57 protein-coding genes and 1 pseudogene (1 of these 58 running past the window's edge) are annotated in these 55,409 nt (G+C 72.8%); 44 read left to right on the forward strand and 14 right to left on the reverse strand.

Translation table 11 applies throughout. The features are described 5' to 3' along the window. Positions 1 to 295 precede the first annotated feature (295 nt). The gene (locus ABTW95_RS10635; protein WP_500226128.1) at positions 296 to 505 is read right to left on the reverse strand and encodes a S1 RNA-binding domain-containing protein; all 210 of its coding nucleotides are present in this window, start codon (positions 503 to 505) and stop codon (positions 296 to 298) included. 381 nt (positions 506 to 886) lie between these two features. Here ABTW95_RS10635 and ABTW95_RS10640 point away from each other — a divergent pair, with 381 nt between their 5' ends. Next, positions 887 to 1,576 (forward strand): hypothetical protein, encoded by a 690-nt coding sequence (locus ABTW95_RS10640; RefSeq protein ID WP_500226130.1) that lies wholly within the window; start codon positions 887 to 889, stop codon positions 1,574 to 1,576. Between the two features lie 13 nt (positions 1,577 to 1,589). Here ABTW95_RS10640 and add read toward each other — a convergent pair whose 3' ends face one another. Beyond that, entirely contained in the window at positions 1,590 to 2,603 is a 1,014-nt protein-coding gene (gene add / locus ABTW95_RS10645) for an adenosine deaminase (protein ID WP_500226132.1), read from the reverse strand. A 183-nt stretch (positions 2,604 to 2,786) separates the two neighbouring features. Then, the gene (locus ABTW95_RS10650; protein WP_500226134.1) at positions 2,787 to 3,665 is read right to left on the reverse strand and encodes an HhH-GPD family protein; all 879 of its coding nucleotides are present in this window, start codon (positions 3,663 to 3,665) and stop codon (positions 2,787 to 2,789) included. A 69-nt stretch (positions 3,666 to 3,734) separates the two neighbouring features. Here ABTW95_RS10650 and ABTW95_RS10655 point away from each other — a divergent pair, with 69 nt between their 5' ends. Then, on the forward strand, positions 3,735 to 4,352 hold the full coding sequence (locus ABTW95_RS10655; RefSeq protein ID WP_500226136.1) for a hypothetical protein: 618 nt from the start codon (positions 3,735 to 3,737) through the stop codon (positions 4,350 to 4,352). Between the two features lie 87 nt (positions 4,353 to 4,439). On the opposite strand, the gene disA is transcribed toward ABTW95_RS10655, so the two are convergent. From disA to ABTW95_RS10675, 4 genes are all read right to left on the reverse strand, one after another. Then, positions 4,440 to 5,522, reverse strand: a complete 1,083-nt coding sequence (disA, locus tag ABTW95_RS10660; protein ID WP_396452429.1) for a DNA integrity scanning diadenylate cyclase DisA — start codon at positions 5,520 to 5,522, stop codon at positions 4,440 to 4,442. A 113-nt stretch (positions 5,523 to 5,635) separates the two neighbouring features. Continuing rightward, positions 5,636 to 7,072, reverse strand: a complete 1,437-nt coding sequence (radA, locus tag ABTW95_RS10665) for a DNA repair protein RadA (protein ID WP_500226137.1) — start codon at positions 7,070 to 7,072, stop codon at positions 5,636 to 5,638. Positions 7,073 to 7,102: 30 nt separating this feature from the next. Further along, a complete protein-coding gene (locus ABTW95_RS10670) occupies positions 7,103 to 8,167 on the reverse strand; it encodes an alpha/beta fold hydrolase (protein WP_500226139.1) in 1,065 nt (354 codons plus the stop codon). 36 nt (positions 8,168 to 8,203) lie between these two features. Continuing rightward, the gene (locus ABTW95_RS10675) at positions 8,204 to 8,902 is read right to left on the reverse strand and encodes a class I SAM-dependent methyltransferase (protein ID WP_500226140.1); all 699 of its coding nucleotides are present in this window, start codon (positions 8,900 to 8,902) and stop codon (positions 8,204 to 8,206) included. 155 nt (positions 8,903 to 9,057) lie between these two features. On the opposite strand from ABTW95_RS10675, the gene ABTW95_RS10680 reads away from it, so the two are divergent. The 8 genes and pseudogenes from ABTW95_RS10680 (at position 9,058) to ABTW95_RS10715 (ending at position 16,391) form a co-directional block, all read left to right on the forward strand. Then, positions 9,058 to 9,942 carry a sugar phosphate isomerase/epimerase family protein gene (locus tag ABTW95_RS10680; RefSeq protein WP_396452437.1) on the forward strand — a complete coding sequence of 295 codons (885 nt, stop codon included), beginning with the start codon at positions 9,058 to 9,060 and terminating at the stop codon, positions 9,940 to 9,942. Beyond that, on the forward strand, positions 9,939 to 10,523 hold the full coding sequence (locus tag ABTW95_RS10685; protein ID WP_396452439.1) for a TetR/AcrR family transcriptional regulator: 585 nt from the start codon (positions 9,939 to 9,941) through the stop codon (positions 10,521 to 10,523). Before ABTW95_RS10680 ends, ABTW95_RS10685 begins: the two co-directional genes overlap by 4 nt. A gap of 81 nt (positions 10,524 to 10,604) precedes the next feature. Continuing rightward, complete coding sequence (locus ABTW95_RS10690; RefSeq protein ID WP_396452441.1) at positions 10,605 to 11,354, forward strand: ABC transporter ATP-binding protein; 750 nt, start codon at positions 10,605 to 10,607, stop codon at positions 11,352 to 11,354. Beyond that, positions 11,351 to 12,085, forward strand: coding sequence for an ABC transporter permease (locus tag ABTW95_RS10695; RefSeq protein WP_500226143.1), 735 nt, complete (start codon positions 11,351 to 11,353; stop codon positions 12,083 to 12,085). Before ABTW95_RS10690 ends, ABTW95_RS10695 begins: the two co-directional genes overlap by 4 nt. 801 nt (positions 12,086 to 12,886) lie before the next feature. Then, entirely contained in the window at positions 12,887 to 14,065 is a 1,179-nt protein-coding gene (locus ABTW95_RS10700; protein WP_396446258.1) for an LCP family protein, read from the forward strand. A gap of 52 nt (positions 14,066 to 14,117) precedes the next feature. Further along, positions 14,118 to 15,038 (forward strand): proline dehydrogenase family protein, encoded by a 921-nt coding sequence (locus ABTW95_RS10705; RefSeq protein ID WP_500226230.1) that lies wholly within the window; start codon positions 14,118 to 14,120, stop codon positions 15,036 to 15,038. 51 nt (positions 15,039 to 15,089) lie between these two features. Then, positions 15,090 to 15,887: pseudogene (gene proC / locus ABTW95_RS10710) on the forward strand (pyrroline-5-carboxylate reductase); the annotation flags it as partial. Between the two features lie 66 nt (positions 15,888 to 15,953). Then, on the forward strand, positions 15,954 to 16,391 hold the full coding sequence (locus ABTW95_RS10715; protein ID WP_396446259.1) for a hypothetical protein: 438 nt from the start codon (positions 15,954 to 15,956) through the stop codon (positions 16,389 to 16,391). Between the two features lie 42 nt (positions 16,392 to 16,433). Here ABTW95_RS10715 and ABTW95_RS10720 read toward each other — a convergent pair whose 3' ends face one another. Continuing rightward, a complete protein-coding gene (locus tag ABTW95_RS10720) occupies positions 16,434 to 17,414 on the reverse strand; it encodes an alpha/beta hydrolase (protein WP_396446260.1) in 981 nt (326 codons plus the stop codon). A 127-nt stretch (positions 17,415 to 17,541) separates the two neighbouring features. Between ABTW95_RS10720 and ABTW95_RS10725 the strand changes: the two genes are divergently transcribed. The 6 genes from ABTW95_RS10725 to ABTW95_RS10750 all read left to right on the forward strand — a co-directional run bounded on the left by ABTW95_RS10725 (position 17,542) and on the right by ABTW95_RS10750 (position 22,737). Then, entirely contained in the window at positions 17,542 to 18,756 is a 1,215-nt protein-coding gene (locus tag ABTW95_RS10725) for an acetoin utilization protein AcuC (RefSeq protein WP_396446261.1), read from the forward strand. A gap of 11 nt (positions 18,757 to 18,767) precedes the next feature. Further along, positions 18,768 to 19,628, forward strand: coding sequence for a phosphatase (locus ABTW95_RS10730; RefSeq protein WP_396446262.1), 861 nt, complete (start codon positions 18,768 to 18,770; stop codon positions 19,626 to 19,628). Between the two features lie 352 nt (positions 19,629 to 19,980). Then, positions 19,981 to 20,184: a helix-turn-helix domain-containing protein gene (locus ABTW95_RS10735; RefSeq protein WP_021591693.1), complete on the forward strand. Its 204-nt coding sequence runs from the start codon at positions 19,981 to 19,983 to the stop codon at positions 20,182 to 20,184. 461 nt (positions 20,185 to 20,645) lie between these two features. Beyond that, positions 20,646 to 20,744, forward strand: coding sequence for a 30S ribosomal protein bS22 (locus tag ABTW95_RS10740; protein ID WP_018654693.1), 99 nt, complete (start codon positions 20,646 to 20,648; stop codon positions 20,742 to 20,744). 48 nt (positions 20,745 to 20,792) lie between these two features. Next, complete coding sequence (locus ABTW95_RS10745; protein ID WP_500226148.1) at positions 20,793 to 21,788, forward strand: NAD-dependent epimerase/dehydratase family protein; 996 nt, start codon at positions 20,793 to 20,795, stop codon at positions 21,786 to 21,788. Between the two features lie 13 nt (positions 21,789 to 21,801). After that, the gene (locus ABTW95_RS10750) at positions 21,802 to 22,737 is read left to right on the forward strand and encodes a lysophospholipid acyltransferase family protein (protein ID WP_500226151.1); all 936 of its coding nucleotides are present in this window, start codon (positions 21,802 to 21,804) and stop codon (positions 22,735 to 22,737) included. Positions 22,738 to 22,780: 43 nt separating this feature from the next. Here ABTW95_RS10750 and ABTW95_RS10755 read toward each other — a convergent pair whose 3' ends face one another. Both ABTW95_RS10755 and ABTW95_RS10760 read right to left on the reverse strand, forming a co-directional pair. Next, positions 22,781 to 23,650 (reverse strand): HAD family hydrolase, encoded by an 870-nt coding sequence (locus tag ABTW95_RS10755; RefSeq protein WP_396446265.1) that lies wholly within the window; start codon positions 23,648 to 23,650, stop codon positions 22,781 to 22,783. 337 nt (positions 23,651 to 23,987) lie between these two features. Next, positions 23,988 to 24,644, reverse strand: a complete 657-nt coding sequence (locus ABTW95_RS10760; protein WP_396446266.1) for a sigma-70 family RNA polymerase sigma factor — start codon at positions 24,642 to 24,644, stop codon at positions 23,988 to 23,990. Positions 24,645 to 24,808: 164 nt separating this feature from the next. Between ABTW95_RS10760 and ABTW95_RS10765 the strand changes: the two genes are divergently transcribed. From ABTW95_RS10765 to ABTW95_RS10800, 8 genes are all read left to right on the forward strand, one after another. Then, complete coding sequence (locus ABTW95_RS10765; RefSeq protein WP_500226155.1) at positions 24,809 to 26,074, forward strand: putative quinol monooxygenase; 1,266 nt, start codon at positions 24,809 to 24,811, stop codon at positions 26,072 to 26,074. Position 26,075: 1 nt separating this feature from the next. Then, entirely contained in the window at positions 26,076 to 26,327 is a 252-nt protein-coding gene (locus ABTW95_RS10770; RefSeq protein ID WP_396446269.1) for a glutaredoxin family protein, read from the forward strand. A gap of 265 nt (positions 26,328 to 26,592) precedes the next feature. Further along, positions 26,593 to 27,333, forward strand: a complete 741-nt coding sequence (locus ABTW95_RS10775; RefSeq protein ID WP_396446270.1) for a redox-sensing transcriptional repressor Rex — start codon at positions 26,593 to 26,595, stop codon at positions 27,331 to 27,333. Between the two features lie 28 nt (positions 27,334 to 27,361). Next, on the forward strand, positions 27,362 to 28,753 hold the full coding sequence (locus tag ABTW95_RS10780) for a glutamyl-tRNA reductase (RefSeq protein ID WP_500226157.1): 1,392 nt from the start codon (positions 27,362 to 27,364) through the stop codon (positions 28,751 to 28,753). Continuing rightward, on the forward strand, positions 28,750 to 29,667 hold the full coding sequence (hemC, locus tag ABTW95_RS10785) for a hydroxymethylbilane synthase (protein ID WP_500226158.1): 918 nt from the start codon (positions 28,750 to 28,752) through the stop codon (positions 29,665 to 29,667). Before ABTW95_RS10780 ends, hemC begins: the two co-directional genes overlap by 4 nt. A gap of 152 nt (positions 29,668 to 29,819) precedes the next feature. Further along, entirely contained in the window at positions 29,820 to 31,349 is a 1,530-nt protein-coding gene (locus tag ABTW95_RS10790) for a bifunctional uroporphyrinogen-III C-methyltransferase/uroporphyrinogen-III synthase (RefSeq protein ID WP_500226231.1), read from the forward strand. A 19-nt stretch (positions 31,350 to 31,368) separates the two neighbouring features. Beyond that, positions 31,369 to 32,352 (forward strand): porphobilinogen synthase, encoded by a 984-nt coding sequence (hemB, locus tag ABTW95_RS10795; protein ID WP_396446273.1) that lies wholly within the window; start codon positions 31,369 to 31,371, stop codon positions 32,350 to 32,352. A gap of 128 nt (positions 32,353 to 32,480) precedes the next feature. Continuing rightward, positions 32,481 to 33,131, forward strand: coding sequence for a bifunctional DNA primase/polymerase (locus ABTW95_RS10800; protein ID WP_500226159.1), 651 nt, complete (start codon positions 32,481 to 32,483; stop codon positions 33,129 to 33,131). Between the two features lie 32 nt (positions 33,132 to 33,163). Here the strand turns inward: ABTW95_RS10800 and ABTW95_RS10805 are convergent, their stop codons facing one another. Then, positions 33,164 to 34,846, reverse strand: coding sequence for a serine/threonine-protein kinase (locus ABTW95_RS10805; protein WP_500226160.1), 1,683 nt, complete (start codon positions 34,844 to 34,846; stop codon positions 33,164 to 33,166). Positions 34,847 to 34,946: 100 nt separating this feature from the next. On the opposite strand from ABTW95_RS10805, the gene hemL reads away from it, so the two are divergent. Continuing rightward, positions 34,947 to 36,239: a glutamate-1-semialdehyde 2,1-aminomutase gene (hemL, locus tag ABTW95_RS10810; RefSeq protein ID WP_500226162.1), complete on the forward strand. Its 1,293-nt coding sequence runs from the start codon at positions 34,947 to 34,949 to the stop codon at positions 36,237 to 36,239. A gap of 24 nt (positions 36,240 to 36,263) precedes the next feature. On the opposite strand, the gene ABTW95_RS10815 is transcribed toward hemL, so the two are convergent. Together ABTW95_RS10815 and ABTW95_RS10820 are read right to left on the reverse strand one after the other, a co-directional pair. Beyond that, entirely contained in the window at positions 36,264 to 37,130 is an 867-nt protein-coding gene (locus tag ABTW95_RS10815; RefSeq protein ID WP_500226163.1) for a dihydrodipicolinate synthase family protein, read from the reverse strand. A 1-nt stretch (position 37,131) separates the two neighbouring features. After that, the gene (locus ABTW95_RS10820; protein WP_500226164.1) at positions 37,132 to 38,046 is read right to left on the reverse strand and encodes an EamA family transporter; all 915 of its coding nucleotides are present in this window, start codon (positions 38,044 to 38,046) and stop codon (positions 37,132 to 37,134) included. 72 nt (positions 38,047 to 38,118) lie between these two features. Between ABTW95_RS10820 and ABTW95_RS10825 the strand changes: the two genes are divergently transcribed. From ABTW95_RS10825 to ABTW95_RS10865, 9 genes are all read left to right on the forward strand, one after another. Beyond that, entirely contained in the window at positions 38,119 to 39,045 is a 927-nt protein-coding gene (locus tag ABTW95_RS10825) for a LysR family transcriptional regulator (RefSeq protein ID WP_396446279.1), read from the forward strand. A 147-nt stretch (positions 39,046 to 39,192) separates the two neighbouring features. Then, positions 39,193 to 40,980: a serine/threonine-protein kinase gene (locus ABTW95_RS10830; RefSeq protein ID WP_500226165.1), complete on the forward strand. Its 1,788-nt coding sequence runs from the start codon at positions 39,193 to 39,195 to the stop codon at positions 40,978 to 40,980. Positions 40,981 to 41,055: 75 nt separating this feature from the next. Beyond that, on the forward strand, positions 41,056 to 41,694 hold the full coding sequence (locus ABTW95_RS10835) for a histidine phosphatase family protein (protein WP_396446281.1): 639 nt from the start codon (positions 41,056 to 41,058) through the stop codon (positions 41,692 to 41,694). A gap of 48 nt (positions 41,695 to 41,742) precedes the next feature. After that, positions 41,743 to 42,333: a TlpA family protein disulfide reductase gene (locus ABTW95_RS10840; RefSeq protein WP_500226166.1), complete on the forward strand. Its 591-nt coding sequence runs from the start codon at positions 41,743 to 41,745 to the stop codon at positions 42,331 to 42,333. Continuing rightward, a complete protein-coding gene (locus tag ABTW95_RS10845) occupies positions 42,330 to 43,070 on the forward strand; it encodes a cytochrome c biogenesis CcdA family protein (protein ID WP_500226167.1) in 741 nt (246 codons plus the stop codon). The genes ABTW95_RS10840 and ABTW95_RS10845 overlap by 4 nt, the downstream gene beginning before the upstream one ends. 1 nt (position 43,071) lies before the next feature. Then, entirely contained in the window at positions 43,072 to 44,787 is a 1,716-nt protein-coding gene (resB, locus tag ABTW95_RS10850) for a cytochrome c biogenesis protein ResB (RefSeq protein ID WP_500226168.1), read from the forward strand. After that, positions 44,784 to 45,770, forward strand: coding sequence for a c-type cytochrome biogenesis protein CcsB (gene ccsB / locus ABTW95_RS10855; RefSeq protein ID WP_396446285.1), 987 nt, complete (start codon positions 44,784 to 44,786; stop codon positions 45,768 to 45,770). Before resB ends, ccsB begins: the two co-directional genes overlap by 4 nt. A 176-nt stretch (positions 45,771 to 45,946) precedes the next feature. Further along, positions 45,947 to 46,924: a hypothetical protein gene (locus ABTW95_RS10860; protein ID WP_500226169.1), complete on the forward strand. Its 978-nt coding sequence runs from the start codon at positions 45,947 to 45,949 to the stop codon at positions 46,922 to 46,924. 35 nt (positions 46,925 to 46,959) lie between these two features. Further along, positions 46,960 to 47,226 (forward strand): hypothetical protein, encoded by a 267-nt coding sequence (locus ABTW95_RS10865; protein ID WP_396446287.1) that lies wholly within the window; start codon positions 46,960 to 46,962, stop codon positions 47,224 to 47,226. A gap of 132 nt (positions 47,227 to 47,358) precedes the next feature. Here ABTW95_RS10865 and ABTW95_RS10870 read toward each other — a convergent pair whose 3' ends face one another. Beyond that, a complete protein-coding gene (locus ABTW95_RS10870; protein ID WP_021593176.1) occupies positions 47,359 to 47,562 on the reverse strand; it encodes a BldC family transcriptional regulator in 204 nt (67 codons plus the stop codon). 247 nt (positions 47,563 to 47,809) lie between these two features. On the opposite strand from ABTW95_RS10870, the gene ABTW95_RS10875 reads away from it, so the two are divergent. The 10 genes from ABTW95_RS10875 to nuoF all read left to right on the forward strand — a co-directional run. Then, positions 47,810 to 48,796: a threonine ammonia-lyase gene (locus ABTW95_RS10875; protein WP_396446288.1), complete on the forward strand. Its 987-nt coding sequence runs from the start codon at positions 47,810 to 47,812 to the stop codon at positions 48,794 to 48,796. 47 nt (positions 48,797 to 48,843) lie between these two features. Then, entirely contained in the window at positions 48,844 to 49,101 is a 258-nt protein-coding gene (locus ABTW95_RS10880; RefSeq protein WP_396446289.1) for a DUF4229 domain-containing protein, read from the forward strand. 56 nt (positions 49,102 to 49,157) lie between these two features. After that, positions 49,158 to 49,859, forward strand: a complete 702-nt coding sequence (locus tag ABTW95_RS10885) for a demethylmenaquinone methyltransferase (protein ID WP_396446290.1) — start codon at positions 49,158 to 49,160, stop codon at positions 49,857 to 49,859. Positions 49,860 to 49,995: 136 nt separating this feature from the next. Then, entirely contained in the window at positions 49,996 to 51,252 is a 1,257-nt protein-coding gene (locus ABTW95_RS10890) for a geranylgeranyl reductase family protein (protein ID WP_500226170.1), read from the forward strand. Positions 51,253 to 51,421: 169 nt separating this feature from the next. Further along, positions 51,422 to 51,781 carry an NADH-quinone oxidoreductase subunit A gene (locus tag ABTW95_RS10895; RefSeq protein ID WP_500226171.1) on the forward strand — a complete coding sequence of 120 codons (360 nt, stop codon included), beginning with the start codon at positions 51,422 to 51,424 and terminating at the stop codon, positions 51,779 to 51,781. Between the two features lies 1 nt (position 51,782). Then, entirely contained in the window at positions 51,783 to 52,328 is a 546-nt protein-coding gene (locus tag ABTW95_RS10900; protein ID WP_396446293.1) for a NuoB/complex I 20 kDa subunit family protein, read from the forward strand. Between the two features lies 1 nt (position 52,329). After that, positions 52,330 to 53,076: an NADH-quinone oxidoreductase subunit C gene (locus ABTW95_RS10905; RefSeq protein WP_396446294.1), complete on the forward strand. Its 747-nt coding sequence runs from the start codon at positions 52,330 to 52,332 to the stop codon at positions 53,074 to 53,076. Beyond that, the gene (locus tag ABTW95_RS10910) at positions 53,073 to 54,419 is read left to right on the forward strand and encodes an NADH-quinone oxidoreductase subunit D (RefSeq protein ID WP_500226172.1); all 1,347 of its coding nucleotides are present in this window, start codon (positions 53,073 to 53,075) and stop codon (positions 54,417 to 54,419) included. Before ABTW95_RS10905 ends, ABTW95_RS10910 begins: the two co-directional genes overlap by 4 nt. Beyond that, positions 54,416 to 55,198 carry an NADH-quinone oxidoreductase subunit NuoE gene (nuoE, locus tag ABTW95_RS10915; protein WP_500226173.1) on the forward strand — a complete coding sequence of 261 codons (783 nt, stop codon included), beginning with the start codon at positions 54,416 to 54,418 and terminating at the stop codon, positions 55,196 to 55,198. Before ABTW95_RS10910 ends, nuoE begins: the two co-directional genes overlap by 4 nt. After that, on the forward strand, positions 55,195 to 55,409 hold the beginning of the coding sequence (gene nuoF / locus ABTW95_RS10920; protein WP_500226174.1) for an NADH-quinone oxidoreductase subunit NuoF. 1,084 nt of this gene lie beyond the right edge of the window; the window shows 215 of its 1,299 coding nt (coding positions 1-215); its start codon is at positions 55,195 to 55,197; the stop codon falls past the right edge of the window. Before nuoE ends, nuoF begins: the two co-directional genes overlap by 4 nt.

Raw genomic sequence — 55,409 nt, forward strand, 5'->3', positions numbered from 1 at the left:
GACGCGCCGGTGACGCCGGTGGCCACGCCGCCGGCGAACCACAGGACCGCCGCGCCGGACACCAGGCACAGGGTGGTGGGGAGCCGGGCGCCGATGTGAGCCGACCGCCCCGCGCGAACCTCTCCGTCCCGTACAGGACGCCCCCGACCCGTTCACGCTCGCCGGCTTCTACCGGAGCTTTCCGGGCTGGACGGTCGTCTGGCAGCACTCCGACTTTGTGAAGCTGCGCCCACCGGGCCAGCACCCAGGACGGCGCTGATCCGGGGGAGGCCGTTTCCCCCGGATCAGCGCTCACTCAGGCCGCGGCCAGGCTGAACCGCTGCTTGTCGGGATCGATCGCGAGGATCTTGACCGACACGCGGGTGCCGACAGGCCAGGACTGCTGATGGGCGAGCCCGGTGAAGCCTTCGGATTCGACGAACGAACCGAACGGCGCCTGGGCGGTCACCACGCCCTCGATGACGTCGCCGACCCGGTGACGTGCGAGGAATTCCTGCCAGTTCATGAGTGTCACCTCCTTCCGTTGCGAGTGGCCGTGCACGTACTCGCAACGGGGGCGGGCCTCGGGCCCGCGCGGTGATCACGCAGTCGCCGGGTGACCCTTCTGTGCGCGGCTTGGCGCCGACCCGGCAGTCATGCGTCGAGGATAACCGCCGAGGCTTGGCGATCTCCACCCCGAAGCCCGCCAAGCGCCGATGTCGGTGCCGCAGCACCCCGGCCGGCAGCACCGGGACGACGATCAGCGCCGCAACCGGCATCCCCGAGTCGAAGTGGGCAGGGCACCGGGGTTTTCCACAGAACGCCGTTCCACTTCTCTCGGCCTCCCCCGTCCCCGAGGATTCAGCTGAACGCCGGGGATGTCGGAGGCGAGGAATAGTGTTCGAACATGCGATCGAGTGTGGTCGGTGCGGCGGCAGAGTTCCATCGGCGTCCGGCGCGTGGGCCGGCGAGCGAGGCGCGCATCGCGCAGGCGTTCCGGCGGGACGTACGGGCCCGTGCGCCGGAGCAGCTCCCCATCTTCCGGTCGCGGCTGCAAGGCGAACTGCTGGCCCGCCTCCTGCTGGGGCCGGGCCGGGAAGCGTCGATGCTCGACCTCGCGGTGATGCTCCGCACCGATCTGGCCTCGGTGATGCGGGAGGTCGAGCGGCTGTCGCGGGCCGGCGTCCTCGCGCCGCGCCGCACGCTCGCCGGCCGCCTGGTCTCCCGCGACGAGCGGAGCCCCTTGTACGAGCCGCTGGCCCGCCTGGTCATGCTGACGTTCGGGCCGGCCGCCGTCGTCGCCGAGGAGTTCGGTCGCCTCCCGTCCGTCCGCGAGGTGCACCTGTTCGGCCCCTGGGCGGCGCGCTACGCCGGCGTCCCCGGCGACTGGCCGCGCGATGTCGAGGTACTGGTGATCGGCGGCCTCGGCGCAGATGCGGCGTTCGACGCGTCCCAGGAGGCCGCGGCGCGGCTCGGCCTTCCCGTGCACCCGCTCGTGCGCACGTGGGCTCAGTGGCAGGACGATACCGATCCGTTCCTCCGCGAGATCCGTGCCGACCATCTGCACACGGTCATCGCCTCTACCCGCCCCGGCTGACGTCGAGGCGCCGTCACTCGGGTGGTGTTGGACGGTCTCGGGGGGTGGGGTGCGCGGGCAGGGTCAGCCAGGTGGCGATCTCGCGGTGTAGGCGGGTCTTGGTTTCGGGAGGGGCGAAGGACGCGGTCACGGTGTCGCGGGCCAGTTCGGCGACGGTGCGGTCGTCGTAGCCGAAGGCGTCGCGCACGTTGGCGTACTCCGTGGTCAGCGACGTGTTGATCAGTGCCGGGATGTCGGTGTTGAGGGTGACCAGCAGGCCTGCGTCGCGGAGGCGGGGGAGGGGGTGTGCTCCGAGGGAGGAGACGAAGCCGAGGGCGACGTTGGACGACGGGCACACCTCCAGGGGAATCCCGCGTTCCCGGACCTCCGCCACGAGGCCGGGATCGTCCAGGACGCGGATGCCGTGGCCGAGGCGCTCGGCGCGGCCGGGGCCGATGGCCTGCCGGATGCTGGCGGGCCCCTCGCCTTCGCCCGCGTGGTGGACGACGTGCAGCCCGGCGTCGCGGGCGGCGGCGAAGACGTCGGTGAACGGGTCGCCCGGGTGCGCCTCGTCGCCTGCGAGGCCGACGGCCACGACGCGGTCGTGGCGGCGGGCGAGTTCGAGGGTCTTCCAGGCGCGCTCCACCGAGCGGCGCCGGGAATGGTCGAGGATGAGGCGGCACTCGATCCCGAACGCCTCCTGCCCGGCCTCCAGGCCCTCCAGGACGCCCTGGAGGGGCATAGCGAGGTCGCCGAGCCGTTCGCCGTGTCCGGCCGCCGTGAACGACACCTCGGCGTAGCGGACGCCTTGGGCGGCTTCGTCCTCGCAGAACTCGTAGGCGATGCGGCGGAAGTCGCCGGGGCGGCGCAGGCACGCACGGACGAGGTCGTTCTGGGCGAAGAACGAGGCGAAGTCGCCGAACGAGCCCACGTCGCCGGGCACCCGCACGCCGTTCGCCGCGCCGATCTCCCGGAGCGTGGACCACCGGATGGTGCTCTCCAGATGGACGTGCAGATGGGCTTTCGGCAGGCTCAGCAGATCACGCACGCCGGTACGCTACGGCCGCCTCGGCCTCGCCGCCGAACCATTTTCCGCGGCGACGCGGAGGACGCGCATGTGGCCGCGAGCGACGCCCTCAGACGGGGGGTCGGCACCCGCGCAGGCCGACGATGACCAGATATGAGCGACGCGCTCGGACGGGGGTGGGTGTCCCATGAGGTGAGGGCTCCGTCAGGCGGGGAGGGCGTAGCGGCCGTCGTCCAAGGGGTCGACCAGGCCGTCGGCGATGAGGGCGTCCAGGGCGCGTTCACGCTGGACGGCGTCCGACCAGACGACGTCGAGGGCCGGCTTCGCGACCGGGCCGTCCGCGTCCCGCAGTACGGCCAGGATGCGGCCCCGGCACTGGCGGTCGGTGCCCGCGTACGTCTGGCCCCGGCGCGGCGGGCCGTCGTAGGCGGGACGTCCGGCCAGCTGCCACGCGCACTGGCCGAGCACCGGGCAGTCGACGCAGCGCGGCGTGCGGGCGGTGCAGACCAGCGCGCCCAGTTCCATGACGGCGACGGCCCAGCGGGCGGCGGTCGCGGGATCGACCGGCAGGAGGCTCTCCGCGAGCGCCGCCTCCGCCTTCGTCTGCGACTTCGGCGGGTACTCGACGCCCGACACCAGCCGGGCCAGGACGCGCCGGACGTTGGTGTCGAGGACGGCGTGCCGCTGCTTGAACGCGAAGCTCGCGACGGCGGCGGCCGTGTACGCGCCGATGCCGGGCAGCGCGAGCAGCTCCTCGCGGGAGGACGGCACCTCGCCGCCGTGCCGTTCGGTGATCGCGCGGGCGCTCTCGTGCAGGCGCAGGGCCCGGCGCGGGTAGCCGAGCCGCCCCCACGCCCGGACGGCCTCGCCGGACGGTTCGGCGGCGAGGGCGGCAGGGGTCGGCCAGCGCGTCATCCAGGCGTCCCACACGGGCAGGACGCGGGCGACCGGCGTCTGCTGGAGCATGATCTCGCTGACGAGGACGCCCCACGGGGTCGCGTCCGGCGCCCGCCACGGCAGATCCCGGGCGTTCGCCTCGTACCAGTCGAGGATCGGGGCGGTGTAGGCGGAGTTCAGGTTCATGGTGCGCGGCCATTGTGGCACGCGGCGGGTCGTCCCCTCTTTCCGGTTCACTGAATGCATACTGACCGCATGTGTCCGAGTACTCGACGTGACTCTGGGGGTTCGGGGCTGGACCAGTACTGGCGGCGCCGCGCGGTGGCCCTGGCGGGCGTGCTCGGCGCGGTCGGCCTGCTGGCCTGGGCGTGCGCCGGGACGGGGGAGGGCGAGCCCGTCGGGGACGCGAAGGCGGCCGCGAGCGCGAGCGCGTCGGCGCCGCCCCCCACCGCGATGCCGACGGTCACGGTCACCACGACGACCACGCCCAAGCCGGAAGCGGGGAGCGACGGCGGCCCCTGCGGCGACGCGGACCTCGTCGTGAACATGTCGGCCGCCGGCACCACCTACAGGGGCTCCGAGCGGCCGGAGTTCCGGATCACGGTCGTCAACATCGGCGCCGGCACCTGCACGTTCGACACGGGTTCGCTGGACGTCCGCATCACGTCCGGGCCGGACCGCATCTGGTCGTCCGCCGAGTGCCGCCGCGGTGACGCGCCCAAGGAGAAGCTCCGCCGCGGGATCCCCTACGTCGACACCGTCACCTGGGACCGTGAGCGCGGCTGCAAGGGCGGCACCCGCGCTCGCCCCGGCACCTATGTCGCCTCCCTCAAGGGCATGAAGGTCAAGGACCGCGTCTTCCACCTCCGCTGACCCGCGGAACGTTCCGGAGGCGCCGCGCCCGGTCGCGGGTCCCGCCCCCGCCGATCGCGGCGGGTGCCCGGCGGCCGCGTGCGCCGGTCAGACGTAGCGTTCCAGGATCGAGGATTCGGCGAGGCGGGAGAGGCCCTCGCGGACGCTGCGGGCGCGGGATTCGCCCACGCCGCCGACCGCCTGGAGGTCGTCGATGCTGGCGGCGAGCAGTTTCTGCAGGCCGCCGAAGTGCTCGACGAGGCGTTCGACGACCATGCTCGGCAGCCGCGGGACCTTCGCGAGGAGCCGGAAGCCCTTGGGGCTGACCGGCAGGTCGAGGGCGTCCGGGCCGGCGAAGCCCATCACCTCGGCGACCGTGGACAGGTCGAGCAGCTCGTTCGCGGTGAGGGTGTCGAGGGACGACAGTATGGCGGCGACGCCGCGGGCGCGGGTGTCGTCGGACGGGTAGTCGCGGACGATCAGCTCCCGGTCGGCGTCGACGCCGGAGACCAGCTCGTCCAGCTGGAGGGAGAGCAGGCGGCCGTCGGTGCCGAGCTCGACGACGTAGCCCTCGATCTCGTCGGCGATGCGCCGCACCATTTCGAGGCGCTGGACGACGGCGCTGACGTCGCGGACGGTGACGAGGTCTTCGATTTCGAGGGCGGAGAGGGTGCCGGAGACCTCGTCCAGGCGGAGTTTGTAGCGTTCGAGCGTGGCCAGGGCCTGGTTGGCCTTGGAGAGGATGGCCGCCGAGTCTTCGAGGACGTAGCGGATCCCGTCCAGGTACAGCGCGATGATGTGCATCGACTGGCTGACCGAGATGACCGGGAGGCCGGTCTGGCGGGCGACGCGCTCGGCGGTGCGGTGCCGCGTCCCCGACTCCTCGGTGGGGATGGTCGAGTCGGGCACGAGGTGGACCGCGGCGCGGACGATGCGGGTGTGGGTGTGGTCGAGGACGATCGCGCCGTCCATCTTGGCGAGCTCGCGCAGCCGGGTCGCGGAGAACTCGACGTCGAGTTCGAAACCGCCCGTGCAGAGTTCCTCGACCGGTTTGTCGTAGCCGAGGACGATCAGGCCGCCGGTATGGCCCCGCAGGATCCGCTCGAGTCCGTCGCGGATCTGGGTGCCCGGGGCCACCGCTGCCAAGGTGGCGCGGCGTCGTTCGTCATGACCCTTGTCGTGTGCTGGCACCTGACCCCCGGAGGTCGCTGGACGGCGTCAGTTTACCGAGGCGGACCGGACCCTGGTTCCTCCCCAGGTCGCAAGCCTGAGTTGTGTGCAGTAATACTCTGGCGTGACCCCCGTCAGGGCGCCGTAAACGCGACCTGCAGGGCCTGCTGCAGGCTGTCCACCTCCATCACCTTCATGCCCTCGTAGCTGCTGAGCTGCGGGTCCGCGCGCCGCAGCGGCGATCCGTCGGCGAGTTCGAGGGAGCCGCGCGGGACGACGGCGTGCTTGAAACCGAGCCGCACCGCCTCCGCGAGCCGCCGCTGGACGCCGGGCACGACGCGGACCTCCCCGGCGAGCCCGACCTCGCCGAGCGCGATCAGGCTGTTGGACAGCGCCTGCTCGACCGTCGAGCCCGCCACGGCCAGGGCGAGGGCCAGGTCGACGGACGTCTCGCTGAGCCGCACCCCGCCGACCGTCGAGACGTACACGTCCTGCTCGTGCATGGAGATCTTGCAGCGCTGCGCGAGGACGGCGAGGACCATCGCCACGCGGGAGGTGTCCAGCCCGGACGCGGCCCGGCGCGGCGCGGGCAGGTGCGACTTCGCGACGAGCGACTGCACCTCCGCGACGAGCGGGCGGCGGCCCTCCAGGGTGACGGTCACGCAGGTGCCGGGGACGGGTTCCTCGCGGCGGGTGAGGAACAGGCCGCTCGGGTCGGGCAGCCCGACGATGCCGACTTCGGAGAGGTCGAAGCAGCCCAGCTCGTCGGTGGGGCCGTACCGGTTCTTCACCGCGCGGATCATGCGGAGCCGCGAGTGCCGGTCGCCCTCGAAGTAGAGGACGACGTCGACCAGGTGCTCCAGCAGGCGCGGCCCGGCGATCGCGCCCTCCTTGGTGACGTGGCCGACGAGGACGACGGTGATGCCGCGCTCCTTCGCGACCCTGATCAGGTTCGCGGCGACCTCGCGGATCTGCGTGACGCCGCCGGGCGCGCCGTCGACCTCGGACGTCCCGATCGTCTGGATGGAGTCGACGACGAGCAGCGAGGGCTCCACCGAGTCGATGTGCCCGAGGATCGCCGACAGCTCGGTCTCCGCCGCGAGGTACAGGCGGTCGGTGATCGCGCCGACCCGGTCGGCGCGCAGCCGCACCTGCTCGGCCGACTCCTCGCCGGTCACGTAGAGGACGTTCTCGGCGCCGCCCTCCTCGGCGCCGCCCTCGGCCGCGGTCGAGGCGAGCGCGGCGACCTCCAGCAGCAGCGTCGACTTCCCGATGCCCGGCTCCCCGGCCAGCAGCAGGACGGCCCCCGGCACGATGCCGCCGCCGAGGACGCGGTCGAGCTCGTCCAGGCCCGTGGGCCGCGTCCGCGCCGACCGGACGTCCACCTGCCCGATCGGCCGCGCCGGGGCGCTGACCGGGCCCGCGGACACGACCCGCGCCGGCGTGGCGGACGCCGCCTCGGTGACCGTCCCCCACGTCTGGCACTCGCCGCAGCGCCCGACCCACTTGGACGTCTGCCACCCGCACTCCGAGCACCGGTAGGCCGCCTTGGCCGTCTTCGCCTTCGCCATGCGCGGCAGCCTAGAGCCCGCCGCCGACAGTTACGCGGCGTGCGCCTTGCGGGCGCGTTCGATCAGGTCGCCGAGGTGGTCGGAGACGGTGCCCGGCCGTTCCAGCATGGCCATGTGGCCGGCGCCGGGGACGACCTCCAGCCGCGCGGACGGGACGCAGGAGGCGATCTTGAGGCTGTGCTCGACCGGGGTGAGCATGTCGTTCTCGCCGCCGATGACGAGGGCGTCGGCGCCGGCGAGGGACGCGCAGTCGCTGATGACGTCCGTCGTGATCATGGAGCGGAAGTAGTCGGCGAACGCGTCCATGCGGGTCTCGGTCATCATCTGCTCGGAGAAGGCGACCGCGGCGGGGCTGGCGTCCGGGCCGAAGGCGACGAGGTCCTCGACGAGGGTGGCGGCGTCGCGGCCGAGGTGGCGGACCCTCTCGATGGCGCCGGACCCGGCGCCGAGCGCGGCGAGGGCGCGCGGCAGGACGCGGTGGGTGGCGCGCGCGACGAGCGCGGGCATGCCGAGGGTGACCTCGCCGAGGGCGCCGGACGAGGTGCACAGCAGCCCGGTCGCGATGATCTTGCGTCCGACGAGGCCGGGGTTCTCGTCGCAGTAGCGCATGACCGTCATGCCGCCCATGGAGTGGCCGACGAGGACGACGGGCGTTTCGGCGGGGACGGTGGCCTCGATGACGGCGGCGAGGTCGGCGGCGAGGCGGGGGATCGCGTACCCGTCGCGGGCGCCGCCGTCGGAGCGGCCGTGGCCGCGATGGTCCCAGAAGACGAGCCGGCCGAGGCCGCGCAGGGCCTTGCGCTGGAAGTGCCAGGAGTCCTGGGTGAGGGTCCAGCCGTGCGAGAACACGACGGCGAGGTCGGTGCGGTCGGCGCCGTCGATCTCGGCGTAGAGGCGGGTGCCGTCCTCGGCCCGGACGGGGACGGGGCGGCCGCGCAGCGACCCGAACGGCTCGCCGGCGAAGGGGTCGGGGCGCAGCTGGAGCCGGCGCATGGCGCGGCGCTGGGCGACCAGCCCGGCCCCGGCGCCGGCCGCGCCGACGGCGGTGGCGGCGGCGAGGCCGCCGAGCGCTCTTCCAGCAGTGACACGGCCCATGGTCCGCACCTCCTGTATGACCGACCAGTCAGTAACTCAGGGGCAACGCCACCACAAATTAACGGCATAGTCCACCTCGGTGCCCGGATGTTCGCGCAGGCAGTCGTCCGCCAGCTCGGGCGGGAACTCGATGCGCAGGACGGCGGCGAAGTCGTCCCTGCTCTGGAACGACCACCGGATCGTCAGCGCCTCGCGGGAGAAGCCGCGCCGCGACCAGAACCGCTCGACGGCGGCCGGGTCGTATTCCGGCAGGCTGCGCCGGAACCAGCGGCCGAACGTGGAGCGGGTGGCGTCGTTGTCGATGATGAAGATCGCCCCGCCGCGCCGGACGACGCGCTCCAGCTCGCGGAGGCCCGGTTCGCAGCCCGGCCCGAAGAAGTACGCCCAGCGGGCGTGGACGACGTCGATCGAGGCGTCCGGAAGCGGCAACGCCTGCGCCGCGCCGACACGGACCGTGACGTTGGGGAGGCCGCGGGTGCGGCGCGCCGCCGCCGAGGCGAGCGCGGCGTGCGGCTCCACGCCGATCACGCGGCGCGCGGCCGCGGCGAAGAACGGCAGGTGGAAGCCGGTGCCGCAGCCGACGTCCAGGACGTCGGCGCCGTCCCACGGGCGGATGGCGCGCATCGCGCCGGCGAGCACGCCGTCGGGGTCGACGGCGCGGTTCTCCACCTCGTAGACCTGGGGAGAATTCCAGATGTTGGGGCTCGGCACGGCGCCCGGCGCGATCTCGGCCACGGCGACCGAGGGTAGTCGGCGCCGGGGGCAGAGCAATGAGGATCACTCCGGGCGGTTGTTTCATCACGGCCGCCGCCGCATAGGCTTTACCGTGCGAACCCGATGACCATCAGGCCCGATCACACCGTCGAGCGATCATTCCTGGCGAGGAAGCCTTGACCCCGCAGCACAACGGCGTCAGTACACCGGCTCTCCGGGTACCGGACGCGCCGATCACGCTCTCCACCGCGTCGGTCTACCCCGAGAAGGTACCGAGCGCGTTCGAGATCGCCGCGCTGCTGGGCTACGACGGCGTCGAGGTCATGGTCTCCACGGACGCCTCCTCGCAGGACCTGAACGTCCTGCGCCGGCTGTCCGACTACCACCAGGTGCCGATCAAGTCGATCCACGCGCCCTGCCTGCTGCTCACCCAGCGGGTGTGGGGGCGCGAGCCCTGGGGCAAACTCATCCGCTCCAAGGACGTCGCCGAGGCGCTGGGCGCCGAGGTCGTCGTCGTCCACCCGCCGTTCCGCTGGCAGCGCGACTACGCCAAGGAGTTCGTCGAGGGCCTCGCCCGCATGCAGGACGAGACGGACGTCCTGTTCGCGGTGGAGAACATGTTCCCGCTCAAGGCGCGCGGCGCCGAAGCGGGCATGTACCTGCCCGACTGGAACCCCGTCGACCAGGACTACCCGCACGTCACCCTCGACCTGTCCCACACCGCCGTGTCGGGGTCGGACGCCATCGACATGGCGGGCAGCCTGGGCGACCGGCTGCGGCACATCCACCTCGCCGACGGCGTGGGCATCACGAACAAGGACGAGCACCTCGTCCCCGGCCGGGGCAACCAGCCGTGCGGGGCGATGCTGGAGAACCTCGCCGAGGGCGGCTTCCGCGGGCACATCGTCCTGGAGGTCAACACCCGGCGGGCGTCCAGCCGCGTCGAGCGGATGGAGGACCTCGCCGAGGCCCTGGCGTTCGCCCGTCTGCACCTCGCGGCCGCCGACCGCACCTGGGAGGTCACGCCGGCCGGGGAGGTCACCCGCCGGGGCGCCCGGTGACCAGCACCGCCGCGCCGCGGGGCCGCCGGCCCGGCCCGACCGAGACCCGCGAGCAGATCCTGGCCGCCGCCCGCGAGCTGTTCGCCGAGAAGGGCTACGACGGCGCGTCGCTGCGCGCCATCGCCCGCGCCGCCGGCGTCGACCCCGCCCTCGTCCACCACTTCTTCGGCAACAAGGAGGGCGTGTTCATCGAGGCGATGCGCTTCCCGGTGGACCCGTCCGTCATCCTGCCGCGCGTCATGGCGGCCCCCCGCGACCGGGTCGGCGAGACGATGGTCCGCACGTTCCTGGACGTATGGGGGGACGACGACCGCCGCGCCCCCATGCTGGCGATGCTCCGCTCGGCGATGACGAACGAGCGGGCGGCGGCGCTGCTGCGCGAGTTCGTCTCGGTCGCCCTGTTCGGCCGCGCCCGGCAGGCCACCGAGGCGCCGCCGCTCGGCATCCAGGCGGCCGCCGGCCAGATGATCGGCCTGATGATCCTGCGCTACGTGCTGCGCATAGAGCCGCTGGCGTCCGCCTCCGAGGACGAGCTGATCGATCTGGTGGCGCCGACCATCCAGCGCTACCTGACCTCCTGACCCCCGCCCCGCACGCCCGCCGCGCGCGGGCCCATGCCCGGACCCCTTGACCGGGTTCGGGCGACGGCATAAATTCAACACATGATGAGTTCTAGCCCGGCGAGCGGCGCCGAGCCGGCCGTGAGCGTCCGCGACCTGCGGGTGGTGCGCGGCGGCCGCGAGGTGCTGCACGGGCTCACCTTCGACGTCCCGCGCGGCTCGGTCCTCGGGCTGGTCGGCCCGAGCGGCTGCGGGAAGACCACGCTGATCAGGGCGCTCGTCGGCGTCCAGATCGTGAAGAGCGGCACGGTGACCGTGCTCGGCGAACCCGCCGGGTCGGCCGGGCTGCGCCGCCGCGTCGGCTACGCGACGCAGTCCCCGGCCGTGTACGCCGACCTGACCGTCGCCGAGAACCTGCGCTACTTCGCGTCCGTGCTGCGCGCGCCCCGCTCGGACGTCGACCGCGTCATCGACGAGGTCGGGCTCGGCCGGAACCGCGACCAGACCGCCGCGACGCTGTCCGGCGGGCAGCTCAGCCGCGCCAACCTCGCCGTCGCGCTGCTCGGCGCGCCCGAACTGATCGTCCTGGACGAGCCGACCGTCGGCCTCGACCCCCTCCTGCGCCAGGAGCTGTGGGAGCTGTTCCGCGAACTCGCCGACCGCGGCGCCACCCTCGTCGTGACCAGCCACGTCATGGACGAGGCGGGCCGCACCGACCGCCTCCTCCTCATGCGCGAGGGCGTGATCCTCGCCGACGGCACCCCGGACGGGCTGCGCTCCCGCACCGGCACGGCCGACCTCGAAGCGGCGTTCCTGCACCTGATCACCGAGAAGACCGGGAGCCCGGCATGAGCGCGGCCGTCACGTTCGCCACGATGCGGCGCATCCTCGTGCAGCTCAGGCACGACCACCGCACGCTCGCGCTGCTGATCGCCGTCCCGACGCTGCTGATGGTCCTGCTGCGCTACGTGTTCGACCAGCCGATGCTGTTCGACCGGCTCGGGCCGATGCTGCTCGGCCTGTTCCCGTTCATCGTCATGTTCGTCGTGACCAGCGTCGCCACCCTCCGGGAGCGGACGAGCGGCACCCTCGAACGCCTGATGACCATGCCGTTCGGCAAGCTCGACCTGCTCCTCGGCTACGCGCTCGCCTTCGGCCTGCTCGCGCTCGTGCAGGTCGGGTTCGTGCTGGCGATCTCGCTGACCTGGCTCGGCCTCGACCTGAACGGCTCCTTGGGATCGCTGATCCTCGTCTCCGTGCTGGACGCGCTGCTCGGCATGTCGCTCGGCCTGTTCGCCAGCGCGTTCGCCCGGACCGAATTCCAGGCCGTCCAGTTCATGCCCGCGTTCGTCCTCCCGCAGATGCTGCTCTGCGGGCTGATCATGCCGCGCGACGACATGGCGACCTGGCTGAACGTGACCTCCGACGTCCTGCCCCTGTCGTACGCGGTAGAGGGCATGCAGGAGATCAGCGCCAGCCCCGACTTCACCGCCACCCTCACCCTCGACGTAACCGTCATAGCGGCGTTCACAGTCGTAGCCCTAATCCTGGGCGCAGTCACACTCCGTCGGCGTACGCCGTAACTCCGGGGGGGGGGGCGACCCCCCGGACCCCCCGTCAGCGACGCAGGCGATCCTCGCGACTTTGTTGCGGTTTCTGTGCCTGTTGCGGTTTGTGCGGGGTCGCTGCGGTCGCCTGCGTCGTCGGGCATGCCCGCTCCGGGCGCTAGAGCGCCCTCCGCGTGCCTGCCCGTGACCGCCGCTTCGGTCCGTGGCCACGGCTCGGGTCTGGTCCAAGAGGGTGTGAATTGTGCTCGTCCAAGAGGCGGCTGTGTTTGCCCAGGGGGGCGACCCCCTGGAACCCCCGTCAGCGACGCAGGCGATCCTCGCGACTTTGTTGCGGTCTGTCGTGCCTGTGACGGGCGTGTGCGGGGTCGCTGCGGTCGCCTGCGTCGCCGGGCATGCCCGCTCCGGGCGCTGGAGCGCCCTCCGCGTGCCTGCCCGTGGCCGCCGCTTCGGTCGGTGGCCACGGCTCGGGCCTGGTCCAAGAGGGTGTGAATTGTGCTCGTCCAAGAGGCGGCTGTGTTGGTCCAGGTGGCGACCTCTGGAAGCCCCGTTGGCGGCGCAGGGCATGCCCGTGGTGGGCGCTTCGGTTGGTGCTCCTGGTCTGGTCCAAGAGGGTTTCGATCGTGCTCGTGCAAGAGGTGCCGGGGGGTGTGGCACTGGTGTTGGGTGCGGTGGCGCTCCGCCGGCGTATTGCGTGTATCTAGGGGGCGACCCGTGAAGGGGGGTTCTGGTTTACCTGGGTGGGGGTGTTGCGCCTTAATCGGACAGGTGGGTTGAAGTGGGCCATCCCTGGTCGATCGTGCTGGTAGCTTCTGCGCCATGACCGCGCCAGATCATCCCGGACCGCGGCCGCCGCAGCGGGCCGACCAGGGCCCGCAGGCACCGGCGGCCGCTCAGGCCACCGAGGCCCCCGCGGGGCCCGACAACTCCGGCGGCGACGCCGGCGACGCGTTCTGGGCGGCTGCCGACGGTGCGGAGCGCAAGCGCAAGCGGCGGTGGCCGCGCGTCCTGATCGCGATCGGGGTGTTCGTCGCGCTGCTCGTGGCCGGCGTCGGCGGGCTGCTGTGGCAGCGCCAGTCGTCCTACAACGGCAACATCGACCGGATCAAGGGCGTGATGCCGACCGACCAGGCGAACCGCCCGGGGCCGAACGTGGAGGGCACCGAGAACTGGCTGCTCGTCGGGTCGGACTCGCGGGCCGACGCGCCGACGACCGGGGAGGGCAACCAGGTCTGGAAGCCGGGGCAGCAGCGCACCGACACGATCATGCTGCTGCACCTGCCGGCGGACCGGAAGAAGGCGTACATCATCTCGTTCCCGCGCGACTCGTGGGTCGAGATCCCCGGCTACGGCAACCAGAAGATCAACGCGGCGTTCTCGTTCGGCGGGCCGAAGCTGCTGATCGAGACGATGGAGAACCTCACCGGCATCCGGATCGACCACTACGGCGCGATCGACTTCGAGGGGTTCAAGGCGATGACGGACGCGCTCGGCGGCGTCACCGTCAACATCAAGCAGAGCGTGTACGACCCGGCGCGCAAGAAGCAGTGGACGGCCGGCAAGCAGAAGCTGAACGGCGAGGAGGCGCTCCTGTTCGTCCGGCAGCGCTACAACCTGCCCAACGGCGACTTCGACCGGATCAAGCGGCAGCAGGCGTTCCTCAGCGCGCTCGCCAAGCAGGCCGCCGCCCGCGGCACGCTCACCAACCCGCTGAAGCTCGACCGGTTCCTGTCCGCGCTGTCCAAGTCGATCAGCGTGGACGAGGGCGTGTCGGCGGGCGACCTCCGCTCGCTGGCGCTGAGCATGCGCAGCGTCCGGGTGTCGGACGTGACGTTCATGACGCTCCCGCACAAGGGCACCGGCATGCGCGGCAAGCAGAGCGTGGTGTTCGTGGACGGCGCGAAGGCGAAGCAGCTGTTCGACGCCGTCAAGACCGCGCAGATGCAGGACTACGTCAAGCAGCACGGAGGCGGCGACAACCTCGGCACCGTTTCGTGATCGCCGGGCTTAACCTGGGACGAGGAGGTCCAGGGAGCAAGGGGTGCGCACAGTGCTTCGACAGGCGTTGCTCGTCGCGTCGCGCAGTGACGGCGCGCGCAAGGTCGTGGAGACCGCGCCGTTCACCGGCGACGTCGTCCGCCGCTTCATCGCGGGCGAGACGATCGAGGACGCGGCGCGCGTCACCGACCGGCTGACCGGCGAAGGGCTGCTCGTCACCCTGGACGTCCTCGGCGAGGACACGCACGACAAGGGACGCGCCGAGGCGAACGTCGCCCAGTACATCGAGCTGCTGGAGCGGCTCGGCGCCGCCGGGCTCGGCACGCGCGCCGAGGTGTCGCTGAAGCTCTCGGCCGTCGGGCAGACCTTCGACGAAGACCTCGCCATGGAGAACGCGAGGCGGGTGTGCGAGGCCGCCAGGTCCGCCGGTACGACGGTCACGCTCGACATGGAAGAGCACACGACCGTCGACTCGACCCTGCGGATCGTCCACGAGCTGCGGCGCGACTTCCCCGATGTGGGCGCTGTCGTCCAGGCGTACCTGCGGAGGGCGGAGGAGCACTGCGCGGAACTGGCCTATGAGGGGTCGCGGGTGAGGCTGTGCAAGGGCGCGTACTCGGCGCCCGCGGCGGTGGCCTTCACCGACCGGGAAGAGGTCGACAAGTCGTTCGTCCGCTGTATGAAGGTCCTGATGGCGGGCAAGGGCTACCCGATGCTCGCCACGCACGACCCCCGGCTCATCGACATCGCCGGAGCGCTGTCGGTCCTGCACGAGCGCGACGCCGACACGTTCGAGTACCAGATGCTCTACGGCGTCCGCCCGCAGGAGCAGCGCCGGCTGGCCGCGCAGGGCGCGCAGGTCCGCGTCTACGTCGCCTTCGGGCGCGAGTGGTACCCGTACCTCATGCGGCGCCTGGCCGAACGCCCCGCCAACCTCCGCTTCTTCGTGCGCTCCCTCGCCGGACGGTCGTGACCCGCCCGGCACTAAGCTGGACCGGTCGTTGAAGCCGCACGTCAAGGTAAGCCGATGATCGCGATTCTGGGTGCCGGGAAGATGGGCGAGGCGCTGCTGTCCGGGGTGCTCCGGGCCGGCCGCCGCCCGTCCGAGCTGATGGCGACCGCGCGCCGGGAGGAGCGGGCCGCGCTGCTGCGCGAGCGGTACGGCATCGAGATCGTGCCGAACGCGGAGGCCGCCGCGAAGGCCGAGACGCTGGTCCTCGCGGTCAAGCCGCAGGACATGGGCGCCCTGCTGGACGAGATCGGCGCGCACGTCCCGCCCGGGCGGCTGGTGATCTCGATGGCGGCGGGCATCACGACCGGGTTCATCGAGGCGCGGCTGCCGGAGGGCGTGCCCGTCGTCCGCGTCATGTCGAACACGCCCGTGCACGTGGACGAGGCGATGAGCGTGATCTCGCCCGGCTCGCACGCGGCGGAGGAGCACCTGAAGCTGGCCGAGGAGCTGCTCTCCCCGGTCGGGAAGGTGCTGCGCATCCCCGAGTCGCTGCAGGACGGCGCGACGGCCCTGTCCGGCAGCGGCCCGGCGTACTTCTACTACCTGGTCGAGGCGATGGTGGACGCGGGCATCCTGCTCGGCATGCCGCGCGCCGCCGCGCTGGAGATGGTGATCCAGTCGGCCGTCGGCGCGGCGATCATGCTCCGCGACTCCGGCGAGCACCCGGTGCTGCTGCGCGAGGCGGTCACCTCCCCGGGCGGGACGACGATCTCGGCGATCCGCGAGCTGGAGCGGCACGGCGTCCGCGCGGCCGTCCTGGAGGCCATCGAGGCCGCCCGCAACCGGGGGCGCGAACTCGCGAGCGGCTGAACCGGTTCCCACGAAAAGTTCATCTTTGAACTGAGCCGGTGCGGGGGGTCCGTTCGTGTTAGGGGTATGGGACTCATACTCCGCCTGATCGTCGCCGCCGGGCTGGCGGCGGACGCCATCGTGCACTGGATGTTCGCGCCCGACATGGCCTATGTCGAGGGCGGGTCCATCGGCGGCGACGATCTCTTCCGGATCCAGGCGGCGGTCGCCGGGGTGGTCGCCGTCGTCGTCCTCACCTACGGCACCCGGTGGGCGTACGCGCTGGCGCTCCTGGTGGCGGGGAGCGCGGCCGGCGCCGTCGTCCTCTACTACTACGCCGACCCCGGGGTGCTCGGGCCGCTGCCCGACATGCACGAGCCCGTCTGGTACCTCGACAAGACGATCAGCCTCGTCGGCGAGGGCGGCGCCGCGCTGGCCGCCCTCGCCGGATTCTTCGTCGCGGGCGGCCGGCGCCGCGAGGAGGAGGACGAGATGTTCGAGCGCGAGCCCGCCGGCCGGTTCTGACCGCACCCGCCTTCGACAGGGGCAGGGCGGGTGCGGGCGGGATCAGGCCGCCTCGGTCCGGCCGGGGGAGGTGTGGTGCGTGACCGAGCAGATGAACTCGGCCGCCTCGCGCATCGCCTCGCCGGCCTCGGGCAGCACGCGGTTCAGGATCTGGAAGACGTGCATCTGGCCGTCCCAGACCTGGAGGTCGCAGTCGGCGCCGGCGCTGCGCAGCGCGTCCGCGAACGCCTCGGCCTCGGTGCGCAGCACCTCGGCGCCGCCGACCTGGATGAGGACGGGCGGCACGTCCGTCCAGGCGCAGGTGAGCAGGGCCAGCCGCGGGTCGTCGAATCCGGCCGGCCCCACCACGAGGCGGGCGACCCGGCGCGCCGACGCGGCGCTGATGTACGGGTCGCGGGCGCCGTCCTGCGCCTGAGCGGAGAGCTCGCAGGTCAGGTCGACCCACGGGGAGAACAGGGCGAGCCCGGCCGGGGCCGGCAGGTCCAGCCGGCAGATCTCCCCGGCGAGCACGGCGGCGAGGTGCCCGCCGGCCGAGTCGCCCGCGATCACGATGCCGGACGCGGGGACGCCGCGCGCGAGCAGCCAGCGGTAGGCGGTGACGGCGTCCTCCAGCGGCGCCGGGAACGGGTGCTCGGGCGCCAGCCGGTACCGGGGGGCGAGGACCGGCAGGCCCGTGTCGTGCGCGAGCCGCGACGTGATCGGCCGGTGGGTGCGCGGCGAGCAGGCCACGTATCCGCCGCCGTGCAGGTAGAGGACGGCGCCGCCGGGCGGTCCCTCGGGGGCGTCCCGGGGGAAGAGCCACTCGCCTTTGACCGGGCGTTCGCCGAGGTCCCCGCCGGGCCGCTCGTTCAGCCCCTCGATCCGCACCCCTCCGCAGGGCCGCATCAGTAAGGAGGCCGCGTCCACCGTGGAGCGGGCCGTCCGGATCCCGGTGGCATGGCCCGGGAGGTAGTGCAGGAGAGGCCGGACGCCCAGCCGCAGAGCGCTGCTGATCGCACGGCTGCGCACGCTCGGGCTGTCCATGTACCCCCCTTTGGTATTTTGACGTCGTGCGATCGGTATGCCCGTTTTTGGGCAGTAATTCACGTCACAGTCCGGATCGGCGGCCCGCGTGAGCCGGGTCACGTGACGCTCGCGATACCGTGAGGCCATGAGCAGTACCGATTCGTCCCGGTCCTCCCCGCCCGAGAACTGCGGACTCGAGATCTTCTGGGACGAGCGGCTCATCTCCTACGACTTCGGCCCCGGCCACCCCATGAACCCCGTCCGGGTCGAGCTGACGATGGCGCTGGCCCGCGAGCTCGGCGTGCTGGACCGTCCCAACGTGCGCGTGTCGCCGTTCGAGGCGGCCGGCGACAAGCTGCTCGGGCTCGTCCACGAGGAGTCCTACATCGCGGCGGTCAAGCACGCCGGCGCGACCGGGCTGCCCGACGCCCGGCACGGCCTCGGCACCACCGACAACCCGATCTTCCTCGGCATGCACGAGGCGTCGGCGCTGGTCGCGGGCGCGTCGGTGGCCGCGGCCGAGGCGGTGTGGAACGGCGGGGCCGAGCACGCCGCCAACATCTCCGGCGGCCTGCACCACGCGCTCAGCGGCGCAGCCAGCGGGTTCTGCGTCTACAACGACCCGGCCATCGCGATCGCGTGGCTGCTGGAGAACGGCGCCGAGCGCGTCGCGTACGTCGACATCGACGTCCACCACGGCGACGGCGTCCAGGCCGCGTTCTACGACGACCCGCGCGTGCTGACGATCAGCCTCCACGAGACGCCGCGCACCCTGTTCCCCGGCACCGGCTTCCCCGACGAGACGGGCGCGGAGGGCACGTCCGTCAACATCTCGCTGCCGCCCGGCACCGGAGACCGGCCGTGGCTGCGCGCGTTCGACGCGATCATCCCGCCGCTGCTGCGCCGGTTCCGCCCCGACGTCCTCGTGACGCAGCAGGGCGCCGACGGGCACGCGCTCGACCCGCTCGCGCACCTCATCCTCAGCGTGGACGGGCAGCGCACGGCGTACTCGCTGCTGCACCGGCTGGCGCACGAGACCGCGGGCGGCCGGTGGGTGCTCACCGGAGGCGGCGGCTACGAGCTGGTCCAAGTGGTGCCGCGCGCCTGGACGCACCTGCTCGCCGAGGCGGCGGGCGGGCCGATCCCGCCGGGCACGGCGACCCCGGAGGAGTGGCGCGACTTCGTCCGGGAGCGGACCGAGGAGATCGCCCCGCGCCGGATGACGGACGGCACGGACGTGGTGGAGGTCAACCGCTGGGGGGACGGCTACGATCCGGCGAGCCCGATCGACCAGGCGATCCTGGCGACGCGCCGGGCGGTGTTCCCCGAGCACGGCCTCGACCCGATGACCGACGAGTGAGGCACGCACCCGTGGAACCCGCCCCCGTGAAGCCCGCGCCGACCCGTGACGAGCTGCGCGCCCACCTCGTCCGGACGATGATCGCCGGCGACGTGGCGACGCCGCGCCAGAACAACCTGCTGCACTACCGGCGGATGGCCGCCGGGCACCCGTACTACCAGTTCGGCCTGGAGCTGAAGCCGACGTGGACGGAGCGGACCGTCCTGGAGATGATGGTCGAGCGCTGCGGCGTCAACCCCGACCCCAGGCACCTGTACGGGGACGACACCATCGACCCGGACATCACGCTCGACACCCTTGAGGCGATGGGCGACCGCATCGGCCTCGCGGCCCGCCGCAAAGAGAACGTGGTCCTCGCGACCGGCCATCCGGCGACGCTGACGCCCCTGTACCGGGCGATAGCGCGGGCGCTGGACGAGGCCGGCTGCCGGGTGCTGGCGCCCGCGGCGGGCTGGACGTACGAGATCGAGACCGGCTACGGCGGCGCGGACCTGCGCCGCATCGTCTACGCCGAGCCGGGCGTCGCGATGCTGGAGGGCGACGACTACCGGACCCACCACACGCACGACCCGCACCCGATGGAGGCCATGCTCCGGGAGCTGGCTTCTAGCGCCTCTGACGGATCTCCGGAGGCTAAACCTGATATTTGGCCGGATCTGGCCATCGCTGATCACGGCTGGGCCGGAGCCGCCGGTCAGGCGGGCATCGACACCGTGGGGTTCGCGGACTGTAACGACCCGGCGCTGTTCGCCGGGGCCGCCGAGGGCAAGATCGACGTGGTCGTGCCGCTCGACGACGGCATCTCCGCGCAGCACTACGCGCCGCTGACCGCCTACATCCTTGATCGTGCCGGTCTGTCCACTTTCGATTGACTTCCCTTACCTGCGCGCCGGGCCGCTCTGGCGCCCGGCCGTCCTGTCACTGCGTGTGACAGGGCTGCCGTAACGGGGCGCATGGGCTTGCGCAGCGCCATCGGGAACGGCGGAACCGCAGGTCAGCGCGGGGTTGTGGTTGACAACCGTTCGCCCTGGCACGCGTAGTGCCGTCACGTTCGCGCTGCGTACGGGCTCAGCACTGTCACCCGCGAGTCAGGTCAGGATACGGAAATGTGCGGAACTCCCCTCTTGCGACTGCCGATACGCGATTTACGCTGGAGGAAGTACACGTGCGTGATCAAAGTCACCCGAAGGGCCGGTGCGCGGCACGTGTGGAAGAGGGCGTCCGATGACCTCAGGCGAGCGACCTCTGAGTGAGGTCAGGTTCCTGACCGTGGCCGAAGTGGCGGCGGTCATGCGGGTGTCCAAGATGACCGTCTACCGCCTCGTCCACTCGGGCGAGCTCCCCGCGATCCGCGTGGGGCGCTCGTTCCGGGTTCCCGAGCAGGCCGTTCACGACTACCTGCGCGACGCGTACATCGAAGCCGGATAGCGGGTAAGGGCGGGGCATGAGCAACGACCCCGCCGCATACTCACCACCCGGCCGTGCAGGGGGCGTCGGAGCGATCCCCCCGGACCGCTCCGAAGCTGGGGATGCAGGACGAGGACCGGCCGGCGGCCGCCGAGCCGCCGGAGCCGGCGTCGGGGGAACGGGGGCTGCGCCTCCGCCCGCCCCGATCCGGCGAGTCGGTCCGGACACCGAGCGGGACGGGCAGCCGACGCGGGTGCCCGCCCCGGTGCGACGGTGCCCGGCGCCGTGCGACGCGCGGTGCCGGACGCCGCGTCGCGAACGCGCCGTGCGCCGGTACGGGACGGGCCGCGGCGTGATCTCCGTTCGTTCGGCGGTAGTCTTGGGCGGCGGACCGTGCGCGCTCACCGAGCCCTGCTCTTCTGCGGGCTTCTCCGCGGCACGTTCGTCTCCTGCACATCACCCGATTCGCCGAGCGAGGTCCCGTGGGCTCTGTCATCAAGAAGCGCCGCAAGAGGATGGCCAAGAAGAAGCACCGCAAGCTGCTGAAGAAGACGCGTATCCAGCGCCGCAACAAGAAGTGATCACGCCGGCAACTCAGCCGTGAAGGGGTGGGGCGCACAGTGTCCTCCATGCCCGCCGCCGCGGCCCGTGTCGTCCTCGTCACGGGCGTCTCCCGTTTCCTGGGGGCGCGGGTCGCGAACGCCCTGCAGGCGGACCCGGGCATCGAGCGGGTCATCGGCGTGGACACGGTGCCGCCCGTGGAGTCCCTGGGGCGCACCGAGTTCGTCCGCGTGGACATCCGCACGCCCGGCATCGCGAAGATCATCGCATCGGCCGGGGTGGACACGGTGGTCCACCTCAACCTGGTGACCTCTTCGAGCGCCCCCCGGGCGAAGGTGAAAGAGCTCAACATCATCGGCACGATGCAGCTGCTCGCGGCCTGCCAGCGCTCGCCCGACATGCGCAAGCTCGTCGTGCGGTCCTCGGCCGCCGTGTACGGGTCGTCGCCGATGGACCCGGCCGTCTTCACCGAGCGGGACGAGCCCGTCGAGCCGCCGAGGACGGGCTACGCCAAGGACGCCGTCGAGGTGGAGGGCTACGTCCGCGGGCTGATGCGGCGCCGCTCCGACCTCACCGTGTCGGTGCTGCGGTTCGCGAACTTCCTCGGCCCGGGCGTCGACTCCCCGTTCACCCGGTACCTGCACCTGCCGGTCGTCCCGACCGTGCTGGGCTTCGACCCGCGGCTGCAGTTCGTCCACGAGGACGACGGAGTCGAGGTGCTGCACCGCATGACCACCGAGGACCACCCCGGCTGCTACAACGTCGCCGGGGACGGCGTGCTGCTGCTCTCCCAGGCGCTGCGGCGCGCCGGACGGCCCTACGTGCCCGTCCCGGCGCCGTCGCTCTCGGTGCTCGGCGACATGGGCCGCCGGTTCGCGGGCCTGTCCGGGTTCTCGCCCGAGCTGCTGCGGTGGCTGACGTACGGCCGGGTCATCGACACCACCGCACTGGAGAACGAGCTGTCGTGGCGTCCCAAGTACAGCTCCGAGGCGGCCTTCGCCGACTTCGCCGCGGCCCAGGGCCTCGGCCGCGGCCGGCTGACGGGCCTGCTCGGACGCACCTGAAGGGGGACCGCGGATGATGAACGCCCACCACGCCGACGACGGGGACGAGGGCGCGCAGGTCATCCGGCTGGCCACCGGCCACCACCGGGAGGAGTCCGCCGACTCCGAGCCGGAGCAGAGCCCGCTGGAGCGGACCCTCGCGTCCGGGCTCGCGTTCCTGCGCCGCCGGCTGGCCGGCGAGTACGAGGTGGACGAGTTCGGCTTCGACCCCGAGTTCAACTCCACGATCCTGCTGCCGCTCGCCCGCGCCCTGTACGAGCACTGGTTCCGCGTCGAGCTCGCCGGGCTGGAGAACGTCCCGGAGGGCGGCGCGCTGCTCGTCGCGAACCACTCGGGCACCATCCCGCTCGACGCGCTGATGCTGACGGTCGCGCTGCACGACAACGCCGACCGGTGCGTCCGGCTGCTCGGCGCCGACCTCGTCTACCAGATCCCGGTGCTCGGCCACCTCGCCCGCAAGGCCGGCCACACCCTCGCCTGCCAGGCCGACGCCGCCCGCCTCCTCGGCAAGGGCGAGCTGGTCGGCGTCTTCCCGGAGGGCTTCAAGGGCATCGGCAAGCCGTTCGCCGAGCGGTACAAGCTGCAGCGCTTCGGCCGCGGCGGCTTCGTCGGCACCGCGCTGCGCGCCGGCGTCCCCATCGTCCCCTGCGCCATCGTCGGCGCCGAGGAGATCTACCCCAAGATCGCCGACCTGCGCCCGCTGGCCCGGCTGCTCGGCCTCCCGTACTTCCCGATCACGCCGACGTTCCCGCTGCTGGGCCTCGGCGGCCTCGTCCCGCTGCCGTCCCGCTGGGTGATCCAGTTCGGCGAGCCCATGACGCTGGACGAGTACGACCCCGGCGACGCCGACGACCCGATGACGGTGTTCGAGATCACCGACCACGTCCGCGAGAACATCCAGCACATGCTGTACGAGGCGCTGCTGCGCCGCGGCCCCGCGTTCCTGTGAACCGGCCCGAGGGCCGGCGCAGCGGGAGGACGCGACCGATCGGTCAGCTGGCGCGGTAGTGGCGGCGGAGGGCGATTCCGGCCGCCACGCCGCCCGCCAGGGCGCCCGCTCCGGCGGCGGCCGGGAGCGCGACCATCGTGACCTTGCGGCCGGTGCGGAAGTCGTGGATCGGCCAGCCGTTCTCCTTGGCGTGGGCGCGCAGCTCGGCGTCGGGGTTGACGGCGTGCGGGTGCCCGACGGCCGTCAGCATCGGCAGGTCGTTGATCGAGTCGCTGTAGGCGGAGCAGCGGGCGAGGTCGAGGCCCTCGCGGTGGGCGAGCGCGCGGACCGCCTCCGCCTTCGCCGGCCCGTGCAGCAGGTTCCCGACGAGCCGCCCGGTGTAGACGCCCTCGCGGGTCTCGGCGACGGTGCCGAGCGCGCCGGTCAGGCCGAGGCGGTGCGCGATCGTCCGGGCGACCTCGACGGGCGTGGCGGTGACGAGCCACACCTGCTGGCCGGCGTCGAGGTGCTGGAGGGCGAGGGTGCGGGTGCCGTGCCAGATGCGGTCGGCCATGACCTCGTCATAGATCTCCTCGCTGAGCGTGACGATCTGGTCGACCCGCTGCCCGGCGACGAACGCGAGCGCGGCCTCCTTGGCGCTGCCGATGTGCTCGGAGTTCTCGGTGCCGCGCATCCGGAACAGGGCCTGCCCCCACGCGAACATCGCGAGGTCGCGCATGGTGAACAGCTTGCGGGCGGCGAGCCCGCGCGCGAAGTAGTAGATGGACGCGCCGCGCATCATCGTGTTGTCGACGTCGAAGAACGCGGCCGCCGCGGGGTCGGGCGCGGGGAGCGGGCCCGGAGGGGCCGCGGCCGCGGCGGCGGCCTCCCCGGCGCTCTTGTGGTCCACGTCGCGCTGCCAGAATCGCCGCATGAGGCGAACTCTAGTCAACCGCCTCCCCGCGGCCGCCGTCCCGGCGGTGATTGCGACACTCTTCACTTCTGTCGTTCGCGGCCGCCATCAGCCGTTCGCGCAGCACTTCACGGAACCGCGGATCCGGCCCCGTCCCGCCGACCCGCAGCCGGGCCAGCGCGTTCCCCCGCTCGACGCCTCTTCCTCGCCTCGTCTTCACAGCCCGGTTCTCATCGGCCGCTCCCTTGCGGAATCCGGGCGCAACGCGCCCCTGCCCGCACAAACGAGCGGGCGGCGCGGCGGGTTACGGCCCGGCAATCAATTGGTAGATAGTCTAATAAGGTTCCGCCGCCGCGCGTCAACGACGCAGGTCGTCGGGGAGCATGCGGCCGAGCGACCGGACCGCGCGGTACTGCAGCGCCTTGATCGCGCCCGGCTTCTTGCCCATGATCAGCGCGGTCTCGGCGACCGACAGGCCGTGCAGGAAGCGCAGCACGACGCACTCCTGCTGCTCGGACCCGAGCCGCCGGACGGCCAGCAGCAGCGTCCGGTTGGTCATGGCGTCCAGGACGGCCCGCTCCGGCCCCTCCTGGTGGCGGTCCCCGTTCCGGCGTTCCGGCTCGATCAGCTCGGCGGTGCAGACCTCCAGCCGGTAGCGGCCGGACTTGAAGTGGTCGGCGACCAGGTTCCGGGCGATCGTCACCAGCCAGGCGCCGAAGTCCTTGCCCTGCCAGTGGAAGTCGCAGATCCGGCGGAGCGCGCGCAGGAACGTCTCGCTCGTCAGGTCCTCGGTGAGGGAGTGCGTTCCGACCCGGTAGTAGATGTACCGGTAGACGAGTTCGACGTAGTGGTCGTACAGGGAGCCGAAGGCGTCGGCGTCGCCGTCCCGGGCGCGGAGCACCAGCGCCTTGAGGACCTCCGCCCGGTCGGCCCCGGGCTCGCCGGGGCGGGCGTCGCGGGGCCGGGTACGCCAAAGAAGCGGGACGACCCCGGCGTCGAGGGTCAAGCTGCTCATGCAGTTCTCCTCGGGGCGTACGCGACCTCCGGCGTGATCTGCCACTCTAGATACCGGAAGGTACGGGAGGCAATGGCCGTTCCACGGCCCGACCCCCCGCCCCGCGCGCCTCTTCGGCGGCGCGGTTACCCGTCGGCCCCCGCCATCGGGCACCATTAGGCGCGATGGTCGATGCTCTTCTCGCGCTTCTGGCGACCCTTGGTGCCCTGGCGGCCACCGGGTTGCTGATCCAGCGCGCCCAAAAGGACCGGCTGCTCTACCTCATCGCCTGGTCGTTCACCCAGGTCGGGCTGACGCTCGCGCTGCTGTGCATGGCGGTCGGCTTCATGGCGGGGTTCAATGGCGCGCTGTTCCGCGTCATGGAGCTCGGCGCCGCGCTGATCGGGCCGGTCTGGCTCGCGCTCGGCATGATCGAGCTGATCGCGCGGTACGTGCAGGTGCGGTTCGCCGCCTGGCTGTTCGCGATCTCCTACACGGTCGTCGCGATCGTCATCCTGATCCTGGACCCGCTCAAGGGCTCGCTGTCCAAGAGCCTGCCCAAGCCGAGCGCCACCTACGACGCGCTGCCGCTGCTGCTGATCGACGGCGCGCACGTCGTCGCGGTGATCTCGCTGGCCGCGTGCACCGGGGTCACCGCGTGGCTGGCGAGCAAGCAGGACCAGGAGGCCGCCGAGCTGCTCATCCCGGTCGCGCTGGTCGCGCTCGCGGGCGTCCTCGTGGTCAGCGGCACCCGCGGGTTCCTGCCCGCGCCGCTCGCGGTGATCGCCGTCGGCGCCGCCGCGGGCCTGGTCTGGTACGGCGCGATGCGCACGATCCCCGTCTACGACGAGGACGAGGGCTACGACGACTACGCCGGCCAGGGCGGCTACGCCGACGAGCCCGCGACCGGCTACGAGGAGCAGGCGTACGCGGGCAAGGCCGAGCCCGTCCCCGCGCCGACGCCGTCCCCGGAGCCGCGGCGCGGGGAGCTGCGGTTCCCCGAGCCGGCCGCCGAGGAGCTGCGCTTCCCGTCCGACAACCCGGCCGGGCCCACCGCCGTCGACGGCCTGGGCGCCGCCGGGGCACCCGCCGGCGCGCCGCCGGTGGGCGGGGAGCTGGCGAACGCGTGCGGCCAGATCACCGTCTACACGCTGCTGGACGGGCGCGAGGAGGCCTTCGACCGGCTCGCCGCCGACCTGGTGAAGGCGGCGCTCGCCACCGAGCCGGACACGGTGATCTTCGCCTGCCACGAGGTGGTCGGCGGCCCCACGCAGCGGATCTTCTACCAGCTGTTCCGGGACGAGGCGGCGTTCGCCGCGCACCGCGGGCAGGCGCACCTGCGCCGATTCCTCGCCGAGTCGCGCACCCACGTGCTGGCCACGAACGTGATCGAGCTGAGGCTCGGCGCCGCCAAGGTGCCGCTGCCGGCGCCCGACTTCCCGGGGCGGTGACATGGCGGACGAGATCGTGATCACACTGCTCGGCAAGCCGGGCTGCCACCTGTGCGACGAGGCCCGCGCGGTGATCGAGCGCGTCGCGGCCGACATGGGCGTGGCGTGGGAGGAGCGCGACATCACCCGGTCGGAGGCCGACTACGAGCGCTACTGGGAGCAGATCCCGGTCACGCTGGTCAACGGCGTCCAGCACGACTTCTGGCGCGTCGACGAGGCCCGCCTCCGCGGCGCCGTCGCCGCGCTCCGCTGAGCCGCGGGTGTCGCGTCGGTCACATCCGAACGACATTCGGATTGCCTGCGCCTACGCTGTAAGTCCCTAGTGGGCGGCCGTTCCGCGGTGCCGTCCGGGCCCTGCGACCGGGGGGTGACTTTGTGCGCGTGTTCACAAAGGCTTAACCTGGTGGGCAGCCCTGGGGCGGGCGGGCCGCGGTCGTCCGGCCGCGTCGAGCCGCGCGAGCCGGGGCGAGGGGTGCGCCGATCACCCCGTCCCCAGCGTCGAGCCCGAAGAGCAGGCCGTGACACCTCGACAGAACCGGCACCGCGACCGAGCGGGCCGCGGCATCCCCGAAGCCACCGTGGCGCGGCTCCCCGTGTACCTGCGCGCCCTCACCGGGCTGCAGGAGCGCGGCGTCGCGACCGTCTCCTCCGAGGAGCTGGCGGCGGCGGCCGGGGTCAACTCCGCCAAGCTGCGCAAGGACCTGTCCCACCTCGGCTCCTACGGGACGCGGGGCGTCGGCTACGAGGTCGAGTACCTCGTCTACCAGATCTCCCGGGAGCTGGGCCTCACGCAGGACTGGGTGGTCGCGATCATCGGGGTCGGTAACCTGGGCCGTGCGCTGGCCGGCTACGGCGGTTTCGCGTCCCGCGGCTTCCGCGTGGCGGGCCTGCTCGACGCGGACGACGCCATCGTCGGCCAGGAGATCGCCGGAATGACGGTGCAGCACACGGACCGGCTGGAGGACATCATCGCGACCCACGGCGTGTCCATCGCCGTGATCGCGACCCCCGCGAGCGCTGCCCAGGGGGTGTGCGATCGCGTGGTCGCCGCGGGCGTGACCAGCGTGCTGAACTTCGCCCCCGTCGTCCTGTCGGTGCCGGACGGCGTCGACGTGCGCAAGGTCGACCTGTCCATCGAGCTGCAGATCCTCGCGTTCCACGAGCAGCGCAAGGCGGGCGGGCCGGACGGGCTCGCCCCGCTGGCCGCGGGCGACGCGCCGCCGGGCACGTCCCAGTACGTAGAGACGGTCGAGGCATGAATCGGACGATCCTGAGCGAGGACGCGGCATGAGCATTCTGGTGGTGGGGCTCAGTCACCGCAGCGCGCCCGTGGCGGTGCTGGAGCAGGCCTCGGTGGCCGGAGACGACCTGGTCAAGTTGCTGCACGCGGTCCACGACTCCGCCAACATCGCGGAGGCCGCGATCGTCTCGACGTGCAACCGGGTCGAGATCTACGCGGTGGTCGACAAGTTCCACGGCGGCGTCTCGGCGATCTCCGAGCTGCTGGCGCTGCACTCCGGCGTCCCGCTGGACGACCTGGCGCGGCACCTGTACGTCCACTACGAGGAGCGGGCCGTCCAGCACGTGTTCGCGGTGGCGTGCGGGCTGGAGTCCATGGTCGTCGGCGAGGGGCAGATCCTCGGCCAGATCCGGCAGGCGTTCAAGCTCGCGAAGGACGAGGGCACGCTCGGCCGCGACCTGCACGACGTCCTGCAGCAGTCGCTGCGGGTGGGCAAGCGCGCCCACCACGAGACCGGCATAGACAAGGCCGGCGCGTCGCTGGTCAGCGTGGGGCTGGACGTCGCCGCCCGGCACCTCGGCCCGCTGGACGGCGTCCACGCGCTGGTCGTCGGCGCCGGTTCGATGAGCTCGCTGGCCGCGGCCACGCTGTCCCGCGCGGGAGCGCGGGAGGTGGTGGTGGCCAACCGCACCCACGGGCGGGCGGTCCGCCTCGCCGAGTCGCTGGACGTCCCGTCCCGCGCGATCGAGCTGTCCGCGCTGGACGTCGCCCTGGCGGACGCCGACCTCGTGGTGTCGTGCACCGGCGCCACCGGCCTGGTGGTGACGGCCGGGCAGCTGACCGCGCGCGGCGTCGGGGACGACGGGCGACGCCGCTTCTTCCTCGACCTGGCGCTGCCGCACGACGTCGAGCGCGCCGTCCGCGACCTGGACGGCGTGGAGCTGGCCGGGCTGGACGACCTGCGCACCGAGCAGGAGGCGGCGAAGGCGATCGGCCCGGCGGCCGTGGACGCGGTCCGGCGGATCGTGTGCGAGGAGGTCGAGGCGTTCCTCAGCGCGGCCCGCGCCGCGGCGGTCGCGCCGACCGTCGTCGCGCTGCGCAGCATGGCCGCCGAGGTGGTGGACGCGGAGCTGTCCCGGCTGGCGGGCCGGCTGCCCGACCTCGGCGACCGGGCCCGCGGGGAGATCGAGCAGACCGTACGGCGCGTGGTGGACAAGCTGCTGCACGCGCCGACCGTCCGGGTCAAGGAGCTGGCGTCGGCGCCGGGCGGCGACTCCTACGCCGACGCGCTGCGCGAGCTGTTCGACCTGGACCCGAAGGCGCCCGAGGCCGTGGCCCGCGCCGATGTGAACGTGGAGACGGTGAACGCCAGTGCTGCCGGCGTCCGGGCGGTCAGCGCCCGGGACACGGCCCCGGCGCGCGAAGGAGACGAGACGTGACTACAGGCAAGGGCCCGCTGCGGCTCGGCACCCGCAAGAGCCTGATGGCGACGACGCAGTCGCAGGGCGTCGCGGACGCGTTGACGCGGCTGACCGGGCATGCCGTGGAACTGGTCGGGGTAACCACGCAGGGTGACGTCTCCAAGGCCCTGCTCGCCCAGATCGGCGGGACGGGCGTGTTCGTCAACGCGCTGCGCGACAAGGTCCTCTCCGGTGAGGTGGACTTCGCCGTGCACTCGCTGAAGGACCTGCCGACCACGGAGACGCCGGGCATCGCGCTCGCCGCCACCCCCCTGCGCGACGACCCCCGCGACGCGCTGTGCGGCCCCTGCAAGCTCGCCGACCTGCCGCGCGGCGCCCGCGTCGGCACCGGCTCGCCGCGCCGGGTGGCGCAGCTGCGCGCGCTCCGCCCCGACCTGGAGATCGTCCCGATCCGCGGCAACGCCGACACCCGGCTGCGCAAGATCACCGACGGCGAGCTGGACGCGGTCGTGCTGGCCCACGCGGGCCTGAAGCGGATCGGCCGGCTGGCGGAGGTCGGCGAGGTCTTCGACCCCGGCCAGATGCTGCCCGCGCCCGGGCAGGGCGCGCTCGCCCTCGAATGCCGCGCCGACCGGGACGACCTCCGCGAGCTGCTTGGAACGGTCGACGACGCCGCGACCCGGCGCGCCGTCACCGCCGAGCGGACGATCCTCGCGGTGCTGGAGGCGGGTTGCTCCGCGCCCGTGGGAACGTACGCTGCCGAGATAGATGAAGAGCTGCATCTGACCGCCACCGTCGCGGCGATCGACGGGAGCAGGCAGATCAGGCTGTCCGCAAGCGGCCACCCGGACGCCGCCGAGCAGATCGGACGCGACCTCGCGGACCGGCTGTTCGCCCAGGGGGCCGACCAGTTGATGGGGGAGCGCGAGTGAGCCCCGCCGCGAAGACCACCGCCAAGAGCACCACCGCCGAGAAGACCACCGCCGAGAAGACCAGCGCCGCCGGCAGGGCCGCCGCGGCCAGGAGCAGGAGCACGGCGCCCGCCCCGGCGCCGAGCCGCACCACCGACCCGGGCACGGTCGCCATCGTCGGCATGGGGCCGGGCGACCCGGGGCTGCTGACGCTGCGCGCCGCCGCCGAGCTGGAGCGCGCCGACACCGTCATCGTCAGCCGGGCGCACTGCCCCGCCGACGTCCTCGCGCACTGCCGCGCGGACGCGGAGATCCTCGACACCGCCGAGGGCGACCCGGTCAGGCTCGCCGTCCGCGCCGCGAAGGCCGGGCGCCGCGTCGTCCGGATGTTCGCCGGCGACCCGGGCGTCGCCTGCGGCCTGGCCGCCGAGGGCGCCGCGCTGCACAAGGCGGGCGTGCCGTTCGAGGTCGTCCCGGGCGTGTCCGCCGTGACCGGCGTGCCGGGGTACGCGGGCATCCCGCTCACCGACCCCGAGCACCGCGAGGTCCGGTTCGTGGACGCGTCCGCGGGCGGCGTCGACTGGGAGGAGTTCGCCGGGTCCGGCGCCACGCTCGTCATCGCGGGCGCGGAGGGCGCGGTCGCCGAGGTCGCCAAGGGCCTCGTCGCGGCCGGGCGCGCCGACTCCACCCCCGCCGCCATGACGAGCCTCGGCACCACCACCGAGCAGGAGACCGTCGTCTCCACGCTGAGCAAGCTCGCGTCCGACACCAAGGGCATGGAGTCGCCCGCCCTGATCATCGTCGGGGACGTGGTCAAGTGGCGCGACAAGCTGTCCTGGTTCGAGACGAAGCCGCTGTTCGGGTGGCGGGTGCTGGTGCCGCGCACCAAGGAGCAGGCCGCGTCCCTGTCGGACCAGCTGCGCGGGTACGGGGCCGTCCCGGACGAGGTGCCGACGATCTCCGTCGAGCCGCCGCGCACCCCGCAGCAGATGGAGCGGGCCGTGAAGGGCCTCGTCACCGGACGCTACGAGTGGGTGGTGTTCACCTCCACCAACGCGGTGAAGGCCGTCCGGGAGAAGTTCACCGACTACGGCCTCGACGCCCGCGCGTTCGCCGGGCTGAAGGTCGCCGCCGTCGGCGAGCAGACCGCCGCCGCGCTCGTCGAGTTCGGCGTGCAGCCCGACCTCGTCCCGTCCGGGGAGCAGTCCGGCGAGGGCCTGGCCCGCGAGTGGCCGCCCTACGACGAGGACCTCGACCCGATCAACCGGGTGCTGCTGCCGCGCGCCGACATCGCCACCGACGTGCTCATCGCCCGGCTGACCGAGCTGGGCTGGGAGTGCGAGGACGTGACCGCCTACCGGACGGTCCGGGCCGCGCCGCCGCCCGCGCCGATCCGCGAGGCGATCAAGGGCGGCGGGTTCGACGCCGTGCTGTTCACCTCCTCGTCCACGGTGAAGAACCTGATCGGCATCGCCGGCAAGCCGCACAACGTGACGGTGATCGCCGTGATCGGGCCGCAGACCGCGAAGACCGCGCAGGAATACGGGCTGCGCGTCGACGTCATGGCGGAGAAGCCGTCGGTATCGGCCCTCGCCGAGGCGCTGGCGGAGTACGGTGCGAAGCGGAGGGCGGCCCAGATCGAGGCGGGAGACCCGCTCCGCAAGCCCAGCCAGATGCGCCGGGGGGCCCGGCGCCGGAAGTAGAGCCGTACAGAGGGATTCCATGTCCGCACAGTTCCCCGTCGCGCGCCCGCGGCGGCTGCGCCGCACGCCCGCGCTTCGCCGGATGGTCGCCGAGACGCGGCTCGCGCCCGCCGACCTCGTCCTGCCGCTGTTCGTCAAGGAGGGCATCACCGAGCCGCAGCCCGTCGCGTCGATGCCGGGGGTGTTCCAGCACACCCGCGACAGCCTGCGCAAGGCGGCGCACGAGGCGGCCGAGGCCGGCGTCGGCGGCCTCATCCTGTTCGGCGTCCCGGCGGTGAAGGACGGCACCGGGTCCGCCGCCGACGACCCCGACGGCATCGTCCAGGTCGCGCTGCGCGACCTGGTGTCCGACCTCGGCGACGCGACCGTCGTCATGACGGACCTGTGCCTCGACGAGTACACCGACCACGGCCACTGCGGCATCGTCACCGACTCCGGTGAGATCGACAACGACGCCACGCTGGAGCGGTACGCCTCCATCGCGGTCGCGCAGGCCGAGGCGGGCTCCGCCGTGGTCGGCCCGTCCGGCATGATGGACGGCCAGGTCGGCGTGATCCGCCGGGCCCTCGACGAGGCGGGCTTCACCGACACCGCGATCCTGGCGTACTCGGTGAAGTACGCGTCCGCCTACTACGGCCCGTTCCGCGACGCCGCCGAGTGCGCGCCGCAGTTCGGCGACCGCTCCACCCACCAGCAGGACCCGGCGAACGCCGAGGAGTCGCTGCGCGAGGTCCTCCTCGACCTGGAGGAGGGCGCCGACATGGTCATGGTGAAGCCCGCCGGCGCCTACCTCGACATCCTCCGCCGCGTCCGCGACACCGTGGACGTGCCCGTCGCCGCCTACCAGGTGAGCGGCGAGTACGCGATGATCGAGGCCGCCGCCGAGAAGGGCTGGATCGACCGCGAGCGCACCATCATGGAGTCGCTGACCGCCATCCGCCGCGCCGGCGCCGACATCACGCTCACCTACTGGGCCACGGAGGTGGCCCGCCGCCTGTCCTAGGGGCTCTTAGGACGCCCTCTAGTCACTTAGGGTCGTTTCCCGGGGGTTGCCGTGTCTGGGCGTGAGCTCGGCGGGCATCATCGATAACCAAGGAACCCACGCGCGACCTTGGGCTATTGGGGGGCGAGATGCTGGCGGTCACGGGGCACAGGCGGCAGAAGGCGGCACGGAACCGGATGGCCGCGGCGGCGCGCGAGTACGCCGATCTCGGGTGGCCGTGCTTTCCGGGCGCGCACGTCGGCGGTGACAGGGCGTGTTCGTGCGACCGGATCGGGTGTCCCGACCCGGGCGCGCACCCGGTGTCGGCGGCGTGGGCGCACCAGGCCACCGTCGACACCGAGGTGATCGAGCGCTGGTGGGCGAAACGCCCGGAGGCGAACATCATCCTGCCGACGGGGCGGGTGTTCGACGTGTTCGACGTGCCGGCCGCCGCCGGCGCCGCCGCCCTCGACCGGATCGAGCGGGAGGACCTCCCCGTCGGTCCGGTCGCGTCGTTCGGGGACGAGCGGCACCTGTTCTTCGTCGCGACCCGCGGCGCGCCCGCCGACGAGGACGAGTGGTGGTCGTGCCACCTCGACACGCTGCCGGAGGACGTCGCCGAGACGCCCGGCATGCGGTGGCACTGCCGGGACAGCTACGTGGTCGCGCCGCCGTCCGTCCTGCCGTACGGGCGCGAGGTGGTCTGGCTGCGGGCTCCGGGCCGGGGCCGGGGCCGGGACGCGCTGCCCGACCCGCTGCGGCTCCTGGAGGTCCTGGCGGACGCCTGCGAGGACGCCTAGCGGCTCGGCGCCTTCACGGCGGGCGAGGACGCCTAGCGGCTCGGTGCCTTCACGGCGGGCTTCGCGCCCCACTTGGAGTAGGAGCCGCGCTGGATCTGGTTGCGGCCCTTCTCCGGCCCGGCGCGGACCCAGAACTTCACGGGCCGGTGGCCCGCGTCGAGCTTGATGGCGAAGGCGATCTGCTGGGCGCCGGTCGCCTGCGCCATCCGCGCGTACATGGGGCCGACGCCGGGGGCCTGCGCCAGCGCCGCGGCGGGCGCCTCGCCCTCGTAGATCGCGCCCGACCGGGTCAGCCGCGTCGCCGCCCGCAGCAGCGCCGTGAGGTTCGCGACCGAGCTGCCCTGCCGGACCTGGTCGGCGGCCGCCGGGTAGCCGCGCCCGCCGAGCGCCGAGGACTTCCACTTCTTGCCCACGCGCACGTACAGCCGGTCCTGGACGACGAGGGCGCGCACCGGCTTGCGGGCCGCCCCGGAGCCGGCCAGCGTCATCGAGTAGGACGCCTGCCCGCCCTGCAGCCCGAACGTGCCGCGGCTGCTCACCGGGAAGCCGCAGCAGCCCGTCTGCCGGTAGGTGAACGCGGCGCCGGGCGCCCGTGCGACGGCCCCGTCGATCTGCGCGATGAGCGGCGCCGGGTCGACGCCGCCGACGGGCAGCGTCGGCTGCGGGGTGCTGCTCTGCGCCGGGCTCGGCTCCGGCGGCGGCTTCTTGTCGTCCTTCCGCAGCAGCGTGGCCGCGCCCGCGCCGGCCCCGGCGAGCACCAGGACGGCGACGGCCGCGACCACCCAGGGCGTCCGGGACCGGCCGCCGGGCTGCTTGCCGGCGACGATCGGGTTGCGGCCGCTGCTGCGGGCGGGCTTGGGCTTCGGGGGCTCCGGCTGCAGCGCGGCCTGCGCGGCGAGCTCGGTGAGGCGGCCGCGGCCCTGCGCCTCCCACGACGGCCCGTAGGCGGAGACGGCCGCGTCCTCCAGCGCGCCGAGGAAGTCGGCGGCGGACTTGGGGCGCTTCGCCGGCTCCTTCGCCAGGCCCTGGTGGACGAGCTCGCGCAGCGGCCCCGGGACCTCCTCGGCGGGGATCGCCGCCTCGCGGTGCAGCCGCGCCATGTTGCGGCCCGCGTACGGGGGGCGCCCGGTGAGGCACTCGAAGAAGATCGCCGTCGCGGCGTACAGATCGGTGGCGACGGTGGCGGGCTCGCCGTCCCACAGCTCCGGCGCCGCGTACTGCGCGCCGAACCGCACCTCGGTGCCGGCGGGCGCGGTCGCGAAGTCGGTGAGCTGCGCGTTGCCGTCGGCGTCCACGAGGATGTTCGCGGGCCGCAGCGCGCCGTGCACGACGCCGCGGTCGTGCGCGGCGGCGAGGCCGAGCAGGATGCCGCCCAGCATCGACAGCGCCGCGAGCGGGCCGGTGGGGCCCTGCGCGGCCAGCACCCGCCGCAGGCTGACGCCCTCCACCCACTGCATCACGATGGCGGCGCCGTCCGCCGACTCCACGAAGTCGTAGAAGTCGACCACGTTGGGGTCTTCGAGTTGGGACAGGGGGCGCGCCGCCGTGCGGAAGCGCGCGAGGAAGGCCTCGTCGGCCGCGAGCGCGCCGTCGAGGTACTTGATCGCGACCTTCGTGCCGGTCTGGTCGTCGACCGCCAGCATCACCCGGCCCGAGGCTCCCCCGCCCAGCTCCCGCTCGTGGGTGAAGCCCGGGACCGTCCAGCCGTCAACCACGTTGAAAGCCCATCCCTCCGATGTCGTACTTGGTGGAATATCGGCCCGTACGCCGCGAGGTCAAGGCAAGTCGCCGAACTGCAACTGAGAGACTGAAAACGTGACAGGTATCGATCACTCCCAGCAGTTGTTCGACCGTGCCTCCGGGGTCGTCCCCGGCGGGGTCAACTCACCGGTGCGGGCCTTCGGCGCCGTCGGCGGGACGCCCCGCTTCATGGCGTCCGGGCGCGGCCCGTACCTGACGGACGCCGACGGGAACGCCTACGTCGACCTGGTGTGCTCCTGGGGCCCGCTGATCCTCGGGCACGCGCACCCGGCCGTGGTCGAGGCCGTGCGGGACGCGGCAGGGCGCGGCACGTCCTACGGGGCGCCGACGCAGGGCGAGGTGGAGCTCGCCGAGGAGATCGTGTCGCGGACGCCCGTGGGCAAGGTCCGGCTGGTCAACTCCGGGACCGAGGCGACGATGTCGGCGATCCGGCTGGCGCGCGGCTTCACCGGCCGCACCAAGATCGTGAAGTTCGCGGGCTGCTACCACGGGCACGTCGACTCGCTGCTCGCCGCGGCCGGGTCCGGCGTCGCGACGTTCGGGCTGCCCGACACGCCGGGCGTGACCGGCGCGACCACCGCGGACACGCTGATCCTCCCGTACAACGACGTCACGGCCGTGGAGACCGCGTTCGACGAGCACGGCGCCGACATCGCGTGCGTCATCACCGAGGCCGTCCCGTGCAACATGGGCGTGGTGCCGCCGCTGGCCGGGTTCAACGCCCTGCTGAAGCGGCTGTGCGAGCGGTACGGGGCGCTGCTCGTCGTCGACGAGGTCCTCACCGGGTTCCGCGCGTCCCGGTCCGGCTGGTTCGGGATCGAGGGCGTCGCGGGCGACCTGATGACGTTCGGGAAGGTGATGGGCGGCGGGCTGCCCGCCGCCGCGTTCGGCGGGCGCGCCGACGTCATGGACCACCTCGCCCCGGCCGGCCCGGTCTACCAGGCGGGCACGCTGTCGGGGAACCCGCTCGCGACGGCCGCCGGGCTCGCCACGCTGCGCAACGCCACCGACGAGGTGTACGCGGCGATCGACCGGTCCGCGGAGACCGTGTCGAAGGCCGCGTCGGAGGCGCTGGAGCGCGAGGGCGTCCCGCACTCGGTGCAGCGCGCCGGCAACCTGTTCTCGGTCTTCTTCAGCGAGGCGCCGGTGGGCGACTTCGCCGCCGCGCAGCGCCAGGACTCCAAGGCGTACGCGGCGTTCTTCCACGCCGCGCTGGAGCGCGGCGTGTACCTGCCGCCGTCCGCGTACGAGGTGTGGTTCCTGTCGGCCGCGCACGACGAGGAGGCGCTCGGGCGGGTCTTGGACGCCCTCCCGCACGCCGCCCGCGCCGCGGCCAGGGCGTCTTAGCCCCGGGCGTCCCGGCCGGGCGTCCTAGACCGCCTGGAAGGCCGCCATCGCGGCGGCGACCGACTCGGGACGCGGTGCGCGCAGGGGGGCGCGCACCGCCGGGTCGTCGATCAGCCCGGCCTCGGCCAGGCACGCCTTGAGGACGGCCGGGGAGGGCTCGCCGAACAGCGCCTCCGTCATCGGCAGCAGCCGGTTGTGCACGGCCAGCGCGCCTTCCGCGTCGCCCCGGCGGGCCGCGTCGAACATCGACGCGTAGGCGGCGGGCGCGAGGCACGCGCACGCGGCGACGCCGCCGGCCGCGCCGAGCTGCAGCATCGGGTAGATGTACGCGTCGTCCCCGCACAGCACCGCCTTGCCGGGGTCGGACGCCAGCATCGCCAGAGTGTCGTGGTCGATGCCGCCCGCGCAGTGCTTCATGCCGGCGACGCAGTCGAGCGCGAGGATGTCGAGGAGCGCGCGGGCGGACAGCTCCCTCCCCGTCCGGTACGGGATGTTGTACGGGACGAGCGGGACGTCCACGGCCGCGCCGACCGCGGCGAAGTGCTCGACGACGGCCTCCTCCGACGGGCGCAGGTAGTACGGGACGACGACGAGCAGCGCGTCGGCGAACGCGGCGCGCTCGCGGGCCTGCCGGATCGAGTCGGCGGTGCCCATCGTCCCGGCGCCGACGGTCAGCGGCGTCCCGTGCTCGGCGGAGACGGCGCGGCACACCTCCAGCACCGCGCGCTGCTCGTCCGGGGCCAGCAGGGCGGCCTCGCCCGTCGTGCCGAGCGCGACCAGCCCGTCCGCGCCGTTCGCCAGGCAGTGGGCGGCGAGCCGCTCCAGCGACTTGGCGTCCACCTCGCCGGACGCGGTGAACGGGGTGACGAGCGAAGCGTGGATTCCGTGCATGTCAGCTCACCTCGTTGGTCGGGGCGGGGGCGATGCGCAGGCGGGCCGGCAGCCGGACGCTCCCGGCGGCGACGCCCGCGATGATCAGGGCGGCGCCGGTCAGCCGCGTCGCGTTCACGTGCTCGCCGAGCAGGACGGCCGCCGACAGCAGCCCGAACGGCGGGACGAGAAGCGAGTACATGGCGACCGTGCCCGCCTCGTAGCGGCGCAGGAGCCATCCCCACGCGCCGAAGCAGAGCAGCGTGGCGACGTAGGCGATGAACGCGAGCGAGGCGACCCCGGCGACCGTCAGGTGGCGCGCGGAGTCCGGCAGCGCCCCCGGCCCCTCGAAGACCAGCGACAGGGCGAACAGCGGGACGGGCGGCACCAGCGACATCCAGACCATGAACCCGAACGCGTCGACCGGCTCGCCGGCGACCTGGTTCATCCGCCGCATCCCGACGTTGGCGAGGCCCCAGCCGGCCGCGCCGCCGAGGCAGACCAGGAACGCCGCCACCGGGCTGCCGCCCTCGGCCTGCGCCACGCCGAGCAGCGCGACGCCGGCGAACGCGACGACCATCCCGGCGATCTGCCGGGCGCCGAGCCGCTCGCCGAGCAGCACGCCCGCGAACAGCGCCGTGAAGATCGCCTGGACCTGCAGCACCACGGACGCGAGGCCCGCCGGCATGCCCATGTTCATCCCGATGAACAGCAGGCCGAACTGCCCGACGCCGAGCGGGACGCCGACCAGCGCGAACCAGCGCGCGGCGACGGGCGGCCGGCGGACGAGGAACACCGCCGGCACCGCGGCGGCGGTGAACCGCAGCGCGGCCATCAGCAGCGGCGGGAAGTCCTCCAGCGCCACCTTGATGGGCACGAAGTTGAACCCCCACAGCGCCGCGATCAGGGTGGCCAGCAGGACATGGCGCGATCTCATCCCTCGATCGTCGCCGCGCATTTTCTTAAGGACAAGCGAGAAATACTTGACACCTCGTTTTAGTATTACTTCATGCTTGATCTGGAACGGCTGCGCGCCCTCCACTCGGTCGCGACCTACGGCTCGGTCAGCGCCGCCGCCGACGTCCTGCACGTCACCACCTCGGCGGTCTCCCAGCAGCTGGCGAAGCTGGAGCGGGAGACCGGGCAGAAGCTCCTCGAACGCAACGGCCGCGGCGTCCGGCTCACCGACGCCGCCGAACTCCTCGTCGCGCACGCCGAGCGGATCCTGTCCCTCGTCGAGCAGGCGCAGGCCGACCTGGAGGCGCACCGCGGCTCGGTCGTCGGCCAGCTCACCGTCGCCGCGTTCCCGACCGCCGTCCGCGGGCTGATGCCCGCGGCGCTGCGCTCCCTCCGCGCCGACCACCCCGACCTGCGCGTCCAGCTCCGCGAGGAGGACCCGCTGCGCAGCATGCCGCTCGTGTCCCGCGGCGACATCGACATGGCGATCGTCCAGGACTGGAACAACGAGCCGCTGCCCTTCCACGAGGGCCTGCACAAGGGCGTCATCTGCGACGACGTCGCCGACGTGGCGCTGCCCGCCGGCCACCCGCTCGCCGGGCGCGAGACGATCGACCTCAAGGAGCTGGCCGGCGACCCCTGGATCAGCTCCGTGCCGGACAGCATCTGCTGCGACTGGCTGCTGCGCACGCTCCGCGCCGTCGACAGCGAGCCCCGCATCGACCACATGGCCTACGAGTTCGCCACGCAGCTGGCCCTGGTCGCCGCCGGGCTCGGCAACGCGATCCTGCCGCGCCTCGGCCGCTGCGACGTCCCGCCCGGCGTGGTGATCGTGCCGCTGTCGGCGCCGCTGTCGCGCCGGGTGTACGCGGTGTGGCGGGAGGAGGCGGCCCGCCGTCCCGCGATCCGCGCCGCCGTCGACGCGCTGCGCGCGGCCGTGCCCGCCGACGTCCCGTCGGTCGCGCCCGTGCTGAGCTGACCCTGCTGAGCTGACCCTGCTGAGCTGACCCGTGCCGAGCCGACCCGTGCCGGGCTGCCGCGCGCCGGGGCTGACGCGTTTCGTCCGGCTCGCCGTTGATGAACGCCGTTCGGTAGGTTGTCGCGATCATGGAGTCGCGGAGGGCTCATGGACGGTGCGTGGCGGGTCGGCGGGTACACCGAGGTGCGCGAGCTCGGCGCGGGCGCCCAGGGGCGGGTCGTCCTCGCCCGGCACGACGCGTCCGGCACGCCGGTGGCGATCAAGTACCTCGCCGTCCGGGCGGACGAGGCCGACCGGGAGCGGCTCCGCCACGAGGCGCTGATGCTCGGCCGGGCCGGCAGCCCGCACGTGGCGCGGCTGTTCCGGCTCGTCGAGGGCCCGGAGACGGCCGCGATCATCATGGAGGCCGTCGACGGCGTCTCCCTGAAGGAGCTGCTGGAGCGGCACGGCGCGCTCGGCCCCGAGGCGTCGCTGGCCGTGCTCAAGGGCTCGCTGCTGGGCCTCGCCGCCGCCCACGCGGTCGGCGTCGTCCACCGCGACTACAAGCCCGCGAACGTCGTCGTCCCGGCGGACGGGCGCAGCCGCCTCGTCGACTTCGGCATCGCGACCCCCGCCGGGCAGGAGGCGGGCGGCGCCGGAACCCCCTACTACGCGGCGCCCGAGCAGTGGAGCCGGCACGTCGCCACGCCCGCGTCCGACGTCTACTCGGCGACCTGCGTGTTCGTGGAGTGCGTGACCGGGCGGCGGCCCTACGCGGGCGGCCGCGCGGAGCTGATGAACGCCCACCTCACCGGCGAGATCCCGGTCGAGGGCGTGCCGGAGCCGCTGCGCCCGCTGGTCCTGCGCGGCATGGCGAAGGCGCCCGGGGAGCGTCCCGCGGGCGCCGCCGCCTTCGTGGACGAGCTGGAACGCGCCGCCCGCGCGGCCTACGGCCGGGACTGGGAGGCGCGCGGCGTGCACGCCCTCGCCGCCGGGGCCGTGGCGCTCGCCGCGCTGTTCCCGCTGGCGGCCTGGCTGGCGCCCGGCGCCGCGGGCGCGGCGTCCGCGGCCGGAGCGGCGGCCGGAACGGGTGCGGCGGCCGGAACGGGTGCGGGCGTGTCCGCGGCCGGTGCGGCCTCCACCGCCGGGAAGGCCGCCGGAGCCTCGGCGATCAAGGCGTTCTTCGCCGGTGGCGCCGGGCTCGCCGCCGTCGCGGTCGGGACCGTCGCCGCCGTCGGAGCGGGCGCCGTCGCCGTCCACCAGGCCACGAAGCAGGACCCGGCGCCGAAGCCGACCCGGAAGGCCGCGGCCGCCGTCGCGGACGTGCGGCCGTGCGTCGTCGAGGCGCCGGGCGCGGTGACCACGCCGTCCGGCATCCCCGCCAAGGTGACGCTGCCCGCCCGCGTCGAGCCGCCGCCGGGCACCGCCGTGTACGGGTCCGGCCAGGGCATGCTGATCGGTCCCGCGGGCGCCGAGTGCAAGGGGTCCGTCGGCGCGAACGGCGGTTCCAGCACGGTCGGCGGCGCGACCGCGCTCGTCGAGGAGCACTGGCAGGGCTCGGTCGGCGGCATCCGGATCGCGCTCTGCGAGTACTTCCCCGACTCCGAGCAGGCGCGGCGGGAACGCGCGCAGGGCAACGAATGCACGTCCGCGCAGAGCACGAGGGCGGACCTGCCGACCGGAGTGCCCGGCTACCAGGCGGTGCTCACCCGCGGCCTCGGCACCGACGACCTGCCCTATCCGTCACCCCTCGTGAAGGCCGAGCTGGCGGTCCTGACACCGCGCGCCCAGGTCGTGCCGATCACCTGCACGGCCCCGGCCGCGAACGCCGACATCTGCAAATCGGCGCTGATGTACTGGTTCGTCCAGCACCTGGGGAACGCGAAGCCGTCCGAAGCCGACCTCGACCGCGCCGCCGAACGCATATCCCGGTTCGTCGACTCCACGCGCATCTGACCGGCGATCCGCGCACGCGCCGGCCCCGGGGGCTGCCGGACGGGACGGCCGCGGGGCGCGGGTAATCTGACCGCGATGACTGACACGACGATCGTTCACCTGCTGCGGCACGGTGAGGTGCACAATCCCGAGGGCATCCTCTACGGGCGGCTGCCCGGTTACCGCCTGAGCGAGGACGGCGTCCTCATGGCGAAGGCCGCCGCCAAGTGGTTCGCCGACCGGGACGTGACCGCCCTCTTCTCCTCGCCGCTGCAGCGCGCGCTGGAGACGGCGGCGCCGCTCGCGGACGCGCTCGACCTCCCGGTGACCGTGGACGACCGTCTGATCGAGGCCGACAACCACTTCGAGGGGCTGACGTTCGGGGCCGGGGCCGGCTCGCTGCGCCGCCCCGAGCACTGGCGCCACCTGGTCAACCCCTTCAAGCCGTCGTGGGGCGAGCCGTACAAGGAGCTCGCCGCGCGGATGCGGGCCGCCGTGATCCGGGCGCGGGAGGCGGCGCGCGGCCACGAGGCCGTGTGCGTCAGCCATCAGCTGCCGATCTGGATCCTGCGGCTGCACGCCGAGCGCCGCCGGCTGTGGCACCACCCGAACCGCCGCGAGTGCGCGCTGGCCAGCGTCACGAGCCTGACGTTCGCGGGCAGCCGGCTGGTGGAGGTGGCCTACCGCGAGCCCGCGGCCGGCATCGCGAAGGGACCCAGTGTCGCCGGTGCCTGACCGCACCGCTAAGTTGTGTACTACGTCCTGTAGTAGTAGGAGGGTCCGTTGAGCCCCCGAATCTCCCCGCTGCGCATCGCCGCGGCCGCCGCCGCGCTGTGCGGGCTCCTCGCCGGCTGCGCCGGGACGGGCGCCGCCGGCAGCGGGCCGGACGGCGGCGACAACCGCTTCATCAGCGGCGACGGGAACGTGACGCGGTACGCGCCCGCCGACCGCAAGAGCGTGCAGGACGTCACCGGGGAGCGCCTCGACGGCGAGCCGTTCAAGCTGTCCGACCTCACGGGCAAGGTCGTCGTCGTCAACTTCTGGGCGTCGTGGTGCGCGCCGTGCCGCGGCGAGGCGCCGTCGCTGGAGCAGGTCTACACCGAGAACAAGGGCAAGGGCGTCGAGTTCGTCGGCGTCAACTTCAAGGACTCCAAGGCCAACGCGAAGGCGTTCGAACGCAAGTTCAAGGTCACCTACCCGAGCCTGTTCGACGCGGACGGCCGGGTCACGCTGGCGTTCCGGGAGGTCCCGCCGAGCGCGATCCCGAGCACGCTCGTCCTCGACCGGCGGGGCCGCGTCGCAGCGCGCGTGATCGGCGCGACGACGTACTCCAAGCTGAACCCCCTCGTCGCCAAGGTCGTCCAGGAGAAGTGAGCGTCAACGAGACGGTCGTCAGCGGGTCGCTGGTGGCGGCGGCGCCGCTGGCGGCCCTCGCCGGGCTCGTCTCGTTCGCCTCCCCGTGCGTCCTGCCGCTGGTCCCCGGCTACCTGTCGTACGTGACCGGGATGACCGGCGCCGACCTCGCCGAGCAGCGGCGCGGGCGGCTCGTCGCCGGCGCGCTGCTGTTCATCGCGGGCTTCAGCGCCGTGTTCGTCAGCTACGGGGTGGTCTTCGGCGGCCTCGGCCGGTGGCTGCTGGAGTACCAGGACACGATCACCCGGGTCCTCGGCGCCGTCACGATCGTGTTCGGGCTCGCGTTCATGGGCTTCGTCCCCGGCCTGCAGCGGACGGTGAAATCGGGGCGGCTGCCGGCGGCGGGGCTCGCCGGCGCGCCGCTCCTCGGCGTGCTGTTCGGGCTCGGCTGGACCCCCTGCATCGGGCCGACCCTCGGCGCCGTGCAGGGCCTCGCGATCACCGAGGCGAGCGCGGCGCGGGGCGCGCTGCTGTCGCTGGCGTACTGTGTCGGACTCGGCCTTCCGTTCGTGCTCACCGCGATCGCCTACCGCAGGGCGCTCGGCGCGTTCGGCGCCGTGAAGCGCCATTACCCCCTGGTCATGCGGGTCGGCGGGGGGATGCTCGTCCTCATCGGGGTGCTGCTCGTGAGCGGCCTGTGGGGGAACCTGACGATCGAGCTGAAGTCGTGGATCAGCGGCTTCGAACCGGTGATTTGAGATGACTGAGACAACGGAAACCGGCACCGAGGCGCCCGCCGCGCGGCAGGCGCCCGAAGAGGTGCCGCGTCCCCGGGGCATCGGGCCGCTCGGCTGGCTGCGCTGGGCCTGGCGCCAGCTGACCACGATGCGCACGGCGCTGATCCTGCTGTTCCTCGTCGCGCTGGGCGCGGTGCCCGGGTCGGTCCTGCCGCAGCGGGGCCAGGCGCCGGAGAAGGTCGTCGCCTACCTGGACGAGCACCGGACGCTGGGCCCCTGGCTCGACAAGCTCTCCATGTTCGACGTGTTCGCCGCGCCCTGGTTCGCGGCGATCTACATCCTGCTGTTCGTCTCGCTGGCCGGCTGCGTGCTGCCGCGTGCGGTCAAGCACTACAGGTCGATGCGGGCCCGCCCGCCGGCGGCGCCCCGCAACCTGGGCCGGCTGCCGCAGCACGCGGAGTACGAGACCGACGCGCCGCCCGAGGACGTCCTCGCCGAGGCCCGCGCGGTGCTGCGCGGGCGCCGGTTCCGGGTGGACGTCTCCGGCGGCGCCGCGTCCGCCGAGAAGGGCTACCTGGGCGAGTCCGGCAACCTGCTGTTCCACCTGGCGCTGCTGGCGCTGCTGTTCGCGCTCGGGCTCGGCAACCTGTTCGGCTACCGGGGGAACGTCCTGCTGATGGAGGGCAAGACGTTCGCCAACTCGCTGAGCCTGTACGACCAGTTCCAGCCGGGGCGGGCGTTCCGGGGCGGGGAGCTGGCCCCGTTCACCATCACGCTCGACGACTTCAAGGCGAAGTACGAGACCCGGGGCGAGAAGCGCGGCATGGGCACCGACTTCGACGCCCGCATCCGCTACCGCACGGCCCCGGACGCCGCGGAGCGGCGCTACGACCTCAAGATCAACCATCCGCTGAAGGTCGGCGGCGCGAAGGTGTACCTGCTCGGCCACGGGTACGCGCCGGTGTTCACCGTCCGCGACGCCAAGGGCAACGTCGCCTTCCAGGACTCCGTGCCGTTCCTGGAGATGGAGCGGCGCAACCTGACGTCCGAGGGCGTCATCAAGGTGCCCGACGCGCAGCCGGACCAGCTCGCCTTCTACGCGATCCTGTGGCCGACCGCGACCGCCAGCGAGGACGGCAGGCAGATCGTCTCGGCGTTCCCCGCGCCGCTCCGCCCCGTCGTCACGATCACCGCGTTCAAGGGCGACATCGGGCTCGACTCCGGCACCCCCCAGTCGGTCTACAAGCTGGAGGGGATCGGCAAGACGCTCCAGCCCGTCAAGGGCGGCCAGAAGCTGCTGGAGCCGGGGGAGACGTTCGAGCTGCCCGGCGGCGCCGGCTCGATCACCTTCGACGGGCTCAAGGAGTGGACGAGCCTGTCGGTCAACCACGACCCCGGGCGCATGCCCGCGCTGATCGCGGCCATCCTCGCCGTCCTCGGCGTGGCGACGTCGTTCATGGTGCGGCGGCGCAGGGTGTGGGTCCGTGCGAGCGCCGGAGAGGGCGGGCGTACGGTGGTGGAGGTCGGCGGCCTCACGCTGGGGAACCCGACCTCGGAGTTCGACGACATCGTGGCCGCGCTGCGCGGTCCGGAGGACGAGCCGGACCCGGAGGACGGGCCCGGCCCTGAGCCCGGTCCAGAGCCCGGTCCAGAGCCCGGCCCCGAACCAGGCGAGAGCGATCCCGACGCCGATCAGGAAGGACGGGTCGGCCCCCGAACCGAAGGAGTGACGAGGTGAGCACTGCCGACCTCGCGAACCTGAGCGACAAGCTCATGCTGACCACCGTCGTGCTGTACATCGTCGCGATGGTCGCCTACGCCGCCGACCTCGGCTTCGGCCGCCGCCGCGAGGCGGCCGTGGCGGAGAAGGCGGAGGAGAAGGCGGAGGCGAAGGTCCTGGTGGGCGCCGCCGGCGCCGAGACCGCCGCGGCCGGCGCCGGCGCCGGCGAGGCGGAGGAGGACGAGAGCGAGCGCCCCCGGATCGACTGGGCCAACCTCGCCGTCCTGCTGAACGTGCTGGGCTGGGGCGCGCACCTCGGCGTCCTGGCGACCCGCGGGCTCGCCGCCGACCGGTGGCCGTGGGGGAACATGTACGAGTTCCTCACCGCCATCTCGTTCGCGGCCGTCACCGCGTTCATGGTCGTGATGCTCCGGTACCGGGCGCGGTTCCTCGGCGCGTTCGTCATGCTGGCCGCGGTCATCGCGCTCGGCGTCGCCAACATCTGGCTCTACGACTCGGTCGGCCCGGTCACCGCCGCGCTCAACTCCTACTGGATCGCCCTGCACGTCACCGCCGCGATCATCGCGACCGGCTCGTTCACGGTCGCGGGCGCCGCCACGATCCTCTACCTGGTGAAGGACCGCGCCGAGTCGCGCGGCGGCGTCGCGGAGGGCGGCGTCCTGGCCCGGCTGCCGGGCATCGAGAGCCTCGACCGGCTGTCCATGCGGGTCACCACGTTCGCCTTCCCGATCTGGACGGCCGCGATCATCATGGGCGCGATCTGGGCCGACCAGGCGTGGGGCCGCTACTGGGGCTGGGACCCCAAGGAGATCTGGTCCTTCATCACCTGGGTGATCTACGCCTCGTACCTGCACGCCCGCGCCACCGCCGGCTGGAAGGGCCGCAAGGCGGCGGTCCTGTCGCTGATCGCGTTCGCCGCGCTGATGTTCAACTTCTTCGGGGTGAACTACATGTTCTCGGGGCTGCACTCCTATGCGTGAGCGGAGCGAGCCGAGGGGCGCGGCGGTTCGCCCTCCCTTGGATGAGCACGCCTGAGGGGGCGAGCGTTACCACGGGGGATGACGGCGTGTCGGGTTCCGGCTTACCCTGCCTCCGGGGGCCCGGTCCGGCGTGTGCGCCGCTCGACGTCCACGGGGCCCGCAGACAGAGGAGCCCGATGCGCTTCAAAGGCGTCCACCGCAAGTCCCGGGAGCAGCGGACCCGGGAGGCGCCGCGCGGCGGCCGGTTCAGGGCCGACGCGGTCCGCGACGAGATCGCCTACGCCCCGTCCCCGCCCGATTCGGGGCAGGTGCGGCCGCGCAGCAACCAGCCGCGCGACCGGTTCGGCCGGTTCCGCAAGGCGGGCCGCGACGACGACTTCGCGGTGAACGGCCCGGACGCGGTGGACGCCGCCGCCGGGAACGGCCGCTTCGCCGGCAGGTTCCGGCCGCGCGGCCCCGGGCGGCCGCGCGCCGGCGACTACTCGTGGCGCGACTTCGAGCTGGACGACGACCGGGTCCGCGTCGAGCCGTACCCGCCGGGCATGCCGCACGCCGCCGACGGGCGGCGCAACTGCGGGGTGCTGGAGAGCGTCCTGTACCGGCAGTGGGACGTGCGGGACGGGCCGCCGACGCCCGAGGTCATCGGCGCCGTGGACAGCCTCGCGTCGCTGCCGGAGCCGCTGAAGGAGAAGCTCGCGGCCGGGCTGGACGGCATCTACGTGGGGCCCGGCGGCGTCCCGCAGCTGGACGACATGGGGCACCTGCGCGACCGCCCGCTGCCGTCCGGCCGCGCCACCTGGGACATCTGCGCCGGCGCGTACGGCGACCGCAAGATCGTCGTGGGGGACCGGCCGTCCCCGACGCCGGACGTGATGCTGCACGAGGTCGGGCACGCCCTCGACGACATCGACGGCGACGACGGCGAGTGGACGTCCGACAGCCCCGCGTTCCGCAAGCTCTACGAGGAGTGCCGGCCGCACCTGGCGAGCGCGTTCCACCGGCAGCCGGACGCGCTCGGCCGCCGCGAGTTCTTCGCCGACGCGTTCGCCGCGATCTCGTCCCGGCAGCGGCCCGCGCTCGTGGATATGCTCGCCGGCAACATCAGGACGGCCCTCGAGGTCATGCTCTTCTTCAACCGCAGGTACGGGATCTAGGACACCGCGATGGCAGACGGCGAGGGTGATCGACGATGTACGTGATCCGGCTCCCCGACGGCACGCTCCGGGTTCCGCACAGCGTCGTCTCCGCGGCGGACGAGTCCGGGCCGGAGGCGCGCGAGGGACGGATCATCGCCGACGCCTACGTCGAGATCGGCCCCGGCGACCCCGACTACGACCGGCTCCTCCGCGAGTCGCTCACCGAGGAGGAACTGGAGGACAGGCGGCGCCGCTGGCGGGACGAGGACGCGGACCTGCTCCGCCGGTTCGAGGAGTGGAAGGGGGACGCGGAGGGCTGAGCGCGGGAACGTCCCCGGTCAGGTGGCCGTTCAGGGAGGCCGGCCGGCATGGCGGTGGTCGGGTGCGATGCCCCGGCCGCCCGGCTGGAGGGACCGGTCCGTGGCGCGGCGGTCCGGGCGGCCAGAGCCTCGTCAGCGGGCCGAATGCTCGGCGACGGGCTCCTCGCCGCGCAGCAGCGCGTGCACCTCGGACTCGCGGAAGCGCCGGTGGCCCCCAGGAGTGCGGATGCTGCTGATCCGGCCCGCGGCGGCCCACCGGGTGACCGTCTTCGGATCGACCCGGAAGAGGGCGGCGACCTCTCCTGGGGTCAGCAGGCGCTCGCTCGTGCTCTCCACGTTTTCTCTCCCCCTTTGTCCCGCTCTCGGCGCGGGTGGACTGTTTAACAGTGTGGCGGGTCAAGACCGATTTCTCCCTTGTTTTCGGAAAAGATCACTGACCGTAGTTTCCCGAGCAGGAGCGATCGCGCTCAGTGTTCGCAACCCGCGGCACAGCGGGCACGCTGACCCCGTTTGACCTGCCATGTCACGGCGGAAACGCGCTCCCGCGCGCCCCTCCGCGGCGCCCGAAGTAGTCTTCGAGACCATGTCCGATCTAGTTTCGCTGCCGGAGATCGAGCGGGCCGCCGAGCGCATCGCGGGCGTCGCCGTGCGGACCCCGCTCGTCCCGTTCCCCCGCGACCCCGTCCCCCCGTCCGGCGGCGAGGGCGAGCCCGCGCTGCTGGTGAAGGCCGAGTCGCTGCAGCCGATCGGCGCGTTCAAGGTGCGCGGCGCCTACGCCGCCATCTCCTCGCTCACCGAGGCCGAGCGCGCGGCCGGGGTGGTGACGCACTCCAGCGGCAACCACGCGCAGGCCGTCGCCTACGCGGCCCGCGCCCTCGGCATCAAGGCCGTCCTGGTCATGCCGCACACGACGCCCGGCGTGAAGGTCGAGCGGTGCATCGCGCTCGGCGCCGAGGTCGTCTACGTCGAGCCGACCGCGCAGGCCCGCGCCGAGACCGCCGGCAAGCTCGCCGCCGCGCACGGCTTCACGATGATCCCGCCCTACGACGACGCGCGGGTGATCGCCGGGCAGGGCACCGCCGGGCTGGAGATCGTCCGGGACCGCCCGGACGTCGACGTCGTGCTCGTCCCGATCAGCGGCGGCGGCCTCATCGCCGGCGTCTCCGCCGCCGTCAAGGCGCTGCGCCCCGAGGCGAAGGTGATCGGCGTCGAACCCGAGCTCGCCGCCGACGCCCGCGACTCGATGGCCGCGGGGCGCCCCGTCTCCTGGGACGCGGAGAAGACCGGCCGCACCATCGCCGACGCGCTCCGCGTCCAGCGGGTCGGCGACCTCCCGTTCGCGCACATGCGGGCGCACGTGGACGGCGTCGTCACCGTCACCGAGGACGAGATCCGCCTGACGATGCGCCGGCTCGCCCGCGAGGCCCGCCTGATCGCCGAACCGGGCGGCGCCGTCGCCACCGCCGCCTACCTCTACCGCCGCGGCGAGCTCCCGGAGGGCGCCGCCTACGTCTCGATCCTCTCCGGCGGCAACGTGGACCCGGCCCTCTTCCTGGACGTCCTGAAGTAGCACCCCGGGGAGAGGCCGCGCGGGACCGGGGTTAACCTCGAAGTGCCATGCGTTCCGTCATCCTCTACACCGTCGCGCGGCTCGCGATCTTCGCGGCGACCGCGGGCGTCCTCGCGCTGTTCGGCGCCCGCGGCTTCCTGCTCGTGCTGCTGGCCCTGCTGATCAGCGGCATCGTGAGCTACGTCCTGCTGTCCGCGCAGCGCGACCGCATGTCCGCCGCCGTGACCCGCGGCTTCCGCGCCCAGCGGGAGAGGTTCGAGAAGGCCGTCACCAAGGAGGACGGGGTCCGCCCCGGCGCCGAGTAGCTCCGGCGGCGAGGGCGGTGCGCGCGGCGGACCGCGCCTCCTTCTAGGGTGGAGGCATGACCCGCGCCTCACTCGACAAGCAGCCCGCCGACGTCGCGGCGATGTTCGACGGCACCGCCGAGCGGTACGACCTGCTGAACACGCTGATGACCGGCGGGCGGGACCGGCGGTGGCGCCGGGAGGTCGTCCGGGCGCTGGAGGTGAAACCGGGCGAGCGCGTCCTCGATCTCGCGGCCGGGACGGGCACGTCCTCGGTGCCGTTCGCGGAGATCGGCGCCGACACGGTCGCCTGCGACTTCTCCCTGGGCATGCTGCGCGTCGGGGTGCGCCGGCAGGCGGGCGTGCGGCGGCTGCGCTTCGTGGCGGGCGACGCGCTGCGGCTGCCGTTCGCGGACGGCTCGTTCGACGCCGTCACCATCTCCTTCGGGCTGCGCAACGTCGCCGACACCGGGAAGGCGCTGCGCGAGCTGCGCAGGGTCGCCAGGCCGGGCGGCCGGCTGCTCGTCTGCGAGGTGAGCCACCCGCCGAACGCGCTGCTCGCGCTCGGCCACCGGGCGCACCTGCGGTACGGGCTGCCGCTGCTGGCGCGGGTCAGTTCCAATCCCGACTCCTACCGCTACCTCGCCGAGTCGACGCTGGCCTGGCCCGACCAGGCCGCGCTGGCGCGGCTCATCCAGGACGCGGGGTGGAGCGGCGTCCGCTGGCGCGACCTCACGTTCGGCGTCGCCGCGCTGCACCACGCCGTCAACCCCGGCTGACCGCCGCGGCCGGTGGCCGGACCGGTCCAAACTCAGACCGACCCGGAAGTACCCACCAGTCGTGATAAAGGAATAGACTCCCCTGTCGGATCCTTGTGAAGTGCTTCACAAGCGAACGAGCTTAAAGAGGAACGCCGTGACCGACTCCACCCGACACGCGGACGTGATCGTCGTCGGGGCAGGCCCCGCCGGATCGTCGACCGCCTACTGGCTCGCGCAGGCGGGCCTGGACGTGTTCCTGCTGGAGAAGGCCACCTTCCCGCGGGAAAAGATCTGCGGCGACGGGCTCACCCCGCGCGCCGTCCGCGCGCTCATCGGCATGGGCGTCGACCTCAACGACCCGGGCTGGGGGCGCAACAGGGGGCTGCGCATCTACGGCGGCGGCGTCAAGGTCGAGCTGCCCTGGCCGGAACTGGCGTCGTTCCCCGACTTCGGGCTCGTCCGCAAGCGCACCGACCTCGACCAGCTGCTCGCGGAGCACGCCGCGAAGGCCGGCGCGCAGCTCCTGCAGGGCTGCAACGTGACCGGTCCCATCCTGGACGACCGCACCGACCGCATCGTCGGCGTCACCGCGCGGCTCGACGGCGAGGAGGTCGAGTTCCGCGCGCCGCTGGTCGTCGCCGCCGACGGCAACTCGACCCGGCTGTCGCTCGCGATGGGGCTGCGGCGCCGCGAGGACCGCCCGATGGGCGTCGCGGTCCGCCGCTACTTCCAGACGCCGCGCCACGACGACGACTTCATGGAGGCGTGGCTCGAACTGTGGGACGGCGAGCGCCTCCTGCCCGGCTACGGCTGGGTGTTCGGCGTCGGCGACGGGACGTCCAACGTCGGGCTCGGCCTCCTCAACACCAGCAAGGCGTTCCAGAGCGTCGACTACCGCGGCATGCTGAAGCGCTGGTGCGCGCAGATGCCGGAGGACTGGCAGTTCGACGAGGAGCACGCGACCTCCAAGATCCGCGGCGCGGCGCTGCCGATGGGCTTCAACCGGCAGCCGCACTACACCCGCGGGATGCTGCTCGTCGGCGACGCCGGCGGCATGATCAACCCGTTCAACGGGGAGGGCATCGACTACGCGCTGGAGTCCGGCCGGCTGGCCGCCGACATCACGGTGCAGGCGCTCGCCCGCCGCACCCCCGCGCAGCGCGAGCGGACGCTCTACGAGTACCCGCGCATCCTGAAGGACGAGCACGGCGGCTACTTCACCCTCGCCCGCCTGTTCGTGCAGGCGATCGGCGACCCGCGCGTCATGAAGTTCCTCACGTCGCACGGCCTGCCGCACCCGACGCTGATGCGCTTCACCCTCAAGCTCCTGGCCAACCTGACCGACCCCAAGGGCGGGGACGCGATGGACCGGGTCATCAACGCGATGCGGAAGGCGGCGCCGGCGGCATGAACGGACGGGCGGCGCGGCCGATCGGATTCAAGCTTCCGCAGGTGAGCGGACTACAGTGCATTACCCGAGCCCCTGAGGGGAGCGCTATTGATCACCTTGGTTAGGGTGGCGGGCCGCGGCCGGCCCGTCCCGTACAGCGTCGTACGTCCCGAGGAGAGGTCGTAGGGATATGGATCTCTATATTCCGATCATCGTGCTCGGTGTGCTCGCCTTCGTCTTCGCCGCGGGCTCGGTGCTGATGGCCGCGTTCACCGGCCCGAAGCGGTGGAACCGCGCCAGGCTGGACTCCTACGAGTGCGGCATCGAGCCGACCCCCCAGCCCGTCGGCGGCGGACGATTTCCGATCAAGTACTACCTGACGGCGATGCTGTTCATCGTCTTCGACATTGAGATCATCTTCCTTTATCCCTGGGCGGTCGCCTTCGACCGGATGGGGCTCTTCGGCCTTGTCGAGATGGTTCTTTTCATCGTCACCGTGCTCGTCGCATACGCCTACATCTGGCGGCGCGGCGGTCTGGAGTGGGACTGACATGGGTCTAGAGGAGAAACTCCCGAGCGGATTCCTGCTGACCACGGTCGAGCAGGTCGCGGGATGGGCGCGCAAGAGCTCGGTGTGGCCGGCGACGTTCGGGCTCGCCTGCTGCGCGATCGAGATGATGGCGACCGGCGACCCCCGGCACGACTTCTCCCGGTGGGGGATGGAGCGCGCCTCGGCGACGCCGCGGCAGGCCGACCTGATGATCGTCGCGGGCCGGGTGAGCCAGAAGATGGCGCCGGTGCTGCGGCAGATCTACGACCAGATGACCGAGCCCAAGTGGGTCATCGCGATGGGCGTGTGCGCCTCGTCCGGCGGCATGTTCAACAACTACGCGATCGTGCAGGGCGTGGACCACATCGTCCCGGTCGACATCTACCTGCCCGGCTGCCCGCCGCGGCCGGAGATGCTGCTGGACGCGATCCTGAAGCTGCACGACAAGATCCAGAACACCAAGCTCGGCGCGCAGCGCGAGAAGCAGATCGCCGAGCTGGAAGAGGCGAAGCGCCGTCGGCTGCCGCTGCTCGGACAGGGGGCCTGACATGAGTTCGCAGCACCCCGAGCAGCAGGCCGAGCAGGCCGCCGACCAGCTCCCGGCGCACGCCGAGGAGGACCGCCGCGAGCAGCCGATCGTCCGCAAGGGCATGTTCGGCGCGAAGACGACCGGCGACACCTCCGGCTACGGCGGCCTCGTCGTCCGGCAGAGCCCGAAGGTGTCGGCGCAGCGCCCGTACGGCGGGCCCGGCGGCGCCGCCGAGCCCGGCGAGTTCGACGAGATCGCCGACGAGCTGGAGCGTGCCTACCCCGACTTCGGGGACGCGATCGAGCGGGTCGTCGTGCACCGCGGCGAGCTGACCTTCCACGTCAAGCGCGAGCGCCTGCGCGAGGTCGCCAAGACCCTGCGGGACGAGCCGTCGCTGCGCTTCGAGCTCTGCTCCGGCGTGTCGGGCGTCCACTACCCGAAGGACGAGGGCGCCGAGCTGCACGCCGTCGTCCACCTGCTGTCGATCACGCACAACCGGCGGGTCCGGCTGGAGGCGAGCTGCCCCGACGCCGACCCGCACGTCCCGTCGCTGGTCCCGGTCTACCCGACGGCCGACTGGCACGAGCGCGAGACGTACGACTTCTTCGGGATCGTCTTCGACGGCCACCCCGCGCTGACCCGCATCGAGATGCCCGACGACTGGGTGGGGCACCCGCAGCGCAAGGACTACCCGCTCGGCGGCATCCCCGTCGAGTACCGAGGAGCGGAGATTCCGCCGCCGGACGAAAGGCGGTCGTACGTATGAGTTCGACGAAGTACACCGAGTACGACGCGTACGCCGCCGAGGAGGCGGCCGAGGGCAAGGTCTTCGACGTCGGCGGGCAGGACTGGGACAAGGTCGTCTCCGCCGCCGAGGACCTGGGCGACGAGCGGCTCGTCGTCAACATGGGTCCGCAGCACCCGTCCACGCACGGCGTGCTCCGGCTGATCCTCACGCTCGACGGTGAGACGGTGAACGAGGCCCGGGTGGGCATCGGCTACCTGCACACCGGCATCGAGAAGAACATGGAGTTCCGCACCTGGACGCAGGGCACCACGTTCTGCACCCGGATGGACTACCTGGCGCCGCTGTTCAACGAGACGGCGTACTGCCTGAGCGTGGAGCGGCTCCTCGGCATCGAGGACAAGATCCCCGAGCGGGCCCAGATCATCCGCGTGATGATGATGGAGCTGAACCGGATCTCCTCGCACCTGGTCGCGATCGCCACGTTCGGGCTGGAGCTCGGCGCGACGACCGTGATGCTGAACGGGTTCATCGAGCGCGAGTACACCCTCGACCTGTTCGAGGAGATCACCGGGCTGCGGATGAACCACGCCTACGTCCGGCCGGGCGGGGTCGCGCAGGACCTGCCGAGCGGCGCCACCAGCAAGATCCGCGACTACCTCGACCGGATGCCGAAGCGGATCCAGGCGCTCCGCAAGCTGCTGGACGAGAACCCGGTCTTCAAGGCGCGCACGCAGGACATCGCGTACCTCGACCTCACCGGGTGCATGGCGCTCGGCGTCACCGGCCCGGTGCTGCGCTCGACCGGCCTCCCGTGGGACCTGCGCAAGTCGCAGCCCTACTGCGGCTACGAGACCTACGAGTTCGACGTCCCGACGCAGGACACCTGCGACGTGTACGGCCGCTACCTCGTCCGGATGGACGAGATGGAGGAGTCGCTGAAGATCGTCGAGCAGTGCCTGGAGCGGCTGCAGGCGGTCAAGGGCCCGGTCATGATCGAGGACAAGAAGATCGGCTGGCCCGCGCAGCTCGCCATCGGCGCGGACGGCATGGGCAACTCGCCCCGGCACATCGCGCACATCATGGGCACCTCGATGGAGGCGCTGATCCACCACTTCAAGCTGGTCACCGAGGGCTTCCGGGTGCCGGCGGGGCAGGCGTACGTGCCGATCGAGTCGCCGCGCGGCGAACTCGGCGCCCACGTGGTCAGCGACGGCGGCACCCGCCCGTACCGGGTGCACTTCCGCGAGCCGTCCTTCGTCAACCTGCAGGCGACCCCGGCGATGAGCGAAGGCGGCATGGTCGCCGACATCATCGCAGCCGTGGCCAGCATCGATCCGGTCATGGGGGGAGTGGACCGATGACATACGAGCCCGACGTACGCCAGCGGCTGGAGCGGGACGCCAAGGAGATCATCGGCCGGTACCCGCGGCCGCGGTCGGCGCTCCTGCCGATGCTGCACCTGGTGCAGTCGGAGGACGGATACGTCACCCAGCGGGGCGTGGAGTTCTGCGCCGAGATGCTCGGCATCACCCCCGCGCAGGTCATGGGCGTCGTCACCTTCTACACGCAGTACAAGCGGGAGCCGGTCGGCGACTACCACGTCGGCGTCTGCACCAACACGCTGTGCGCGGTCATGGGCGGCGACCAGATCTGGGACGAGCTGAGCGCGCACTGCGGGGTCGGCCACGATGAGACCACCCCGGACGGCAAGGTCAGCCTGGAGCGCGTCGAGTGCAACGCGGCCTGCGACTTCGCCCCCGTCGTGATGGTCAACTGGGAGTTCTTCGACAACATGACTCCCGAGAAGGCCAAGCAGCTCGTCGACGACCTCCGGGTCGGCAAGGACGTGCTGCCCTCCCGCGGCCCGAACCGCCTCGCCACCTGGAAGGAGGCGTCGCGCGTGCTGGCCGGCTTCCCGGACGGGCTCGCCGGCGAGGGCGTCCAGGCCGGGCCGCAGTCGCTGGTCGGCCTGAAGATCGCGCAGGAGCGCGGCTGGACGGCGCCGCCCGCCGGCGCCGACCGCGAGCGGCCCGACGAGCCGGTCAAGCCGGGCGAGGTCACCGACCCGCCCCCGAACGAGCCCGGAAAGCCCATCGGCGGCGACGTCAAGCCGGGCAGCCAGGAGGGACGGAACAAGTGACCACGCTGACCCCCGTCCTCACCAGGAACTGGGACAAGGCCGACTCGTTCACCCGCGCCGGCTACGAGCGCGACGGCGGCTACCGGGCGCTGCGCAAGGCGCTGCGGATGGAGCCGGACGAGATCGTCCAGGCCGTCAAGGACTCCGGCCTCCGCGGGCGCGGCGGCGCCGGGTTCCCCACCGGCATGAAGTGGGGCTTCCTGCCGCCGTC

The organism is Spirillospora sp. NPDC127506, from assembly GCF_040302145.1.
Classification (GTDB): domain Bacteria; phylum Actinomycetota; class Actinomycetes; order Streptosporangiales; family Streptosporangiaceae; genus Spirillospora.

Excerpts from the sequence above, each read along its gene's own strand:
- ABTW95_RS10875 (WP_396446288.1), top strand. The coding sequence starts at position 47,810 with ATGTCCGATCTAGTTTCGCTGCCGGAGATCGAGCGGGCCGCCGAGCGC.
- ABTW95_RS10695 (WP_500226143.1), top strand. The coding sequence starts at position 11,351 with ATGAGCGCGGCCGTCACGTTCGCCACGATGCGGCGCATCCTCGTGCAG.
- ABTW95_RS10635 (WP_500226128.1), bottom strand. The coding sequence starts at position 505 with ATGAACTGGCAGGAATTCCTCGCACGTCACCGGGTCGGCGACGTCATC.
- ABTW95_RS10750 (WP_500226151.1), top strand. The coding sequence starts at position 21,802 with ATGATGAACGCCCACCACGCCGACGACGGGGACGAGGGCGCGCAGGTC.
- ABTW95_RS10770 (WP_396446269.1), top strand. The coding sequence starts at position 26,076 with ATGGCGGACGAGATCGTGATCACACTGCTCGGCAAGCCGGGCTGCCAC.
- ABTW95_RS10830 (WP_500226165.1), top strand. The coding sequence starts at position 39,193 with ATGGACGGTGCGTGGCGGGTCGGCGGGTACACCGAGGTGCGCGAGCTC.
- ABTW95_RS10715 (WP_396446259.1), top strand. The coding sequence starts at position 15,954 with ATGGGACTCATACTCCGCCTGATCGTCGCCGCCGGGCTGGCGGCGGAC.
- ABTW95_RS10820 (WP_500226164.1), bottom strand. The coding sequence starts at position 38,046 with ATGAGATCGCGCCATGTCCTGCTGGCCACCCTGATCGCGGCGCTGTGG.
- ABTW95_RS10755 (WP_396446265.1), bottom strand. The coding sequence starts at position 23,650 with ATGCGGCGATTCTGGCAGCGCGACGTGGACCACAAGAGCGCCGGGGAG.
- ABTW95_RS10655 (WP_500226136.1), top strand. The coding sequence starts at position 3,735 with ATGTGTCCGAGTACTCGACGTGACTCTGGGGGTTCGGGGCTGGACCAG.
- ABTW95_RS10900 (WP_396446293.1), top strand. The coding sequence starts at position 51,783 with ATGGGTCTAGAGGAGAAACTCCCGAGCGGATTCCTGCTGACCACGGTC.
- ABTW95_RS10905 (WP_396446294.1), top strand. The coding sequence starts at position 52,330 with ATGAGTTCGCAGCACCCCGAGCAGCAGGCCGAGCAGGCCGCCGACCAG.
- ABTW95_RS10880 (WP_396446289.1), top strand. The coding sequence starts at position 48,844 with ATGCGTTCCGTCATCCTCTACACCGTCGCGCGGCTCGCGATCTTCGCG.
- ABTW95_RS10720 (WP_396446260.1), bottom strand. The coding sequence starts at position 17,414 with ATGGACAGCCCGAGCGTGCGCAGCCGTGCGATCAGCAGCGCTCTGCGG.
- ABTW95_RS10735 (WP_021591693.1), top strand. The coding sequence starts at position 19,981 with ATGACCTCAGGCGAGCGACCTCTGAGTGAGGTCAGGTTCCTGACCGTG.
- resB (WP_500226168.1), top strand. The coding sequence starts at position 43,072 with ATGACTGAGACAACGGAAACCGGCACCGAGGCGCCCGCCGCGCGGCAG.
- ABTW95_RS10760 (WP_396446266.1), bottom strand. The coding sequence starts at position 24,644 with ATGAGCAGCTTGACCCTCGACGCCGGGGTCGTCCCGCTTCTTTGGCGT.
- ABTW95_RS10885 (WP_396446290.1), top strand. The coding sequence starts at position 49,158 with ATGACCCGCGCCTCACTCGACAAGCAGCCCGCCGACGTCGCGGCGATG.
- ABTW95_RS10815 (WP_500226163.1), bottom strand. The coding sequence starts at position 37,130 with ATGCACGGAATCCACGCTTCGCTCGTCACCCCGTTCACCGCGTCCGGC.
- ABTW95_RS10865 (WP_396446287.1), top strand. The coding sequence starts at position 46,960 with ATGTACGTGATCCGGCTCCCCGACGGCACGCTCCGGGTTCCGCACAGC.
- ABTW95_RS10860 (WP_500226169.1), top strand. The coding sequence starts at position 45,947 with ATGCGCTTCAAAGGCGTCCACCGCAAGTCCCGGGAGCAGCGGACCCGG.
- ABTW95_RS10670 (WP_500226139.1), bottom strand. The coding sequence starts at position 8,167 with ATGGGCCGTGTCACTGCTGGAAGAGCGCTCGGCGGCCTCGCCGCCGCC.
- hemB (WP_396446273.1), top strand. The coding sequence starts at position 31,369 with ATGTCCGCACAGTTCCCCGTCGCGCGCCCGCGGCGGCTGCGCCGCACG.
- ABTW95_RS10825 (WP_396446279.1), top strand. The coding sequence starts at position 38,119 with ATGCTTGATCTGGAACGGCTGCGCGCCCTCCACTCGGTCGCGACCTAC.
- ABTW95_RS10690 (WP_396452441.1), top strand. The coding sequence starts at position 10,605 with ATGATGAGTTCTAGCCCGGCGAGCGGCGCCGAGCCGGCCGTGAGCGTC.
- ABTW95_RS10640 (WP_500226130.1), top strand. The coding sequence starts at position 887 with ATGCGATCGAGTGTGGTCGGTGCGGCGGCAGAGTTCCATCGGCGTCCG.
- ABTW95_RS10650 (WP_500226134.1), bottom strand. The coding sequence starts at position 3,665 with ATGAACCTGAACTCCGCCTACACCGCCCCGATCCTCGACTGGTACGAG.
- ABTW95_RS10910 (WP_500226172.1), top strand. The coding sequence starts at position 53,073 with ATGAGTTCGACGAAGTACACCGAGTACGACGCGTACGCCGCCGAGGAG.
- ABTW95_RS10745 (WP_500226148.1), top strand. The coding sequence starts at position 20,793 with ATGCCCGCCGCCGCGGCCCGTGTCGTCCTCGTCACGGGCGTCTCCCGT.
- nuoE (WP_500226173.1), top strand. The coding sequence starts at position 54,416 with ATGACATACGAGCCCGACGTACGCCAGCGGCTGGAGCGGGACGCCAAG.
- radA (WP_500226137.1), bottom strand. The coding sequence starts at position 7,072 with ATGGCGAAGGCGAAGACGGCCAAGGCGGCCTACCGGTGCTCGGAGTGC.
- ABTW95_RS10765 (WP_500226155.1), top strand. The coding sequence starts at position 24,809 with ATGGTCGATGCTCTTCTCGCGCTTCTGGCGACCCTTGGTGCCCTGGCG.
- ABTW95_RS10700 (WP_396446258.1), top strand. The coding sequence starts at position 12,887 with ATGACCGCGCCAGATCATCCCGGACCGCGGCCGCCGCAGCGGGCCGAC.
- ABTW95_RS10835 (WP_396446281.1), top strand. The coding sequence starts at position 41,056 with ATGACTGACACGACGATCGTTCACCTGCTGCGGCACGGTGAGGTGCAC.
- ABTW95_RS10780 (WP_500226157.1), top strand. The coding sequence starts at position 27,362 with ATGAGCATTCTGGTGGTGGGGCTCAGTCACCGCAGCGCGCCCGTGGCG.
- ABTW95_RS10895 (WP_500226171.1), top strand. The coding sequence starts at position 51,422 with ATGGATCTCTATATTCCGATCATCGTGCTCGGTGTGCTCGCCTTCGTC.
- ABTW95_RS10800 (WP_500226159.1), top strand. The coding sequence starts at position 32,481 with ATGCTGGCGGTCACGGGGCACAGGCGGCAGAAGGCGGCACGGAACCGG.
- ABTW95_RS10725 (WP_396446261.1), top strand. The coding sequence starts at position 17,542 with ATGAGCAGTACCGATTCGTCCCGGTCCTCCCCGCCCGAGAACTGCGGA.